Annotated in this window: 40 protein-coding genes and 1 pseudogene; 6 read left to right on the top strand and 35 right to left on the bottom strand. The window is 40.4% G+C overall.

Features of this window, described 5'->3' with window-relative positions; genetic code table 11:
- The 5 genes from IEU71_RS02500 to IEU71_RS02480 form a co-directional block, all read right to left on the bottom strand.
- The coding region (locus tag IEU71_RS02500) for an NAD-dependent epimerase/dehydratase family protein (protein WP_188349627.1) at positions 1-77 on the bottom strand (77 nt) is incomplete at its 3' end.
- A gap of 6 nt (positions 78-83) precedes the next feature.
- Positions 84-1,592: a UDP-glucose--hexose-1-phosphate uridylyltransferase gene (gene galT, locus IEU71_RS02495; RefSeq protein WP_004910420.1), complete on the bottom strand. Its 1,509-nt coding sequence runs from the start codon at positions 1,590-1,592 to the stop codon at positions 84-86.
- A complete protein-coding gene (locus IEU71_RS02490) occupies positions 1,592-2,782 on the bottom strand; it encodes a galactokinase (protein WP_004910421.1) in 1,191 nt (396 codons plus the stop codon). Before IEU71_RS02490 ends, galT begins: the two co-directional genes overlap by 1 nt.
- A gap of 15 nt (positions 2,783-2,797) precedes the next feature.
- Complete coding sequence (locus IEU71_RS02485; protein ID WP_004910424.1) at positions 2,798-5,029, bottom strand: alpha-galactosidase; 2,232 nt, start codon at positions 5,027-5,029, stop codon at positions 2,798-2,800.
- A gap of 49 nt (positions 5,030-5,078) precedes the next feature.
- Positions 5,079-6,113 (bottom strand): LacI family DNA-binding transcriptional regulator, encoded by a 1,035-nt coding sequence (locus IEU71_RS02480; protein WP_004910426.1) that lies wholly within the window; start codon positions 6,111-6,113, stop codon positions 5,079-5,081.
- Positions 6,114-6,298: 185 nt separating this feature from the next.
- Here IEU71_RS02480 and IEU71_RS02475 point away from each other — a divergent pair, with 185 nt between their 5' ends.
- Positions 6,299-8,230 (top strand): sugar MFS transporter, encoded by a 1,932-nt coding sequence (locus IEU71_RS02475; RefSeq protein ID WP_004910427.1) that lies wholly within the window; start codon positions 6,299-6,301, stop codon positions 8,228-8,230.
- A 72-nt stretch (positions 8,231-8,302) separates the two neighbouring features.
- On the opposite strand, the gene yihA is transcribed toward IEU71_RS02475, so the two are convergent.
- The 6 genes from yihA to IEU71_RS02445 all read right to left on the bottom strand — a co-directional run bounded on the left by yihA (position 8,303) and on the right by IEU71_RS02445 (position 16,102).
- Positions 8,303-8,896, bottom strand: coding sequence for a ribosome biogenesis GTP-binding protein YihA/YsxC (gene yihA, locus IEU71_RS02470; protein ID WP_004910429.1), 594 nt, complete (start codon positions 8,894-8,896; stop codon positions 8,303-8,305).
- A 3-nt stretch (positions 8,897-8,899) separates the two neighbouring features.
- Positions 8,900-10,147 carry an ATP-dependent Clp protease ATP-binding subunit ClpX gene (gene clpX / locus IEU71_RS02465; RefSeq protein WP_004910432.1) on the bottom strand — a complete coding sequence of 416 codons (1,248 nt, stop codon included), beginning with the start codon at positions 10,145-10,147 and terminating at the stop codon, positions 8,900-8,902.
- Positions 10,148-10,308: 161 nt separating this feature from the next.
- Complete coding sequence (gene tig / locus IEU71_RS02460; protein WP_004910434.1) at positions 10,309-11,604, bottom strand: trigger factor; 1,296 nt, start codon at positions 11,602-11,604, stop codon at positions 10,309-10,311.
- Between the two features lie 102 nt (positions 11,605-11,706).
- Positions 11,707-13,053: a cytosine permease gene (locus IEU71_RS02455; protein ID WP_004910436.1), complete on the bottom strand. Its 1,347-nt coding sequence runs from the start codon at positions 13,051-13,053 to the stop codon at positions 11,707-11,709.
- A gap of 363 nt (positions 13,054-13,416) precedes the next feature.
- Positions 13,417-14,832: a dipeptidase PepV gene (pepV, locus tag IEU71_RS02450; RefSeq protein WP_004910438.1), complete on the bottom strand. Its 1,416-nt coding sequence runs from the start codon at positions 14,830-14,832 to the stop codon at positions 13,417-13,419.
- A gap of 76 nt (positions 14,833-14,908) precedes the next feature.
- Positions 14,909-16,102, bottom strand: coding sequence for a DUF2075 domain-containing protein (locus IEU71_RS02445; protein ID WP_004910440.1), 1,194 nt, complete (start codon positions 16,100-16,102; stop codon positions 14,909-14,911).
- Between the two features lie 138 nt (positions 16,103-16,240).
- Here IEU71_RS02445 and IEU71_RS02440 point away from each other — a divergent pair, with 138 nt between their 5' ends.
- The 3 genes from IEU71_RS02440 (at position 16,241) to IEU71_RS02430 (ending at position 18,265) form a co-directional block, all read left to right on the top strand.
- Complete coding sequence (locus IEU71_RS02440; RefSeq protein WP_004910443.1) at positions 16,241-17,062, top strand: NAD(P)H-hydrate dehydratase; 822 nt, start codon at positions 16,241-16,243, stop codon at positions 17,060-17,062.
- A 98-nt stretch (positions 17,063-17,160) separates the two neighbouring features.
- Positions 17,161-17,982, top strand: a complete 822-nt coding sequence (locus IEU71_RS02435) for an exodeoxyribonuclease III (protein WP_004910444.1) — start codon at positions 17,161-17,163, stop codon at positions 17,980-17,982.
- An 82-nt stretch (positions 17,983-18,064) separates the two neighbouring features.
- Positions 18,065-18,265: a hypothetical protein gene (locus IEU71_RS02430; RefSeq protein ID WP_036066253.1), complete on the top strand. Its 201-nt coding sequence runs from the start codon at positions 18,065-18,067 to the stop codon at positions 18,263-18,265.
- 1 nt (position 18,266) lies between these two features.
- Here IEU71_RS02430 and IEU71_RS02425 read toward each other — a convergent pair whose 3' ends face one another.
- From IEU71_RS02425 to tsaE, 3 genes are read right to left on the bottom strand one after another with little or no spacing between them, the layout of a single operon-like run.
- On the bottom strand, positions 18,267-18,800 hold the full coding sequence (locus IEU71_RS02425; protein ID WP_004910447.1) for a 3'-5' exonuclease: 534 nt from the start codon (positions 18,798-18,800) through the stop codon (positions 18,267-18,269).
- Positions 18,797-19,291 carry a GNAT family N-acetyltransferase gene (locus tag IEU71_RS02420; RefSeq protein ID WP_004910449.1) on the bottom strand — a complete coding sequence of 165 codons (495 nt, stop codon included), beginning with the start codon at positions 19,289-19,291 and terminating at the stop codon, positions 18,797-18,799. Before IEU71_RS02420 ends, IEU71_RS02425 begins: the two co-directional genes overlap by 4 nt.
- The gene (tsaE, locus tag IEU71_RS02415) at positions 19,288-19,737 is read right to left on the bottom strand and encodes a tRNA (adenosine(37)-N6)-threonylcarbamoyltransferase complex ATPase subunit type 1 TsaE (RefSeq protein WP_004910452.1); all 450 of its coding nucleotides are present in this window, start codon (positions 19,735-19,737) and stop codon (positions 19,288-19,290) included. The genes IEU71_RS02420 and tsaE overlap by 4 nt, the downstream gene beginning before the upstream one ends.
- Positions 19,738-19,799: 62 nt before the next feature.
- Between tsaE and IEU71_RS02410 the strand changes: the two genes are divergently transcribed.
- Complete coding sequence (locus tag IEU71_RS02410) at positions 19,800-21,242, top strand: nicotinate phosphoribosyltransferase (protein ID WP_004910454.1); 1,443 nt, start codon at positions 19,800-19,802, stop codon at positions 21,240-21,242.
- Entirely contained in the window at positions 21,239-22,060 is an 822-nt protein-coding gene (gene nadE, locus IEU71_RS02405; protein ID WP_004910456.1) for an NAD(+) synthase, read from the top strand. The genes IEU71_RS02410 and nadE overlap by 4 nt, the downstream gene beginning before the upstream one ends.
- Here the strand turns inward: nadE and IEU71_RS02400 are convergent.
- The 21 genes and pseudogenes from IEU71_RS02400 to ftsY form a co-directional block, all read right to left on the bottom strand.
- A complete protein-coding gene (locus IEU71_RS02400; RefSeq protein ID WP_004910458.1) occupies positions 22,057-22,599 on the bottom strand; it encodes a YiiX/YebB-like N1pC/P60 family cysteine hydrolase in 543 nt (180 codons plus the stop codon). The genes nadE and IEU71_RS02400 overlap by 4 nt on opposite strands.
- 66 nt (positions 22,600-22,665) lie before the next feature.
- Positions 22,666-24,054 carry a PTS sugar transporter subunit IIC gene (locus IEU71_RS02395; RefSeq protein WP_004910459.1) on the bottom strand — a complete coding sequence of 463 codons (1,389 nt, stop codon included), beginning with the start codon at positions 24,052-24,054 and terminating at the stop codon, positions 22,666-22,668.
- 282 nt (positions 24,055-24,336) lie between these two features.
- A complete protein-coding gene (locus IEU71_RS02390; protein ID WP_004910461.1) occupies positions 24,337-25,227 on the bottom strand; it encodes an ROK family protein in 891 nt (296 codons plus the stop codon).
- A 53-nt stretch (positions 25,228-25,280) separates the two neighbouring features.
- Entirely contained in the window at positions 25,281-26,609 is a 1,329-nt protein-coding gene (locus IEU71_RS02385; protein WP_004910463.1) for a PTS sugar transporter subunit IIC, read from the bottom strand.
- Between the two features lie 106 nt (positions 26,610-26,715).
- Positions 26,716-28,007: pseudogene (locus IEU71_RS02380) on the bottom strand (glycoside hydrolase family 1 protein).
- Positions 28,004-29,470: a 6-phospho-beta-glucosidase gene (locus tag IEU71_RS02375; protein WP_004910468.1), complete on the bottom strand. Its 1,467-nt coding sequence runs from the start codon at positions 29,468-29,470 to the stop codon at positions 28,004-28,006. The pseudogene IEU71_RS02380 and the gene IEU71_RS02375 overlap by 4 nt, the downstream one beginning before the upstream one ends.
- A 116-nt stretch (positions 29,471-29,586) precedes the next feature.
- On the bottom strand, positions 29,587-30,660 hold the full coding sequence (gene hisC, locus IEU71_RS02370; RefSeq protein WP_004910470.1) for a histidinol-phosphate transaminase: 1,074 nt from the start codon (positions 30,658-30,660) through the stop codon (positions 29,587-29,589).
- Positions 30,657-30,989 (bottom strand): phosphoribosyl-ATP diphosphatase, encoded by a 333-nt coding sequence (gene hisE, locus IEU71_RS02365; protein ID WP_004910475.1) that lies wholly within the window; start codon positions 30,987-30,989, stop codon positions 30,657-30,659. The genes hisC and hisE overlap by 4 nt, the downstream gene beginning before the upstream one ends.
- A 17-nt stretch (positions 30,990-31,006) precedes the next feature.
- The gene (gene hisI / locus IEU71_RS02360; protein ID WP_004910477.1) at positions 31,007-31,345 is read right to left on the bottom strand and encodes a phosphoribosyl-AMP cyclohydrolase; all 339 of its coding nucleotides are present in this window, start codon (positions 31,343-31,345) and stop codon (positions 31,007-31,009) included.
- On the bottom strand, positions 31,342-32,106 hold the full coding sequence (gene hisF / locus IEU71_RS02355) for an imidazole glycerol phosphate synthase subunit HisF (RefSeq protein ID WP_004910479.1): 765 nt from the start codon (positions 32,104-32,106) through the stop codon (positions 31,342-31,344). The genes hisI and hisF overlap by 4 nt, the downstream gene beginning before the upstream one ends.
- On the bottom strand, positions 32,103-32,819 hold the full coding sequence (gene hisA, locus IEU71_RS02350) for a 1-(5-phosphoribosyl)-5-[(5-phosphoribosylamino)methylideneamino]imidazole-4-carboxamide isomerase (protein ID WP_004910481.1): 717 nt from the start codon (positions 32,817-32,819) through the stop codon (positions 32,103-32,105). Before hisA ends, hisF begins: the two co-directional genes overlap by 4 nt.
- Positions 32,816-33,439: an imidazole glycerol phosphate synthase subunit HisH gene (gene hisH, locus IEU71_RS02345; protein WP_004910483.1), complete on the bottom strand. Its 624-nt coding sequence runs from the start codon at positions 33,437-33,439 to the stop codon at positions 32,816-32,818. Before hisH ends, hisA begins: the two co-directional genes overlap by 4 nt.
- Positions 33,440-33,477: 38 nt before the next feature.
- Positions 33,478-34,065 carry an imidazoleglycerol-phosphate dehydratase HisB gene (hisB, locus tag IEU71_RS02340; RefSeq protein ID WP_004910485.1) on the bottom strand — a complete coding sequence of 196 codons (588 nt, stop codon included), beginning with the start codon at positions 34,063-34,065 and terminating at the stop codon, positions 33,478-33,480.
- A 1-nt stretch (position 34,066) separates the two neighbouring features.
- The gene (gene hisD, locus IEU71_RS02335; protein ID WP_004910488.1) at positions 34,067-35,344 is read right to left on the bottom strand and encodes a histidinol dehydrogenase; all 1,278 of its coding nucleotides are present in this window, start codon (positions 35,342-35,344) and stop codon (positions 34,067-34,069) included.
- Positions 35,341-36,948 carry an ATP phosphoribosyltransferase gene (hisG, locus tag IEU71_RS02330; RefSeq protein ID WP_080519650.1) on the bottom strand — a complete coding sequence of 536 codons (1,608 nt, stop codon included), beginning with the start codon at positions 36,946-36,948 and terminating at the stop codon, positions 35,341-35,343. Before hisG ends, hisD begins: the two co-directional genes overlap by 4 nt.
- A gap of 322 nt (positions 36,949-37,270) precedes the next feature.
- The gene (hisJ, locus tag IEU71_RS02325; RefSeq protein WP_004910493.1) at positions 37,271-38,122 is read right to left on the bottom strand and encodes a histidinol-phosphatase HisJ; all 852 of its coding nucleotides are present in this window, start codon (positions 38,120-38,122) and stop codon (positions 37,271-37,273) included.
- A gap of 67 nt (positions 38,123-38,189) precedes the next feature.
- Complete coding sequence (locus tag IEU71_RS02320; RefSeq protein ID WP_004910495.1) at positions 38,190-38,999, bottom strand: Cof-type HAD-IIB family hydrolase; 810 nt, start codon at positions 38,997-38,999, stop codon at positions 38,190-38,192.
- Positions 39,000-39,045: 46 nt separating this feature from the next.
- Positions 39,046-39,225: a hypothetical protein gene (locus tag IEU71_RS02315; protein ID WP_004910496.1), complete on the bottom strand. Its 180-nt coding sequence runs from the start codon at positions 39,223-39,225 to the stop codon at positions 39,046-39,048.
- Complete coding sequence (ffh, locus tag IEU71_RS02310) at positions 39,225-40,700, bottom strand: signal recognition particle protein (RefSeq protein WP_004910498.1); 1,476 nt, start codon at positions 40,698-40,700, stop codon at positions 39,225-39,227. The genes IEU71_RS02315 and ffh overlap by 1 nt, the downstream gene beginning before the upstream one ends.
- Positions 40,701-40,753: 53 nt before the next feature.
- Positions 40,754-41,098, bottom strand: coding sequence for a YlxM family DNA-binding protein (ylxM, locus tag IEU71_RS02305; protein WP_004910500.1), 345 nt, complete (start codon positions 41,096-41,098; stop codon positions 40,754-40,756).
- Positions 41,098-42,132: signal recognition particle-docking protein FtsY (gene ftsY, locus IEU71_RS02300; protein ID WP_188349626.1), on the bottom strand; the 1,035-nt coding region annotated here is incomplete at its 5' end. The genes ftsY and ylxM, both read right to left, overlap by 1 nt.

Genomic DNA, 42,132 nt, shown 5'->3' with positions numbered 1-42,132 from the left:
TCGCGTCCGGCTTCAACCAAACGTTTCACCATGTGTGAGCCAATATATCCTGCACCACCAAGTACTAATACTGCCATTTTGATTTATTCCCCTACTTCGATTTGCTTAATAAACTTTTCCAGACCATCTTGCCCAGATTGATCATTTTTGAAGACGCCTGCATCCTCAAGTACCCGACTGAAAATCTGTCCCACACTTTGTTGCACGATATGGGTCACATTATTCGCGTTAATCACTTCAGATTGCTTCAAAGTATCTGCCCATGCTTGATGTTTCTCTGCAATGTTATTATCATTGCCTAATAAATATTGCGTAACTTCAGCTAATTCTGCTTTCAAACGTGGCGGTAAAATCGCTAACCCCATCACCTCAATCAAACCAATATTTTCTTTTTTAATATGTTGGACGTCTGGATGTGGATGAAAAATACCGTCTGGAAAAGTGTCAGATGTGTTATTATCACGTAATACAAGATCCACTTCATAGTGGCCACTTCGAAATCTAACAATTGGCGTTACCGTGTGGTGCCGTTCACCATCATCACCATACGCACGAATTGAAAGAGGGGCATCATCATAATTTTGCCAAGCCATCATAATTTTATCAGCGGCATTTAGTAACTTTTCACGATCATCGTCGATTAAGCGTATGGTTGTCATTGGCCAATTTAAAATACCCGCTTCATGTAAATCACAACCTGCAATAGTAATTTTTTCTTTCATAACTGCTTTTGCCATTGGTAGTTCATAACGACCAGCTTGAAAATGGTCATGTGATAAAATTGAGCCACCGACAATTGGTAAATCCGCATTCGATCCAATGAAATAATCTGGAAATTTAGACACAAACTCTAATAATCGTGATAAATTTTCGCGATCAACATGCATCGGGCGAAGATGTTCAGAGAGCACAATAGCATGTTCATTGAAATAAGCATAAGGCGAATACTGAAAATACCATTTTTCGTGTCCCAATGTTATCGGAATAACCCGATGATTGGTGCGCGCTGCATAATCAAGACGTCCCCAATATCCTTCATTTTCTTTTGCCAATTGTGATACGGGATATTGTGATTGTTGTTGGTTTTTATTTTTCAAAGCAGCCGCAATCGCTTTAGGATCCTTTTCTGGCTTGGATAAGTTAATGGTAATTTGCAGTGTACCATATTGTGTGTCTACCGGATAAGAAATATTTTGACTGATTTCACGTGTTTTAATGTAATTACTGCGTTGGGATAAATCAAAGAAATAATCAGTTGCTTGTCGCGGAGATTGCTGATAGTGCTCCCAAAACATTTTGCGAACCTGTGATGGCCTTGGTACGATAAAGTTCATGAGTTGCGCACCTAGTATATCAGTGTTCATTTGACGCAACGCTAATGTCCCATTTTTTTCGGCAACAGCTGTCAGCTGATCTAGTAACGCTAGGGTCGTTACACTGTCATCATCTACCAAGCGAGGCGCCGTATTATGATTTGTTTCACCAACTAATCCCATAATTTGATTGACCAAATAAATTTCGTCATCAGTTGTATAATCAGATTCTGCAATGATTTTTTTTGCGAATGCTGTGAATAAATCAATTTCCGCCATTATGCTTCTCCCGCTACTTCACCTACCCAGTGTGCCCCATTGCCAATATTAGCGACATAAAATGATGGTGCATAGCCAACAACTAATTCATATTGGCGTCCCACTGTTTCTTCCAGCTGCGCAACAGCATCGCGATGAACTAATGCAATCGCACAGCCACCAAAACCTGCTCCAGTCATGCGCGCGCCAAGTACACCATCAACCTGTTGCGCTGTTTCGGCCAAAGTATCTAGTTCGATACCAGTAACTTCATAGTCATCTTTTAACGATTGGTGCGAAGCATTCATCAATTCACCAAATTCCTTAAGATCATCATTTTTTAGTGCCTTTACAGCCACCTTGGTGCGTTCATTTTCATAAACTGCATGCCGTGCACGCTTACGCAAGGTTTCGGAGGATAAATTATCAGCATATTTATCAAATGTATCACTATCGAGTTCACCTAAATATTGAATCGGTACATATTTTTGCAATTGATATACAGCTTCTTGTGTTTCACGAACACGCTCGTTGTACTTTGAGTCCGCTAATTCACGACGTTTATTCGTATTCATGATGACAACTACATAATCACCCAAATGAATAGGCACCATCTCATAAATCATCGTATTAGTGTCAAGGTAAATTGCCCGATCCTTTTCACCAAAACCAATTGCAAACTGATCCATAATGCCTGTGTTAACGCCAACAAAGTCGTTTTCTGCTCGTTGACCACTGGCAACCAATTGCAACCTTGGAATCTTAAGTTGGTACAATTTTTGAGCGACAACGCCAATCAATAATTCCAATGATGATGACGATGACAAACCTGAACCATTTGGAATATTACCTTCGATGACTAGTTCAAAACCATTTTCAAACTGATTACCATACCCTCTAAGAGCCTGTAATACACCTTTAACAAAGTTACCCCAAGATGCGTGAGGTAATTTGTCTTCATTATCAATATCAAAGGTGATCACACCTTGTTCTGGAAAATTAGTTGAATAAATTTTGACATCACGATCTGATCGCAATGCCGCTACGCCATAAGTTCCTAGCGTAATTGATGCTGGAAAGACATGACCGCCATTGTAATCAGTATGTTCACCGATTAAATTGATGCGACCCGGTGAAAAAAATTTATCACTTGGCAAATGGTGAAATTGACTTTCAAAAACCTGCGTTAATTTTGTGTAAGTATCAGACATTTCAATCTACCTTTCTTACTTTAATTCGTTTTCTTGGACTTTAAAATATCTAACTGATGAGGTAAAATCTGCTTGCTCAATCGGCGCATTATATAAACCAATTGACATCAACTCATCCCCAGAAAAACTTTCTTGTGTGGTTTGATCAACATAGAGCGCCTCGGGCAGCAAGTGGCTCAAATTTGTAATGTTAAACGCTGGTTGCGCCGTTGATAACACACGATAATTAAACAAAAGCGCCTCTGTTTTATCTTCATTCACAAATTCCCAAGCAGTTTCGTTGCCCTCAAACGGACTTTTAATGCGATAAAAATCACCATATTGAATCAACTGCCGTTGTTGCTTATAAAATGAAATTTGATCTTTAATCTCACTTTTTTCTTCATTAGCTAACTTAGCTAAGTTTAATTCATATCCGAACACACCCGCAGTCGCAACATCGCCACGCACTTTCAAACTCGTCTTGCGACCAGTTTGATGATTAGGAGATGCCGAAACGTGAGCGGTCATGCTTGAAACTGGATAACTCAATGTTGTACCATATTGAATTTTCAAACGCTCAATAGGGTCTGTATTATCAGATGTCCATGACTGTGGGAAATAATACAGCATACCGGCATCAAAACGACCGCCACCACCTGAGCAACCTTCAAACAAAATTTGAGGATATCGGCTGGTCAAACGATTAGCCAAATCATATACACCTAACATATAGCGATGTGCTACTTCACCTTGACGATCAGCTGGCAAAGCAGTCGAATAAACTTCCGTCAGATGACGATTCATATCCCATTTAATGTAATCAATTGGCACATTGTCCAAAATAGCCACCATTTGATCAAAAATATTGTCCACGACTTCTGGTCTTGAAAAATCCAGTACATATTGATCTCGACTGGGTGTCATGACACGCTCTGGAATATGTAGTACGTATTCTGGATGGGCGCGATACAGGTCAGAATTTTTAGAAATCATTTCTGGTTCAAACCACAGTCCGAACTTCATTCCTTTGTCATGCACTTTTTGTGACAAACCATTTAATCCACCACCATCTTTTAATTTGGCTGTGTACTCAAACCAATCACCTAGTGAACTATCATCGTCATCACGATGACCAAACCAACCGTCATCTAAGACAAACATTTCAACACCTAGTGGCGCAGCCTCATCTAAAATTTCTTCAATTTTTTCGGCATTGAAATCAAAATAAGTTGCTTCCCAGTTGTTGATAACAATGGGACGTTGTGCGTACTGGTATTGTCCGCGAGCCACACGTTCCCGCAAAAGGTGATGATAAGCTTGTGACATACCATTAAGGCCCTCATCCGAGTACACCATCAGCGTCTCTGGTGTTTGAAAACTATCTTCTGGTGTGAGTTCCCAAGAAAAGCCTTCTTCATTAATACCAGCTAAAATGCGCAACTGATCAACATAATCTTTTTCTACGGTAAATTGATGATTGCCAGAGTAAACTAACTGAATGCCGATCGCCTCGCCTTGATTTTCTGTCGTGGTCGGTGCAACCAAAGCAATAAATGGGTTCATGTGGTGTGAACTGGTACCACGATGACTTGCAAACGTCGTTAACCCTTGACGCAATGCTTGCCTTTCAATGCTTCGCTCACGAACATGAGCACCCGGCAAAGAGATAACTTCCAAATCATTGGCAGGTAAATCCAATTGGAGCGACGCGATTTTTTCAATTTTCACATTTTCGCTAGATAAGTTTTTGAGGTTGCTCCAGCGTGTTACAACTGGCCTGTCCGCATAAATTGTGTAGTATAAAGTAAGTTCGACATTTAAAGTAACATCTTCCAACACAATTGCTAAAGTTTGCGCCTCGTCATCAGATAATACGTAAGCATGTGGTAAATCGCTTAAATTTGTTTTACCTTTTTCAATTGCGTACGATTTAAAGCGAAAATCAGTAGCTTCGGCACCATCTACGCCCCGTAATTTGATAGCAGCTTGTCTAAAATCGCCTGTATCATAACCACTATACTCTTGTAACAACGTATCTTTTGAAAAACGACGGTCTGGTTGATGAGGTTCTCCAGCTAAGTTAGGTGAAAAACCGCGATCTAATCGTTGATAAAGACGAGAACCATGATAGCCTGATACCTTTTTGCCAAAGTACAAGTGGCTCAATACCCCACCATCTTCGATTTGAATCAAGTAAGACACCTGCTGATTTGATAGATGAAAAACTTGTTGTTGTTCATCAAAAAAAATGTTTGCATTAGACATTTGCTTCCTCCAAGAAAATATTTACTAAATTACAAACATAGTTTACCACCTATTTACTAAAATGTAAACGGTTACTTATTTTTTTGAACGTTTCTCGATAATGTAGTTGACTGGGAATTGTTGCCCAAATTGGCCAAGTTCTCTCTCCTCTAGCCAGTTCACAGGCTTGACTTATAGCAGTTTTGCCGATTGCGCTGGGATGTAATTCAACCGTAGTCAGCGCTGGCACCAGATATGAAGCTAACTCCAAATTATCAAAGCTCACCACATCAATGTCTTTCCCGGGCTCAATGCCTTGTAGCTTCAATGCATTAATAGCGCCTAATGCAATTGGATCTGACGCCACCAACAAAGCATCCAATTGAGGCTCCTCTTCCAATAATTTTGTTGCACCCAAGCTGCCAGTTTCTGCATGCCATGTTCCAGTATGAAAATGAGGGGTAATACCATGATTCTTGGACCATTCCTCATATATCTCACTACGTACGTCTTCCAGATTAGTTGTTGTAGTACCGTCAAGAGCTGTCAAATCATTGATGCCACCGATGAAGCCAATTTTTTGTCGACCCGCTTCATATAACTCGTTCAAAATTCTAACTGTCATTAACCGCAATTCAGGATTAACCGCATCAATATCATTGTAGTGGTCTTTTGCATCAACTAAAACGATACTGCTATTGATTTGTTTTAGTTGATTCACTGCGCTGGGGGTCATATCCCCAAGTACAATAATGGCATCGTAATGGGCGAATTCAGCCAATTTCAATCCTTGATTGATACGGATAACTTCATCAACCACAATACCACGCTCATGAGCACCTTGGACAATACTCAAATAAATTTGGCGCCAATAGGAATCATTTGCTTCGCGTGTTTCAGAAAAGACCGTCAAAACTGCAATATGAAGTGTTTGAGCAGTCACTTCTTTTTTCGGTTTCTTAACATAATTAAGACGCTGTGCTGTATCAATAACCTTGCGTCGTGTTTCGTCTGATACAGATAACGTCATATCTTGATTTAAGACACGTGATACCGTACTTGCCGAAACATCTGTTGCTGCCGCGATGTCTTTTATTGTAACCATATATTCTTCCTCAACTCGTCAATGTTGTGATATCAGTCTTTATCACAGTAAAGGTTCTTTTATTATTTTACAACAAATTGCGATAAAATACTTTTTACTAAATATTTAGTAAAAAGTATTTCTTTTTCTTTTGAAAGCGCTTACTATTAACTGTGTTAGCTGATATCGAAAAGGAGAATACAATTATGAAGTCTAACAAGCAATCGATGACCTCTCGCGTTTCCTATGCGTTTGGTGCATTCGGTAACGATATGTTTTTCGCTACATTGTCAACTTATTTCATTATGTTTGTGACAACACACTTGTTTAATAGTGGTAACGCTGCACAGAATGACAAAATGATTAGTTACATCACGTTGATTATCTTCCTATTGCGTTTCGTTGAATTGGCAATTGATCCATTTATTGGTAACGCAATTGATAATACAAGCACTCGTTGGGGTAAATTCAAGCCTTGGGTGGTTGTTGGCGGTACTGTCGGTTCTATTGCCTTAATTATTTTGTTCACGAATATGGGCGGTTTGAACAAATCAAATCCACTGCTTTACTTAATCATCTTTGGTTTTATATACATCATTATGGATATTTTCTATTCATTCAAAGATATTGGATTTTGGTCAATGATTCCTGCGTTAACATTTGATTCTCGTGAACATGAAAAAACAGCCACATTTGCTCGAATCGGGTCAACTATCGGTGGTAATTTAGTTGGTGTAGTCGTCATGCCACTTGTTCTTTTCTTTTCTTTGAATTCAAATGGTGGCACGGGTGATACTCGTGGCTGGTTCTGGTTTGCTGTGATTGTTGCAACTATCGCTTGGTTAAGTGCCGTAGCTGTTGGTATCGGTACCAAAAAAGTCGATTCAGATCTTCGTAAAAATAAAGAAAAAACCACTTTCAAAAAAGTTATTCACATTTTAACTCATAACGATCAATTGATGTGGATTGCCCTCTCTTATGGGCTCTACACAACTGGGGTTACACTCGTCAACTCGCTGGAACTGTATTACTTTACTTTTATTTTGGGTAATTCATCTGCTTTCTCAATTTTTGCTAGTCTCAATATTGTAACTGGCTTGCTGTCTGTCTCACTATTCCCAAAGTTAGCTGATAAGCTTAACCGTCGTAATCTCTTCTTCTGGTGCATTTTGACAATGATCATCGCCTTGGTTTTGTTTGTATTTGCTGGTCAATCATTGCCAATGGTCTTAATCGCTGCTGTACTGTTCGCTATTCCACAGCCCCTAGTCTTCTTGGTTGTCTTGATGACCATTTCCGATTCTGTTGAATATGGTCAGCTTAAGTTAGGCCACCGTGATGAATCACTAACATTGTCAGTTCGACCATTGCTAGACAAGCTAGCTGGTGCCATTTCAAACGGTGTCGTAGGCTTAACAGCTGTTGCTGCTGGTATGACAACTGGTGCCACTGCTGCTTCTGTTAGCGCTTCAGGTCAAGTTACTTTTAAACTCATTATGTTTGGTTTGCCAATTGTTATTATTTTAATTGGTACGTATGTATTCTATCTCAAGGTCACATTAACAGAAAAGAAGCACGCTGAAATTGTTGATCAATTGGAACGCACTTGGGGTAAGCAATTAGCTGATGATTCTGAAAACCCTGTCACGACATCAACAAAAATTGAAGCTGGTGCGCATGACTACAACGCACCAATCGCCGGTGAGCTTGTTGATTTAGCATCAGTAAATGATCCTATATTTGCCAATGGCGCGCTTGGTCAAGGATTTGCTATTAAGCCTTCTGATGGTCGCGTATACGCACCATTTGATGGTACCGTTAGAATTGCCTTTTCTACTCGACACGCTGTTGGACTTGTCTCTGATACTGGTGTCGTAACATTAATCCACATTGGTATTGGGACGGTAGCTATGCAAGGTACTGGCTTCGTGACTTACTTTGAACGTGGTCAACACGTCAAGCGTGGTGATTTACTCATTGAGTTCTGGGATAAAGCTATTAAAGATGCTGGATATGATGATACAGTTATTGTTACCATCACTAATTCTAGTGCCGATGACACATTGACATTAAAGAAACCACTCGGAAGCTTAGTCGATAAAGACGATGTCATTTTGACGCTTGAAAATAATGGCTAAAATACCGATCATATTATAATACGTAACAAAAGGCCTAAAGTCATATACTTTAGGCCTTTTGCATCTTTAAAATTATATTTGATTGAGATGTGACTCAATCCATTGCCACACTTCATCTTTACCATATTTCGTTTCCGATGAGAAAAATTGAAAATCACTGTCTTCTTCGTCAAAACCAAGTGTGCGCTTGATATTTGATTCATATTTATTAAAACGACTGCGTGATATTTTGTCTGATTTGGTCGCAACAACCAAGATTGGAATATTGTAATAATGCAACCATTCGTACATAGATATGTCATCATCACTAGGATCATGGCGGGCGTCAACTAAGCTGATTACACCGCGTAATTGCTTGCGTGATGTGATGTACTCTTCAATCATGTGACCGAACGCTTCGCGTTGCTTCTTTGATACTTTCGCGTAACCATAACCAGGCACGTCAACGAAATATAATTGGTCTTCCACATTATAGAAGTTCAACGTTTGCGTCTTCCCCGGTTGTGATGATGTTCTGGCAAAGTTTTTGCGGTTAATCAATGTGTTGGTCAATGACGATTTACCGACATTTGAGCGACCAACAAGGGCAATTTCAGGTTTACCATCAGTTGGATATTGGGTGGCTGAGACGGCGCTCATCACCATTTCAACATTATGCACGTCCATCAGTTAAGCCTCCCTTTTAAGTTGTAGCTCTGGTTGCTCACCTTTTTCAACACTTGCTTCGGTGATAATGACTTTCGCCACATCATCACGACTTGGGATATCATACATGACATCCTTCATGACGTTTTCAATGATTGAGCGTAGGCCACGCGCGCCAGTATGGCGTTTGATGGCTAGTTTGGCCATTGCTTCTAATGCATCTGGTTGGAACTCAAGTTCAACATCATCTAAGCCCAAAAGTGTTGTGTATTGCTTAATGAGCGCGTTTTTAGGTTCTGTCAAAATGCGTGCCAAGTCAGCCACTTTTAATTCATCTAACACGGTCACAATTGGCAAACGACCAATAAATTCTGGAATTAAGCCAAACTTGGTCATATCCTCTGGTTGCACATGGCGAAGAATATTTTCGTCATTGAGGGCAACTGCGTTTTCATTAGCGTCTGAACCGAAGCCGATGACTCGTTCACCCAAACGTTCCTTGATAATCGTGTCGATACCTGCGAAAGCACCACCAACGATAAACAAAATGTTGGTCGTGTCAACCTGAATTAACTCTTGTTGCGGATGCTTACGACCACCTTGGGGTGGCACGCTGGCAATGGTTCCTTCTAGCATTTTAAGCAACGCTTGTTGGACACCTTCACCAGAAACGTCACGCGTGATTGAAACATTCTCAGATTTCTTGGCAATTTTGTCAATTTCATCGACGTAAATGATGCCGTGTTCGGCTGCCTCGACATTGAAATCAGCTGCTTGCAACAACTTCAAAATAATGTTTTCAACGTCTTCACCAACATACCCTGCCTCAGTTAAAGTGGTGGCATCAGCAATGGCAAATGGCACATTCAAAATACGCGCCAAACTCTGCGCCAAATATGTTTTTCCTGAACCAGTTGGTCCGATTAAGGCAATGTTTGATTTTTGTAATTCAACGTCCGTGGTTGGTGCAACATTTTCATTGATACGCTTGTAATGATTATAAACGGCGACAGCCAACGTCTTCTTAGCGTCTTCTTGACCGATGACATAATCGTTTAGCTCAGCCACGATTTCATGTGGTGTTGGCAATGATAAGACTTGGGCCGCTTGCGAGGTGGTTAATTCTTCTTGAATAATGTTTTGCGCCAAAGCGACACATTCGTTACAAATATAGACACCATTTGGTCCCGCAACAATATTTTTAACTTCACTGGCAGATTTACCACAAAAACTGCAATGTACTTCTTCTTCAAAATTTGGTGTATTCGCCATTATTTTCCCTTTTTGATTGATCTTTTAATATCAATAATATTTTAGTTAAACAGTATGATACTATTATACTATTTTATAGTCTTCTTACAAACCATACTAACTTTAATTCTACTAAAATAAAAAAGCACCTCAACCTGAAGTGCTCTTAAAATCAAACTCATTTATACTGCTTTAGCAGAGTCAGTCACTTTCTTAATGACTTCACGCATCGCAATGTCATGCTTCAACAATGAATCTGACAAAGTTGCACGTACTTGTGCAGCGTCCATGTTGTATTGTGAAGCCAAGTTGTTGATTTCTTCAGTAACTTGTTCTTCTGATGGTTCAATACCTTCTGCTTTAACAATTGCTTCAAGTACAAGGCTAGTCTTAACGCGAGTTGCTGCGCCGTCTTCGAATTGCTTGTGCAAATCATCTTCAGTTTGACCTGAAATTTGGAAGAACATTTCACGAGAAATGCCTTGTTGTTGCAATTGTCCCAAATATTGATCGATTTGACGATGAACATCTTCATCAATCATAGCATCTGGAATCTTGTCACCGTCGATTGAAGCATTGTCAACTGCCTTAGTGATGACTGCGTCTTCAAATGCTTCTTTAGCACTTTCAGCTTTAGTTTCAGCTAACTTCTTAGCAGTCTTTTCTTTCAATTCTGCCAATGTTTCAACTTCTTCATCGACATCCTTGGCAAATTCGTCGTCCAATTCAGGCAATTCCTTGCGCTTCAATTCATGAATCTTAACTTCAAACAAGGCTTCCTTGCCAGCCAAATCAGCAGCTTGATAGTCTTCAGGGAACGTAACATTAACGTTCACATCTTCACCTGCTGTGTGACCTACCAATTGTTCTTCAAAGCCAGGAATGAATTGACCTGAGCCCAATGCCAATGAAAAGTCGTTGGCTTGACCGCCATCAAAATGTTCGCCATCAACAGAACCATCAAAGTCAATAACAACAGTATCGCCGTTTTCTGCCTTAACTGATTCTTCTTGCAAAACAAGTTCTGCTTGTCCTTCTTGCAAACGCTTGATTTCGGCATCAACGTCAGCGTCAGTCACTTCTTCATCTTGAGCAGCAACTTCAAGGTTCAAATAGTCACCCAACTTCACTTCAGGTGCAGTTGTAATTTCAGCTTTCAAAGTCCAAGCTTCACCCTTGTTCATTGAGACTGGTTCGATATTTGGACGACCAACTGGTGTCACACCAGCTTCGTCAACAGCTGCTTCATAAGCGGCTGGCAAAACAATATCCATTGCTTCTTGATACAAAGCTTCTTCACCAAACTTTTGGAAAAAGAGTTGCTTTGTCACTTTTCCTTTACGGAATCCAGGGATTGAAACCTGATTTTTATTACGTTGGAAAGCTTTATCCAAACCTTCTTCAACTGTTGCGCGTGAGATTTCAAATTCTAATGTGCCTTGGTTTTTTTCATCCGCGGCTGGTGTCCACTTAGACATGTTATTTCCTCCGAGTTTTCAATACTATCTAATTTTAGACTAAATTTACGAATATCACAACTATTTTGTCGTGAATAAGCATCTAAATTTTACCATTTAAGGTTACATTGCTTTTTTTAACGATAATACAGCATACAATCCAGCTGCAAATAGCATGGTTAGCCAAGTTGAACCAACTGTGTCTGTGACCAGTGTTACTTGTTGCAAACCAAAATACACGGCAATACTAATCACCCAAGTGATGTAGGCCCGAACATTGAAACCAGCTTGATACCAGTATTTCCCATCTATTTTGCTAAATTGATGGGTGTCATAATTTTTACTACGGACACAGAAAAAATCAACCAGTAGAATAGCAATTTCAGGTCCTAAAATCATCCCCACCATATCTAAAAACCAAATAAACGTGTTGATAAACCCACCAAAAATAAATGGAATAAAGCTCATCAACGTGGCAATGATGGTAACAATCCAGAGCGATGGTGTCAGCTTAATTTTTGGCAAAATATTATTGAACGCTGACCCCGCTGCCATTAAATTAACCGCATTTGCTGTGGTTGACGTCAGCATAATCACAATCAATGCTAAGACACCCAGTCCCAACTTTGACGCAACAGTTGAGGGATCAGAACTATCTGGATTAAACGCATTTGTACTGACAGCAGCGGCAATCGTAGTTAATGAGCCAACAATGGCAAACCAATACAGACCAAGCGTTGCACCAATAAATGGCGCCTTGGTTGCAGATGATTTATTTTTTGAAAAACGCGTAAAGTCCGCTGCCGCCGTCACCCATGCCAAATTAAAAGCCGCAAAAACGTCAATAGCAGTTCCAAATGATAGATGTGCTGCAGTTGGTGCATGCCAAGCTAAAATTTGTTGTAATGATACTTCTCGCAAGACCACGATAGTCTCCCAAATGACCAAGGCAATCACCAAAATGATACCAATTCGTTCAATTAATCGAATGGATTTTTGACCGAGAGAAATTGAAATCAAATGTAAAATTCCCATAATCGCAACACCAACGACCATACCTTTGATACCACCGGGCTTAAAATTGGTCGAACCAAAAATATCAGCCAATAAGTAACTAACAGATATTGCTGCAATATAGGTATTAACCGCAGCCCAGCCCATAAATTGCACCACGTTAATCAACGATGGTCCGATTGAACCGCGAACTCCAAATGCTGGTCGCATCAAGTTCATTGTTGAGGCGCGCACCTTGTAGCCCATATAACCAACTAATGCCAAAAATACATAAGCGAGTGGCCCACTAATTAAAATGACACCCAAAGCACCACTCAAACCAAGCGCCGCAATAACACCGCCAATATACCAAGTACCATTGTTTGCATTCGCACCAATCCATGTTGCCAATTGATCCCAGAAACCCATCTGCGCGATATGCCGGTCATTATCGACTTTTATCCCCTGACTCTCCATATTTGCCTCCGTTTTAATGATAATACAATTAGAATTATCATAACAAAAAACGCCCGCCAAGGCAAACGTTCGTTCGGGTATTTTAGTCTAATATTTGCAACATAATCCATTCAATTATTGCGTTAACAAAAAACCTCAAAAACATATTGTTTAATATGTTTTTGAGATTTCTAGTGATTTAAAAATTCAGAATCAGTTAGCGCTATTTTTTATTTCTAACTTTCACCGGTTGCGTCACACGCAACACCTTAGTGAACGAGAATCCAATAATTACAATACCAGCTACAATTACTAATGCCATAATGTTTCTCCTTTGATTTGTTTGATTATTGCTATCATACAGACCAAAGATTAAACCAACATTTAATCCAAATTAGTAATTTCAGCGATTGCTTGTGCATAGATTGAGATTGAGCGATACAAGTCATCTAACAAAGCAAATTCATTAACTTGGTGCATAGTGTCTGGTGAATCTGGGAATAATGCCCCAAAGGCAACACCACGCTTCATCAAACGACCATAAGTACCACCACCAATGACTTGATCATGTGCTGGCAAACCAGTTTGTTCGTGATAAACACGCAACAATGTTTCCACAATAGGATCGCTTGGTGCAACGTAATGTGGCACTTGCGCGTGTCCGCCAATGGTTGGCTTGACATCCCAACCATTCAATTGTGAGGCCAAACCAGCTTCAATTTCTTCCGGTGTAATGCCTTTTGGATAACGGAAGTTGAAGTTAATAAAGGCTTTGCCGCCGTCAACAAACTTTTGAATACCAACGTTCATTGACAAAGGTCCCATGACTTGATCTGTGTAGTTAACACCAAACTTTTTACCAATAGTATCATCATGTGCTGGTGTGCCAAGATAAGTCAAGAATGACTTAGCAGTACCACCGAAATCAAAGTCTTGCAAGAAGTTAGCTAGGTACGTACCAGCGTTCTCACCAGTTTCAGGCATTGCGCCGTGAACCTGTTTACCATTCAAAACAAAGTTGACAACTTCACCATCTGTTTCTGTTGAACCAGAAATCTGTGGATTATCCACCAAATATTCTTGGAATTCAGTGACAATTTTTTCTGCTTGTGCTGACTGCACAGTAGCACGAGCAATTCCAGGCACCATATTAGTCCGTAATCCAGATTCAAACGATACCAACTTAGCAGAACCACTGTTAGTAGCTTCACCGTCAATCAAAATTTGGACATTACCCTTTTCACCATTGATAATTGGATATTCAGCATCAGGTGAGAAGCCAAATGCTGGTTCAGGTTCCACTTCAAAATAACGTGTCATGCCTGTCCAGTCGTTTTCTTCATCGGTACCAAAAATCAATCGTACACGACGCTTCAAAGGTACTTTCAAATCAGACAAAATTTTGAAAGCGTAATAAGCAGCCATCCCCGGTCCCTTATCATCTGACGCCCCGCGGGCAATGATTTTATCTTCAGTCACAACAGGTTCAAATGGTGCTGTTTCCCAACCTTCGCCTGCTGGCATGACATCAACGTGGGCCAAGATAGCAACATATTCCTCAGCATCCTTTGGACCAATTTCAATATAACCAGCCAAGTTATCAAGGTTTTTAGTGGTAAAACCATCTCGTTCTGCAATCGACAGTACTTTAACTAATGCATCTTTGGGCCCAGGACCAAGTGGTGCATCTGCTGTGGCTTTTGAGTCATCACGTACAGATTCAACTGCTAGCATTGACTTCAAATCCTCAATAAACGCCTCTTTACGCGTTTCTGTTTCTTGTTTCCAATCAATTGTCATGTTTTTTTAACCTTTCTTGTATCTAATACTTTGATTATACGCTTTTGATGATTTTTTTCCTAATGACTTATCTTGCTCAATATCGTGATTGCTTTGGTACACTAGCTAACAATTTTTGACGCAAAACTGGATCAGCCACTGCGATAAATAAACCATGACGTCCCCTTTTTAGTAGGATGTTCAAAGCATTAAGCATGATTGATTGCTTATCCTCTAATGACAAATTTTTGCCACCAACGCTTCTAAATGCTGCCTTATCTTCATAATGACTTGGATCGATGATTAACTGATCTTTTTGATTATCATAACGAATACCAGGCCCAATAATCACGCCTGCATAATTCAAGTCAAAGCCCTGAATCGTATAAACAGACCCCACTTCATTAATCGTTTCAGGGCGTAATGCCCAAGGTGTGGCACCTGTATCAAGCTGATCCCAGGGTAATTTGAAATCGTCCAACGTAACATACCATTTGCCACGATTAACCGTGTAGGGATAATCGGTAGTTGCCAAGATTCTCGACATGCCGACACGCTGATTTTCTTGACAAATCGCCGCATATAACTGGTTAGCATCATTATAAATGCGCAAATCAAATGATAGAGATGTTGCCACATCAATTATTTTTTTGTGCTGGGTTAGCTGATCAATCCACTCAACGACTGACTGGCTTTGATCAACCATTCGATATTGCTCGCTTAATTGAACTGCCTCAGGTTTAAACGGTGCTAGAATAGTCTGCAACTGCTCGCGATGCCACATACTTTTTAACTTCAAAACCTGATGAGCATCAAAGACTAGAATAACCACACGCGCATGTTTCAGTATCTCAACCAGTTGATTTTCTTGCTGAAATTTATTGTACCGGTCTGGTGCTGTTAGTAAAAGATGGGCTTCATCAATTAAAACAACATCAGCTGTTTGATTGTGACGAGTCATTTGATTAATGAATGTCGTTGGTTTAAGAAATTGATTCTTTTTGAGGTCAGGCTGATAACTGGCTAATTCACGGTAACTTTTCCACATCTCAGCGTGATTAACAAGTAAAAAATTACACCATTGTGGCTTCGTGGCTTGTAGTTGTTTGAAAATTTCAAATAGCACAACGCTCTTACCAGCACCAGCGCCACCTTCTATCACAAAAGCACGTGTTTGCGACTGGGTTAAATTGTGATTGGCGAACGCTACTGCTTGGTGAATCACATCATTTTGTTCATCTGAAAATTGTTCACCGTCAGCCAATACGAAACTATTTTTAATCATAGCCATATTGTAACATCATGCGTCCTCAAAACAGAAAAAATATAAATGACATAATATAAATGCACCGTCATAAACGCTGATAACACAAGGATTTGGCGTGCAATATTTGTCCTTATCAGTTAGAATAAGTGTGAGGAAGTAAACATGAAAAAGCTGACAGAAGATATCCTTTACCAAGTTATCAAAAAAAGACCTGAACAATCTCATAAAGGCACTTATGGTCGCGTTTTAATTATTGGTGGTACGCAGCAATTTGGTGGTGCTGTTATCATGAATGCACTAGCGGCTGTCAATTCTGGGGCCGGCTTAGTTTCTGTTGCAACAGATCCCAGTAACTTCACTGCATTGCACGCTCATTTACCCGAAGCAATGGTGATTGATTTTAATGACGATTTAACTGATGATATTCAACATGCTGATGTCGTGTTAATTGGTTCTGGACTGGGAAATCGTCTTGATATCGTTGAAGCCACTTTTGACGCCATCATGGCACGCCAAATTTTGATTGTGGATGGTTCAGCATTAACTTTAGTTGCGGAAAATAAACTTTCTTGGCCACAATCGCAGCTTATTATTACACCACATCAAATGGAATGGCAACGATTAAGCGGTGTCACAATCAATGAACAGGCATTTGAGGCTTTCAATATGTTAGCACAGCAACGTATGAATGTTCAGCCAATCCTTGTTTTGAAACAACACCATACCCAAATTTATACGCTTAACCAAGTTTTCGAAATACCAAATGGTGGTCCTTATCAAGCTACCGGTGGTATGGGTGACACGCTGGCTGGTATGATAGCTGGCTTTACTGCGCAATTCATGTTGTGCTTTCCAGAGGCAATCATGGCAGCGGTTTATGCCCATTCCGCCATTGCTGATGAACTATCAAAAAATCAATATGTCACACTACCAACTAAAATCAGCGCAGCATTACCAGAATTTATGTCGCGTTATGCCAAATAATTTTAGAACCCAAAAATAACGGTTAATTCCACAGACGCTTTCAAGAAAAATGATTGAATATGTTAGAATGAAATTAACGATTTTTGGAGGAATTCATTTTGAAACTAATTTCATGGAACATTGACTCAATTAACGCCGCTGTTGAACATAAAAGTGCGCGTGGTGAAATGACTTGGTCAGTTCTTAATAATATTGCTGAAGCCACACCTGATGTGTTTGCTATTCAAGAAACCAAATTAAAAGCGACCGGGTTAACCAAAAAGCAGGCTAATGCCATTGCTGAACTATTCCCCGACTATCACGTTTTTGTCAACCCGAGTTTAGCACGTTCAGGCTATTCCGGTACCATGGTATTGTCCCGTCAAGAACCTCTATCAGTTGATTTTCCAAAAATAGATGCGCCCGGCGACATGGATATGGAGGGGCGTGTGATCACACTCGAATTCGCCAATTTTTATGTTTCAACTGTTTATACCCCTAATTCCGGCAGCGAACTAGCGCGCTTAGATGATCGTGGTTTATGGGATGATCAATACCGACACTATATCAGTTCATTAGACCAAAAGAAGCCAGTGATTTTCAGTGGTGACATGAACGTTGCCCATGAAGAAATTGACCTGAAAAATCCTAAAACTAATCGCCATTCAGCCGGATTTACCGATCAGGAACGGGAAAAGTTTACTGCATTATTGGGTGCCGGTTTCACAGATACGCTGAGAGCGCTCAACCCAAATGTCCCAAGTATCTACACTTGGTGGGCACAAATTAGCAAGACCAGCAAAATTAACAACTCGGGTTGGCGCATTGATTATTATCTCGTCAGCAACAGAATTGCTGATAAAGTCACCCAGTCAACTGTACTAGACACTGGTAAAAGACAAGATCACGCACCAATTCAATTGGAAATTGATTTACTTTAAAAACAACATGGTTTCTTCATGATTTAGTGCCAATATCGCCACATTATTAACATATAATTAAGTTATTGGTGGAGGTGTTAATATGGATAAGAGACCAAACGTGAGTCGTGTTGACGATATCTACATTCATGCTTACTATACTTACGATGCCGTCGTCACAAAAAAAACAGCAGAGCCGCTTCAGTTTCTAGATTTAGTCTCGCTGTTATTCTGGGATTATCGTTGGCAATCGGGTGTCATACACTCATCACAATTTTTTTCTAAGCTATCCAATCTGGGATAGCTTATTTATTTTTCACAAATGATTTTAGTGCTGAATCACCAAATTGCTGAGATTCATATATTAAAATATTTGCCGCAGCCACCGCATCATCTAAGGCGTTATGGTGATGTTCAAGCGTAATACCCAAGTTTTCCGCCACTGTATTCAATTTATGATTTTGAAAATTTGGAAATAGCTTGCGGCTCGTTTGAACTGTGTCCAATAGCATATAATGTGGTTCCGGTAGTCCGTAATAGTCTAACGTTCCCTTCAATACGCCGTTATCAAACGGTGCATTGTGCGCAACCACTAATTTATCTGCTGTAAATAGTGGTGCAATCGTTGGCCAAATATCAGGAAATTGTGGTGCTTTTGCCACATCAATTTGGTGAATACCATGAATTTTCGTATTATAGTGACTAAATGACGTTTCTGGTTTTATTAATGAGTAGAATTGGTCAACAATTTGATTATCTCTCACAACTGCTAATGCAATCGATACTGCTGAGTGCTTTTCATGATTGGCTGTTTCAAAATCCATTGCAACAAAATTCATATTTCTAACTCCAAAACCATTTTTTGCAACTGCGTCTGACGCCCATTTGGCAACGTCAAATTCACTTGCTTCCCTACCATTATAAAACCAAACTTCTCGTAAATGTGTCTAGCTGGCAAATTGTCTACTTGCACATCTAACCATACCTGCTGTAACCCATTTGCTTGTGCCCAATCCAGTAATGCTGTCATCAATGATTGTCCTAAACCAGCGCCTTGAAATTGAGATAAAATGGCCATACCTACTTCCCCATTTTCAATCGAGCCAATACCTACTGGCAAACGTAACGCCCCTTGTTCAGCCATCAGTAACAAAGTGATAACTGGCCCAACGTTTTCCTCCGGCACTACTTCGCCATCTCGCATACTAGCTATCAAAAACGTATCCGTTTCAGTCATCAATTGTTGAATGAGTGCCTGCCATTGTGCTGCGTTTTCTAACCCTGCCACTTCCAAACTAAATGCAATCGGTTGACTCATATCAAAGTTCATAATGCGTCCTCAAAATTAGCCAGTTGCCCAATACCATGAATGGTAATTTGACGTTGATCATCTTCATTGGTTCGTTGAAAGTTAAAATCAATACGATCGTTGGGTAAAATATCAACCATGTATTGTGGCCATTCAATCAAGGTAATACCGTCTGTCCCGATAAAATCTTCAAACCCTTGATTTTCAGCACCCATTGTTTCCAAAGTATAGGCATCAAAATGATAAATCGGTGTTTCACCGGCCATATACGTATTCATGATATTAAATGTCGGACTCTTAACACGACCAGTGACACCTAAAGCACGAGCGAATCCTTGTGTGAAAGTTGTTTTGCCAGCACCAAGGTCGCCATTTAAAGTTAATACCATACCGCGACGTACCAGTTGGGCTACTTTTTGAGCCAATTCTTGTGTTTGCTGTGAATTGTTTGTGAGAAATTCTTTCATTCTTTCATTATAGCACGAGATAATTGGTATAATGGTACTTAACAACTAAAAGGACCGCTATCATGTATCGAGATGATTCATTAACATTACACACAGACGCCTATCAAATTAATATGATTTATACCTATTGGCAGCAAGGTATTGATCAATCACCTGTTGTCTTTGAAGCGTACTTTAGAAAAATGCCGTTTGACAATGGTTACGTTATTTTTGCCGGTTTAGAGCGAATTGTGACTATTCTAAAGCAACTCACTTTCAGTCAGAGTGACATTAACTATCTTCGTAGCTTAGATTTATATGATGATGCTTTCCTAGATTATCTGCAAAATTGGCATTTCACAGCAACTTTGCGTTCAGCCTACGAAGGTGAAGTGATGTTTAACAACGAACCACTTTTCCAAGTTGAAGGGCCACTTGTCGACGCGCAGTTATTAGAGACGCTTTTGCTCAATGTGGTCAATTTTCAAACATTGATTGCCACCAAAGCCGCTCGTATTGCTACTGTCACTGATGGTCAACCCTTGCTGGAATTTGGCACACGACGTGCCCAAGAAATTGATGCTGCGCTGTGGGGCACACGTGCAGCCTACATTGGTGGATTTGACGCAACATCTAATGTTCGCGCTGGCAAATTATTCAATATTCCAATTTCTGGCACACATGCGCACGCTTTAGTGCAAGCCTATCAAAATGATTATGACGCGTTTAAAGCTTACGCATCAACTCATAAAGACGTCGTTTTCTTAGTAGACACTTTTGACACGCTCAAGTCCGGTGTCCCTAGCGCGATCAAAGTAGCACAAGAATTTGGCGACCAAATCAATTTTCAAGGTGTCAGAATTGATTCAGGTGACATGGCTTATTTGTCTAAAATCATTCGGAAAATGCTAGACGAAGCTGGTTTCACATCAGCTAAAATATATGCGTCCAATGACTTGGACGAAAATACAATCTTAAACTTGAAAATGCAAGGTGCCAAAATAGATGTTTGGGGTGTCGGCACCAAACTCATCACTGCTTTTGACCAACCAGCTTTAGGCGCTGTTTATAAAATGGTTAGCTTCAACGGCAAAAATACGATCAAAATTTCCAACAATGTTGAAAAAGTATCGACCCCTGGCAAAAAACAAGTGTGGCGTATCACAGATCGACAAGACGGTAAATCCGAAGGCGATTATCTCACTTTCTCAAATGAAGATCCGCGTCAGCAAACGGATTTACACATGTTTGATCCTAATCACCCTGTTATTTCAAAAGACGTCCATGATTTTAACGCTGAACCTATGCTTCATGATATTTTTGTTAACGGCAAATTAATTTATGATTTACCAGATATTAAGACCGTTAAAACCTATGCGAAGCAGTCGCTGGATAATTTGTGGGATGAATATAAGCGTGTGCTCAATCCTGAAACTTATCCAGTTGATTTGTCACAAAGCTTATATGACGCCAAAATTGACTTAATCAACAAAACTCGCCAACACATTAAGGAGATGTCAAAATGAGACCTTTGCAAGCAAAAATCATTGCCGAATTGCACGTACAACCTATGATTGACGCCGACGCTGAGATTCGTCGATCAGTTGATTTTTTGAAACAATATTTAACCCATTCAATATACACAAGCCTTGTATTGGCAATTAGCGGTGGTCAAGATTCAACCCTTGCTGGTAAATTAGCCCAAATGGCAGTGCAAGAACTGCGTGACACAACTGGTGATGATTATAAATTTGTCGCCATTCGCCAGCCTTATGGCAAGCAACGTGATGAAGATGATGCTCAAGCTGCCCTAACATTTATCCAACCTGATGTCATTGTCACCACTGACATTCAAACCGCCACAGACGCCATGACTACCGCTTTACGTGCTGGTGGGCTCACCGTTGATGATATGAGTCGAGGTTCCATTAAGCCAAAAATGCGCATGATTGCACAGTATGCTGTTGCTCGTGAGCACAACGGTATTGTTGTGGGAACTGATCACGCCGCTGAAGCCTTTGCAGGTTTTTTCACCAAATATGGTGATGGCGGCACAGATATCAACCCTCTCTGGCGTCTCAACAAACGACAAGGTCGCCAATTATTAGTAGCCCTCAACGCACCAGCGCATCTCTATGATAAAGTGCCAACCGCTGATTTGGAAGATGACCGACCACAATTACCAGATGAAGTTGCATTAGGTGTCAGCTATCAGGCTATTGATAATTATTTGGAGGGTCGAGACGTCTCTGAAAAAGACGCTACTCAAATTGAGTCACTTTACTTGGCGAGTCAACAAAAACGTCATGAGCCAATCACAATTTACGACACATGGTTTTATTAATCCACTAATAGATCACCGTAACGCAATTGCCCAACGTAATTGAGTTGCGGTGTTTTTGATAGATCATGTGGATTAGTGCCAGGTTGATTAAGGGGCACTGCAACACCTAACTTTTGGTAATAGTTTAGCCAATAATTTGAGATTGGCTGTTGATCATCACCAAATTTCATCGGTTGTTGCGGTATCGTCAACACATTTGCAAATGCTAACTGCACCAATTGTGAACAATATAAGCCATCATCATTAGGATAAAACGAAAAATTATAGGGTCGATTTTGATAGGACATTGCCTGTGAAATCACTTGTGACTGTTGCGTTTCCGTCAAGCTAGCTCGATAAATATCTGCAACGTTAACTTCTTCGAAGAAATGACGTATTCGTTGAATTGCTACGCCATGTTTTGGGGAGGCATCAATGATTTGGTGCGTATTAATCACAATAGCGACATGAACATAGTTGCCTGTTGATGTCGCTATTGCCTCATCAAGTGCTTCATGATTGTTTGGAATGAATAGTAAATCAGCTGTTTGTAATGTCATATTGCTAGTTTACCACGCACGACCAACAAAGAATACCAAGCTTAGCGCTTGGTATTCTTTACTTTTTTAATTTGTAGCAGCTTTTTCAGCAGCGGCAGCATTTTCCGCCTCTTGCTTTTGTAACATCTTGTCATACTTTATAGCAAATGGGAAGTACATTGCTGTTGACATTGCAATTAAGATTGCTTGCCAGATGGCAAATTGCCAACCACCAGCCAAAAGTCCAGAAATAATTGGTGGTGTTGTCCAAGGTACACCGACACCATTTAGTGGTGGCACAATACCAAAGTAGATAATTGCGTAAGTTCCAACGGCAGCAATAACTGGCGTGAGGAAGAATGGAATAGCCAAGAATGGATTCAAGACCATCGGAATACCAAACAAGAATGGTTCGTTAATATTGAATAATCCAGGAATTAATTCGATTTTTCCAAGTGTCTTCAATTGCACTGAACGAGCACGTACCAGTGTGAAGACCACCAAACCAATCGTCATTCCAGATCCAGTCATGTTGATAAAATTATTCAAGAATTCGTTCGTAACAATATGAACTGATGGGTTTGACAATGTCAATTCACCAGCCTTACGTGCTACCATGTTGTCAAATGAGTTAGGAATTAAGAAAGCACCTGAGATAGCACCAACGATAATACCGCCATGGACACCAAAGAACCAGAAGAATGTGACCAAGAATGCCAGCAAAAGAACTGCCGGGAATGAATCTGACATCCCCTGAAGTGGTGTTTGAATAACTTGATAAATCCAATCTAGTGCATCTGTATGGAATACATACTTGAAGATGGCAAAGATTGCAGTAGATACTGTCACGACTACAAAAGCTGGAATCATGGCTGTGAACTGTCCAGCAACGTTTGCAGGTACTTGTTCAGGCAAAGTTACCTTCCAACCTGCCTTAATCATTGCTGAGTAAGACCAACCAACTAGCAAACCAACAATAATAGCAGCAATCATACCTTGTCCGCCCATGTTGGCTGTGTTCAAAACGCCGGCCACTGGACTGCTCAACAATTCTTGTACAGCATGTGGCAACTTATCAATATTCTTGTAGGCTGCTTCATTGACAGGGTTCGGCACCGACATGGTTTGTAGCAATAGGAATGCTACTAATGCGGTGAACCCAGCAGGCAAGGCCTCTTGTCCTTCATCACGTACATAAACATACGCAATACCAACGACTGTGAAAATTGAAATCATACCAAAGCTAGCATTGTTAGCCTGAGCAAACACCGCCGACCAACCATGATCCGCCAGCCATGTGGCAACTGGTACATACGGTACGTTAGCCAAAATCAGAAAGACAGATCCAATAATGATAAATGGCAAACTATACACCATACCATTTTTCAACGCTGTAACTGCTTTAGTGTTGATAAACTTCATGATAGGTGGCATCAATTTGTCGGTTACCCAACTACTCTTTGCACTATTCTGCATAAGTATTTCTCCTTTTGTAAACTCCCTGTTTACGTAATTCCGCTTTTTGTAAGCGGTTACACTAATATCATAACCCATTATTTGAAAATGTCAACACTTTTTTGTAAACGGTTACAACTTATGAAAGAAATGACTTAATGTACTTTTTTAGTATGCAGGATAAATGTGGCAAAACAGTGAATTAACAAGGATTTAATTGTGAATTGTTTGGTGTAAATGTGTTTGTTGTTTGACTATTCCAACTGAATATCATTATCGTAATTAAACGTTATAATTTTGTTGTTATTGATTCGTTTTCATTTCATTTACATTAGGATAATAAGATTTGAAAACTTCATAGGCGCCAATCAAATTTGCTGAATTGCCAAATTGGGCTGCTTTAATGTTGACAGGCATATCAGTAATATGTCCTTTGACATCAGCAATCAAAATTGAAACGCGTTGATTCAACTCATTTAAAATATCGTCATTTTGTGAAAGACCACCACCAATCACAATAATCTCTGGATCAACAATGAACATCAGATTAAAAATACCACGAGCCAGACTGTCTAATTGACGCGACACGTTTATTTTTGCCACGCCATCACCCTTCTTAGCCAAATCATACAAATCTTTTCCAGATAGTGAGGTGTCGTGTTTCACGTTGTAACGTCTAGCCATTTCAACCGCCGATGCTTTGACACTCCACTGAGAGTTAACGCCATCAAAAAAGCTATAACCAAACTCGCCACCATAGCCATGTGCGCCGCGCACGAGTTGTCCATTAAGGTAAACAGCACCACCCACACCTGTACCAACGACCACAAATATTGCTGAATTTGCCCCAGCAGCAACACCATGTTTGACTTCTGCTAAGCCCGCGGCGTTAGCATCATTTTCAATTGTGACAGGCGCTTTGAATAGCTTTTCCAAGCTGTCGACAATGGGAAAATGATGAATGTAGGGTACTGCTGAGTTGCCACTAATGAAGCCATCTTTAAATTTCACAACCCCCGGAGCACTGATTGCCACACCATCAATATTAGTGAAATTTTGCGTGATATCAAGCAATTTACTCACCATTTCATCCCAAGTTTTGGGTGTCTCAAATGATGAAATTTCACCCAAATTATCATCTATGACTGTGGCATATTTCACACTAGTCCCACCAATATCTATTGTTAAAATCATGTTGTCTTCCTCCGAATGAAAAAGCAGCCGAAGCTGCCGATTATAAATAAACGTTATTGCAAAACTTTTGCAGTGCTGTCACTATTTTCTTGCTTCAGCAATATTTGATCATACTTCTTAGCAAATGGCCAATAACTTGCAATGGTCATCAATAGCATGATAGCCTGCCAAACAGCACCTTGCCAGCCACCAATAATCAATCCTGAAATAATAGGCGGGGTTGTCCAAGGAACATAAATTCCATTAAACGGCGGAATAATGCCAAATTTAATCACCAAATAAGTCAAAATTCCTGAAAGCAACGGTGTCAAAATGAATGGTACTGCAAGCAATGGATTAAGCACCAATGGAACACCAAATAAAATTGGCTCATTGATGTTAAATAGCGCAGGCACAATTTCCAATTTACCAAGTGTCTTCATCTGAGTTGACTTGGCACGCCAGAGCATGAACACAACTAAACCAATCGTCAATCCAGAACCTGTCACAGTAATATATTGATCCATAAATGATTGCGTCACAATGTGGGCGCCATTATCAATCGTTAATTTACCAGCTTTATACAAAGCATTATTATCAGCATTATTGGCTAGCAAAAGTGGTGTCATAATACCACCAATAATTGTTGCGCCATGTACACCGAAGAACCAAAGGAACACTGGCAAAAAGGCAACGATGAAAACGCCCATTGGACCGTCAGTGGCATGTTGAAGTGGCGTTTGAATCACTTTATAAATCCACTCAACAAATGTTGTGCTCAGTCCCAATTTAAAGAAAGCATAAACAGCTGTGGCCCCTGACACAATCACAGCACCGGGTACTAAGGCCGTAAATGAAGCCGCAACGTTGGCTGGTACTTGTTCTGGTAACTTGATGGTAAATCCTTTTTTCATAAACCAAGTGTATATCCAACCGACTAACAAACCAACAATAATGGCAACAATCATGCCCTTACCACCGAGCCAGTTTTTGTCAATCACATTACTAGCAACCCATGCCGTAGACGTTTTGCCGGCTGAATTGGTAACATTGGTCACCGTGTCTGGTTGCAAAATAACATCAACCACAATTGCTAATAATCCTGCCGGAACACCTTCGTAACCAGCATCATGCACCCAAGAATATGCAATACCAAATACAGCAAATACCGCCATCAAAGCCATTGATCCATTATAGGCCTGCATAAAGATAGCAGCCAAACCAGATTTTGAAATGGCATCAGCAATTGGTGTATAAGGAAAATTACCTAAAATCAGGAATATGGCACCAATCACAATAAATGGAATTGGATAAAGCATACCGTTTTTGATGGCAACCATTGGTTTTAGATTAACAAACTTCATCACTGGTGGCAGCAACTTTTTGTTAATAAAATCATTCATAATGATTCTCCTCGTTTAAAATTTGTAAGCGCTTACATTTTAAGGTAAGTATAACACCATGATCCTCATTTGACAATGCAAGTGATTGACCATGGTGTATGATTAGTTAACTGTTGAGACCATTAGACTTAAATACGTCACGCAAGTACTCAAACGACGCTTTCTTTGAACGGCGCATATCACGTTCCTCTTCATTAGTTCGATTAACGTAAACGGCACGATAACGTCGGTTCCATCTTCAATCATAGCTTGCTTCATCGCGTCAATATGATCACGGTGATATTGAATACGATAATCATCTTGAATCATTTGATTGCCAGTCATTTCTTCACGCCAACCCAAACCGTTTTCAACAGGAAAAACCGGTAACTGATAGCGAGAATAAATTGATGTTAAGGCGTTTCTAAAGCCCAAAGGATCAATCGTCCATGACCATTCATTTGCTGTTAAATAAGGGTTTGTTTAATTGGCAATATCTAAATAGCGATTTGGTGCTGTGCCATCTGGAATTTTATCCGCATTCAACATGTCTGTTCGATAATAACTAAACGCTATAAAATCACTGGTTTGCTTTGATAATACTGCGTCATCCTTAGGTTGATAGTCCATATCAATATTGTGCGTTGCCACAAAGGCTAACACTTCCGGCAAATAGTGGCCAGCAGTAAACATCGTTAGTAAGTTATCATTCAAAAATGTGTCAACGCGACGAGCTGCAAAAACGTCAGTTGGTTTAGATGTGGCTGGATACGTCACTTGATACGCCAACATACCACCAATTTGTAATTGATCAAACTGTTCATGCACAAAATTTGCAACATGCGCATGCGCCAACATCGTATGATGAAAAATTTGATAGAGATTGTCTAACGAATGTTCTGCATTGATGGCACCACCAATATCATAAGCCATATTTGTAAAATATAGATTGTGCTCATTAAATGTCAGCCAATACGTCACCCGATCAGCAAAACGGCTAATGATTTCCTTGGCATAACGCACATAAGCGTCGATAACGTGGCGACTCAAAAAACCATTATATTTCTCTGCGAGCGCCAGTGGCATATCAAAATGGTACAGCGCTATCATTGGCTGAATCCCACGTGCCAGCAAGGCGTCAATCATATCTGAATAAAACTTAATGCCCGCCTCGTTGAATTCACCATCACCATCTGGAACGACGCGCGCCCAAGAAATTTCAAAGCGATACATATTGACGCCCATTTCAGCCATGAGGTCAAAGTCTTCAGGATAACGATGGTACTCGTCAATCGTCTTTTCCCAAGTAGCCTCCTTTTTCAGGTCATATGTGGATTTACCACGCACACCTTGAAAGCCCTCAGTTTGCATACTAGATGTCGAGTTTCCCCAGAAAAAGCCGGTCGGCATTGTTGTCATAAATTTTCCCCTTGTGTTTTAATTACATTTTGATACCAGTTGAAACTATCTTTCTTTAAGCGCTTACCGCTACCATGCCCCTCATCATCTAGATCGACGTAAATGTAGCCATAGCGCTTACTCATCTCACCCGTACCAGCTGAGACAATATCAATTGGTCCCCATGACAAGTAGCCAATCAGGTTCACACCATCAATAATGGTAGCCTTTTCCGCTTCAGCGATATGTGCACTCAGATAAGCAATACGATAATCATCATGAATACTGCCGTCTGCTGTCACGGTATCATAGGCACCAAAACCATTTTCCACGATCATAATAGGCAAATTTGGATACAAATTATTCAGTTGATTTAATGTGTAGCGCAATCCCTCAGGGTCAATTGTCCATCCCCAATCAGACGCAGGAATCAGCGTGTTTTTGACACTTTCAATGCTACTTGGATCATCTAAAGCCGGTGTTTTACCATCAGCTGCTTTAACCGCAAACGTTGCATAATATGAAATACTCAAATAATCGACAGTACCCTCTTTTAAAATTTGTCGATCCTCATCTGTAATATCTGGACGATAACCCGTTCGCTCAAATAAAGCTTCCAACTCTGATGGATATGCTCCACGAATATGCACATCACTAAACCACTTGCGCAATTGTTCAGCTTTTTGAGCTGCTAACATATCTGCTGGTAATGGCGTAGCTGGATAAATTGGTGACACATTTAGCATCGCACCAATTTGGAAGTCCGGATTAATTTGGTGCGCAAGTTGTACCACTTTGGCACTAGCTACTAATTCATAATGGCCAGCTTGGTACATATCTGCCATACGTTCTGCGATTGTGGCTGTTTCGTCATACCGCAAACCAGAATTTGTCCAAACAAGAAAATCTTGTACCGTTGATGCTTCACTAATATTAGCTTGGTTGGATATTTCATTATGCGTAATCCAATATTTAACCTTATTGCGATAACGCTTAAGAACCGTCTCTGAGTATTTCACGGAAAAATCGATCAAACGACGATTGCGCCAACCGCCATATTCCGTTACCAAATGGTACGGCATTTCAAAGTGGTTGAGTGTAATGACCGGTTCAATACCAAGACGATTCATCTCATCAAACATGTCATCGTAAAACTGAAGTCCAGCTTCATTGGGCTCTGCATCATCACCATTTGGAAAGATTCTTGTCCATGCAATAGATGTTCGGAAAGCCTTGAACCCCATTTCCGCCATCAATGCCAAATCTTCTTTGTAAGTGTCATGAAAATAAATGCCGTGATGATTGGGGTAATTTTCCCCTGCAATCACGCCATCAGTTATGGTTCGGGGCGTCGTGGCATTGCCGGCAGTCAATACATCGGCAATCGAAACGCCTTTACCATCAACGTCCCAAGCACCCTCAGCTTGGTGAGCAGCAATCGCACCGCCCCAGAGAAAATCTTTTGGCATTTTTAATCCTGTCATGTTTAATTCTCCTATGTTTAGTCACTATTTAACTATAATTGTAAGCGTTTACATTACAAAACACAAGAATGTCCTAAAAGTCGTTACTTTTTGCACTAAAAAAGAACTAACCTGTGTTAGTTCTTTAATGCTGCTAGAAAGGCTTCTTTTAACCCTTCATTATCATCCGGGGTCCCTAAAGCAATACGAATCCACTCGGAATTTAAGCGATCGTTAACTTGATAGCCCGATTGCAACAACGCTTGACCGACTTTCTTAGTCTCACCCACTTTAATCCAAATGAAATTGGCCTGTGACTCATAAAATGTGAGCCCCTCATCACGTAAAAAGTTTTGGAATTTGGTACGTTCTGATTGAAACGCCGCCACGTTTTTTGCCAAATAATCTTGATCCAAAATTGCAGCCGTACCGCCAACAATTTGGTAAGTTGACAAATTATATGGCAAACGCACAGCTTGCATCGCTGTATATAGGGGATCCTGCATGATACCATAGCCAATGCGCAAATTAGCTAATCCATAGGCTTTAGACAACGTGCGTAGTACAACTAAATTTTTATATTGTGAGACAAGTGGTGCCACTGTGGCATCTGGTTCATCCACAAAATCATAATAAGCTTCATCAACAACTAGCGTCACCGTACTTGGTAATTTTGTCAAAAATGCTTCAATATCGGCAGTTTTTTCAAAAACACCAGTTGGATTATTTGGATTGGCCAACCAAATCATCGTTGTTTGATCAGTGATAGCAGCTAACATGGCCTCAAAATCAACATGCCCATCGGCTGGGTTAACTGGGACTTTAACTGTTTTTGCTTGTTCAATTTCGGCGTGAAGTGCATACTCACCAAATGTTGGGTCAGGCACAATCATTTCAGATTCTGGCGTCAAAATGGTACGCGTCAACAGCTGAATGAGTTCGTCAGCACCTACACCAAATACTAAATTTTCAGGATTAACTTGTGTTAAGTCTGCTACTGCTTCACGCAAAGGCGTTGCTTGACCATCAGGGTAATAGCCTAACACATCATCAGACACTGCGCGCACAGCCTCTCCGACTTTTGGTGATGGTCCATAAACTGATTCATTAGCCGACAGACGTGCTAAATGTTGTAATCCATACTTGGCTTTGACCACTTCTTCTGGTAGTTCCGCTTGATAAGCCGCTAACTTTTTAACTGTTTCCTTCATTTTTGCTCATCTCCTCGCCAATCTTGGCGTTCATGTAACTGAGATTGTTGGCCAATGCGCGACCCCAGTTCGTTCTTAATATCATCAAGTGTAACATTTTTTTCAACTAAGAGAACCATTAGATGAAAAAATAAATCCGCCGTTTCATAAATTAGTTCATCGTTGTTATTTTTAGCGCCTAGAATGACCTCTGTTGATTCTTCACCAACTTTTTTTAAAATTTTATCGAGTCCTTTTTGGTATAAATAATCTGTATAAGAACCTTCTTGTGGGTTATTTTTACGCGCCAAGGCTGCTGCGTAGAGCGCTTCAATTGATTGTTGTGCCATAATCTATTCCTTTCCAACTATACGCTGACATCTGCAACCGGATTGAAAAAACATGAATACGCGCCAGTATGACAGGCTGGACCGTTTGGTTCCACCTCGACTAATAGTGTATCTCTGTCGCAATCCAATGACATACTGATAACGCGCTGTGTATTGCCACTCGTCGCACCTTTGTGCCACAGGGTTTGGCGCTCACGCGACCAAAACCATGTTTCCATTGTTGTTTTAGTTAATTGGTAACTCGTTTCGTTCATGTAAGCCAACATTAATACAGCCTTAGTTTTGATGTCAACCACCACTGCCGGAACGAGACCGTCTTGCCCTTGTTTCTTAAAATCTGGTGCAATCATTGTCATATACGTATTGCCACTCCTTCTTTTTTTAACGTTTGCTTGAGTTGCGGTAACGCAATTTCACCGAGATGAAAAACCGAAGCTGCTAAGGCTGCATCAACCGTGGTTTGTGTTAAAAGTGCCGTAAAATCTTCAATTTTTCCAGCACCACCTGAAGCAACAATTGGCACTGACACAGCCTCAGTTAATTGTTGATACAAATCAATATCATAACCATTTTTTGTACCATCAGCATCCATGCTAGTAACTAATAGTTCGCCGGCACCAAGCGCCACCATCTCTTTGGCCCATGAAATGGCATTTAACCCAGTAGGTTGTGTTCCACCTGCAACGTAAACTTGATAAAATTTTGATTTAGGCTCCCATTTCACGTCAATGGCACCTACAATGGCCTGTGACCCAAAAATAGCTGCTCCCTTCGTAATGAGTTCAGGTTGCTTAACCGCTGCTGAATTGACAAATATTTTATCAGCGCCTGCTTTGATGAGACGCGTCATATCTTGCGTGGAACGAATACCACCGCCTACTGTTAGGGGGATAAATACTACTGACGAAATCGCATTGACGATGGTCATCATCGTATCTCGTTCTTCCAAAGTAGCCGTGATATCTAGCAAAACCAGTTCATCAGCACCCGCTTGTTCATAAGCTTTAGCAACTGTCACTGGATCACCAACACTGCGTAGATTTTCAAATTGAACACCCTTAACAACTTGTCCATTTTTAATGTCTAAAGCTGGGACAATTCGTTTGGCTAAAGTCATTTCATCACCTCCTTGAGTGCTGAGAGTGTCACGTTGCCGTCATATAGCGCACGACCAACAATAATATCTTTGATACCGGCTGTTTGCAAATCCTCTATGTCCGTTATCGTACTAATGCCGCCACTAGCAATAATATTTGTTTCAGGAAATTTTTGTTGTAATCGTGACAATAATGCAATGTTTGGACCACTAAGCGTGCCATCACGTTCAATGTCTGTCACGATAAAATTAATCACACCAACTGCTTGCATCGCCTGAATGATTTCAGAAAATGTCGTGCTTGATGCTGTCAACCAGCCGTCTGTTGCTACTTGTTCTTGACGACCATCAACACCAACGACAATGCTTTCCGCTCCGAATTGCGCCACTGCTTCTGTCACTAATTCAGAATGAGTCAAAGCCGCTGAACCAATAATCGCACGATTAATGCCTAATGATAAATATTGTTTAATTTGTGCCAAACTTCGAATACCACCACCGAGTTCAATAAATAGTTGGGTATTTTGTCGCAAGGCGGTAATGATGTCGAGATTAATAGGTTTGCCTGACTTAGCACCATCCAAATCTACCAAATGTAAATGCGTTAAGCCGGCTGCTTGAATTTGTTGCGCTTGTGAAATAGGATCTGAATTAATTACTGTCTCTTTATTGTAATCTCCTTGATAAAGCCGCACTGATTGTCCATTTCTAAGATCAATTGCTGGAAAAATCATTTATCGTCCACCATTTCTTTAAAACTCTGCCACACTAGCAGGCCGTCTTTACCCGATTTTTCTGGATGAAATTGCGCGCCAATAACGTTACCCGAATCATTAACAACGACACTTGGAATTTCAATCTGACCGTAATCAACCGTTGCCGCAATATATTGGCGCGCTGTTCGGACATAGAAACTATGAACAAAGTAAGTGTAAGTATCGTTTAAAGTCGACGTGATCGGATTTAACTGACGAACTTGGTTTTGATTCCAACCCATTTGTGGGACTTTATAACCTTGTTGTTGGGGTAAAGTGACGACATCTCCCGGAATAATGCCAAGTCCTGCTGTTTCACCAAATTCAGTTGATCGTTCAAATAATAGTTGCATCCCCAAACAAACACCTAGAAACGGTTTGCCTGATTTTGCGTATGCTTGCAGTGGTCCAATTAACTGCCGTTCGTTTAAAGCCGACATAGCAGCACCATACGCACCGACCCCCGGTAAGACTACCCCGTCAGCTGATAAAATTTCAGCTGGGTCATGTGATAATTTAGCAGATAATCCTGTGCTGGCAATTGCTTTCATCACATTTGCAATATTGCCCGCGCCATAATCAATAATAATAATTGTCATTTGTCATCTCCTAACGACGTTATTTGTCGTCTTAATTTTCAGATACGACCTTTAGTCGAATTAACGCCCTGAATGTCAGGATTAACTGTCACTGCTTGTCGCATTGCCCGACCAGCCGCTTTAAAAATACTTTCGATTTTATGGTGGGTATTACGACCATACAAAACTGAAATATGCACATTTGCTTGCGCCGCATTGGCAAAGCCCTGCCAGAAGTCCTCAACAACTTCCGTTTCAAAGTCGCCTAGACGTGGTGCTGTTAACTCTGCTTGAAAAACAAGATAAGCACGACCGGATAAATCAATCACAACGCGAGATAAGGTTTCATCCATCGGCACAAACTGGGCGCCATAACGTTCAATGCCAATTTTGTTCCCAAGTGCCTTGACGAAAGCCTCGCCTAATACAATACCGATATCTTCGATTGTATGATGACTGTCAACATTTAAATCACCTTTAGCGTCGACAGACAACCCGAAGCGACCATGTTTAGCAAATAAGGTCAGCATGTGATCAAGATAACCAATACCTGTGTCAATATTGATGACTGATTGATCATCTAAATTAAGGTTAACAGCGATTTGTGTTTCAAATGTTTCGCGTTTTATCATAGCCTGTCTTGTCATGTTATTTTCCTCGACTTTCAATCGCTCTAGCGTGACCTTCCAATCCTTCAATTCGTGCTAATGCTGTCACATCATTGGCGTCCTCTGCCAATGCAGCAGCATTATATTGTAGATACTGAATTCGCTTTTGAAAATCCCAAACACCTAGTGCAGAACTGAAGCGAGCTGTACCGCCAGTTGGTAAAATATGATTTGGTCCCGCAAGGTAATCACCGAGCGGTTCTGATGCGTATTTGCCTAAAAAGACAGAACCAGCGTTTTGTATTTTGGCCATATAATCATAAGCATTCGCCAATTGGATTTCCAAATGTTCTGGTGCGACAGCATTCATCAATTCAATCATGTCATCAATCGTGTCAACAAGATAAATGTATCCGTTTTTGTCAATGGCACTTCTAGCAATCGCTTCACGTGGCAAAGTTTCAAGTTGCTGTTCAACAGCCGCCGACACTGCCGTCGCCAAATTGGATGAGTCTGTAATCAAAATTGCTCTCGCATTCACATCGTGTTCTGCTTGGGACAATAAGTCAGCAGCCACGTCTTCTGCTCGTGCCGTATCATCAGCCAAAATACCAATTTCAGATGGACCGGCAATCATATCTATGTCAACTTGTCCATAAACAGCTCGTTTGGCTGCGGCAACATAAGCATTGCCGGGTCCGGTAATTTTATCCACTTGTGGTACTGTTTCAGTACCATAAGCTAAAGCAGCAATTGCTTGTGCACCACCAATTTGGTAAATATTGTCAACACCAGCAATTTTAGCTGCCGCCAAAACGGCAGGATTTAAACCATCTGGTTGTGGTGGTGTGACCATGACAATATTGGCAACACCGGCAATTTTAGCAGGAATGGCATTCATTAAGACTGAAGATGGATAGGCAGCTGTCCCACCCGGCACATAAATCCCCACAGCTGAGAGTGGCGTGACCTTAGTACCACGAATCACGCCAGAACGTGTCGTATCTTCAAAAGACTGCGCTACTTCTAACTGATGAAATGATGTAATATTGGTAGCTGCTTTTTTTAGCGCTGCAATGACTTCATCTGGAACTTGAGCAATTGCAGAATCAATATCTGATTCAGAAACTTTCAAATTATTCAATGCCACTCCATCAAAACGGACACTATAATCTCTTAAAGCCGCATCACCCCGCTGGCGAACGTCAGATATAATGTTTGCCACACTAATTGCCACTTGCGGATTAGTGGTTTGTGCCGTTTGTCGACGAATTTGTGTTTTGATTGCTGACAAAGATTCATTTTTAATAATTTTCATTTGTTAGTCGCTTCTTTCAATAGTTTGGTCAAATTTTGAATGACTTGGGTGAGTTCTGTTTGATAACGTAACAAGGCGCCGGCTCTGACTAGCATGTGTGTTGAGACATCGCCAACAACGTCATGAACTTGCAAATGGTTTTCTCGTAACGTATTACCTGTTTGCGTAATATCAATAATGGCATCAGCTAACCCTGTTAATGGTCCCAGTTCGACTGAGCCTTCTAGTTTAATCAAGGCAACGTCTTCGCCACGATCGGTGAAATACTTAGTGGCAACTTTGGGATATTTCGTCGCGATACGTTGTCGACGTTGCAAATTAAGTTGAAAATTTGCCGGCGCTGCAACGACAAATTGTGCGCGTCCTGTTTTCAAATCTAATACATCATAATGATTTTGTCGTTGTTCAGCAATGGTGTCTGAACCAACAATGCCAACGTCGCCAATCCCACGATCCAAATACTTAACGACATCATTGGGTTTCACTAAAATAAAACGGTATCGACCATCAGCGGTGTCAAAGATGAGCTTTCGTTCAGGGTTATCTAACGGGGTTGTATCAATACCTGCAGCTTTCAATAAGGGTCGTACACCTTTTTCAACCCGTCCTTTGCCAAGTACCATCACAACTGGTTGTGTTGTAGCTAAATCGTACGCATTCTGCTCCCAATCAGCTTGAATAGTTTCAATATTTAGACCAATACCGACAGCTGGTAATAATTTTTTTTGAAAGTTTTCTAGTAAACGGTCATAACGGCCACCACTAAACAAATAGCGGCCCAATGTTGGGATAAAGCCACGGATAATTGTTCCCGTATAATAGGGTTGTGGCGATGCCGCCGCTAAATCAACAGTAAGCTTGACATTTGGATAGTATTGATGTGCATGATTAGCTAGGCGTAACCAGCCTTGCGTAATCGTTGCTACTGCTGTCATGTGTTGTAATTGCCACATCACATTTTCACCATCTTCGCCATAAGATAACGGCCACTCATTCAGAAATTCTGGAAAGTCAACAATCTCAGCTCTTAACTTTTCAAACTCGGAAACATTTTTTTGTTCAATGGCCCGTTTAAGTGCTTGATGTAATTCACCGTCTAGCTGCAACGTGTCCAAAATAATATCAATTAAGCGCGCATCACTCAACACCACTTGAACATCAGTGATATTGAACTCTTTGGCAAAATTCAACATAATATCTAGTGCTTGAATTTCTGCTTCGAAGCTATCATCACCAATTAATTCAGTCCCTGCCTGCGTTTCTTGATTGTACTCACCCGATAGGTAATCGGTACGTCGAAACACATCACCAATATAATATAATTGCGACATATCATTTTCTTGCTGGTGAGAAGACAAAAATCGTGCGACCGGCAAGGTCAAATCTGGTCTTAGAATTAAATTATCACCAGCTTGATCATACAAATGAAAGATGTTTTGATCACGATATTGTTCAAAAGTGCTTTCTTTTTCAATGTAGGGCGTATTAATTGGCATAAAACCTTTCTCATTTAGCACATTACTGATCACTGATGTAATTTTTTGTTTTTGCTTAAGACGTTCACCAAATTCATCACGTGAACCGCCAGCTAATACTTTATTCATATCTTACTCCTACCACTTCGCTAAAAAAGCGCCCTTACAAACTAAAAGTTTTTAGTTTGCAAGGACGCTTTCACGTGTTCCCACCTTGATTCTCCTTTTGTTTACACAAAAGAACTCATTCACCTGCAATCACAGGTGTACTTGGTATCGGAAATCTCCGGAACAATTTTTGATTGTTCAGCTCGTTGGTGTGTTTTCATTAAGGTCACAGGCGCTCATCTCAATGCGTTAGCTTAAGCGCTTCCTGTACTGCGAAAATTTAATTACTTTTCCAACTTCAGCGAATTATTTATTAGATTAGTTTAATTATAACGTCATTTTTTTATTTGTCAACACTTATATTTTCTAAAAATTCTGCCATTTCAGAAAAATGTAAACCCAAAGCATCAACACTATGTGCATCAGAACCATAAACCAAAGGCAATCCAAGTTGATGTGCTTCCGCTACAATATCAAATGTGGGATAGCTTTCGCCATTAAAAGGTTTACTAAAACCAGCGGCATTAAAATCTAATTCATAGCCTTTTTCTAAAATCAATATCAACAACTCAGTAATTTGACGGTGAACGCTATCATCAAATGGTGGCAAATCAAAATATTTTTGATACTTGCGAATCAATGTGATATGTCCGATGCGCACCGGTATATCTAATTCCATGTCAAAGCCAACGCTCTTTTTGACGACATCAAAATATTTTGCAAACAATGCTTGCGGTGTTTGCAATTCAGTTGCAAAATATTGCGACAGAGTCTCTGGCTCGTAGTCAATTGGCATAAGATTACCGTAGCGATCTGGTAAAAAGTGAACCGACAGTACAATTTCATCAATCCAATCAATATGTTGTTTTAGAAATTGTTTTATTTCCGGTTCATATCCGAGCAAATAATCTACTTCAAAACCACGTTTAATGTTTATTTGGTTGCCATATTTTTCTTGTACATGTGCCACCTGAGCTTGATAATCATCAAGTTCAGATAATGCCATAGCTGAACTATCGCGCGATTCTTGAGGCCCCACAAAATTAGCTAAAAACTTCTCAGGTAAAGGCGCATGTTCTGTAACAGCATAAGTGTCAAAACCTAAAGCAATTGCGCGTTCAATATACCTGTCGAGTGACTCTTGACTACCATGATGTGAGTACATCGTATGCGTGTGGCCATCTTTTTTCTGCATTATCCGGACTCCTTTTTGCCATTCATCTTAACATAAACGTCAACAAAAAAACACGCTAAAGCGTGCTTTAATCAATAACAGATAATATTTTTTTCAAAACGCCATCATGATCATTGTCATCTTCTGTGACATCAAAATCATGTTTGAACAATTCTGTGTCACTATTCTTCATTGCCACCGGGTGACCAACGTATTCTAACATTTCTAAGTCGTTTAAACCATCACCAAATGCCATAATTTCTTCAGGCAACACATCCAAACTGTCCGCTATAAATGTTAGTGCGTTTGCTTTGTTAACCTCGGGATTAACAATATCAACAGCACCATATCCTGATGTTGTCACATGCACTTGGTTACCCAAAACCTGTTTGACTTCACGCATGAATTGATCTTCCACATCAGAAATGACCGTAGACACTTTTAAAATTGGTGCATCAATTTCAGCTAATGAATCAATTAGATGGATATCTTGAAAATAAGCTGAGGCTAATTTAAACGTATCAGCGATTGCTGCTTGAGATTTTAACATAAATGTTTGAGATTGACCGGTGAAAGCCAAACCAACAAAGATATGATCATGATACCTTTTAGCAATTGTCACAATTGTTTCTAGGGCAGCAGGTGGTACAGCTTTTTCATTTTGAACACGACCATTAAGCATGACTTCAGCGCCGTTGTTGGCAATGGTTTGATATTGACCAGCAAAATTTTTAAAATAGGCCATTACTTTTTGCATATGATTCCCTGTTGCCACAACGAATTGCATGTCTTTTTCAGACATAATATCTAGCACTTGCTGAAAAAGTGGCTCGTTGAAGGTCTTATCGGCACGCAAGAATGTTGCGTCAAGGTCGGATGCAATTAATTTCAATGTCATGTTCACTTTTCTCCTTAAAATGTCGACTATCGCTTTAACTTCGCATTTATCGTTGTACCCACCACCACAAAAATCTGATGAGTCCAAACACAATCAAACCAGCAATTGCTGCTAACATGACAGCCATGATGACTGACTGCCAATGGTTGTTTGGCATATTAAGCAAGTTAGCGCTTAACATGACTACAAACACAAAAATTGGTAAAATACGCTCTAAACTTTTCATTACTTGCGACCGCGCTTCTTTTTAGCTTTTTGTAATCGGCGCGCCGCCTGCTTAATTGCAAAATTTTGAACTTTCTGACCAAAGTTACCTTTTGGCATGCCACCGCCCATGCCACCCATCATAGATGACATATCCATACCAGAACCACCCATCATTTTATCAATACCGCCAAAATTACCATTTGTGGCTTGATTCATCATTTTACGCATTTGATCAAATTGTTTAATCATGCGATTTACTTCAACAATCGGACGCCCTGCACCCGCTGCCAAACGACGACGGCGCGAAGGATTGATTAAATCAGGATTTTCACGTTCTTGAGGTGTCATTGAACCAACAATAGCCTCTAAATGGGCAAATTGTTTGGCATCAATATTAACATTCGCCAATGCTGGATTGTTCGCGATTCCCGGAATCATTTTTAACAAATCTTCCATTGGTCCCATACTTTGAACTTGCTTGAGTTGCGCCACAAAATCGTTGAAATCAAACGTATTTTGTCGCATTTTTTCAAGTTGCTTTTCTTGGGATTCAGCATCAAAGTCACGTTGTGCCTTTTCAATCAGCGTTAACACATCGCCCATGCCCAAAATACGAGATGCCATCCGGTCAGGATAGAAAACGTCCAAATCAGTTGGCTTTTCACCTTGACCAACAAACTTAATGGGTTTGCCAGTTACGTCACGAATTGACAAGGCAGCACCACCACGTGTGTCACCATCAAGTTTAGTCAAGACAACACCAGTTAAGTCAAGCGACTCTGAAAATCCCTTAGCTGTTTCAGCAGCATTTTGTCCAGTCATTGCATCAACTGTCAACAAAATCTCATCTGGCTGAGCAATCTCTGCAATATCTTTCAACTCTTGCATCAATTCTTCATCAATTTGTAAACGACCAGCTGTATCAATAAAGACATAGTCATTTTTATTTTCAGCCGCTTTAGCCAAGCCAGCGCGGACAATATCGCGCGGATTAACATCCGTCCCCATTGAAAATACGGGAATTTCAAGATCGCGCCCCAAAATTTCCAATTGATCAATGGCAGCTGGTCGATAAATGTCGGCTGCAATCAAGAGTGGACGCGCTTTTTCTTCATTCTTTAATTTATAAGCTAACTTGGCAACTGTGGTTGTTTTACCAGCACCTTGTAGGCCAGCCATCATGATGATGGTTGGAATTTTAGGCGACTTATTAAGTGGTACCGCCTCATCACCCATCGTTGCGGTCAACTCATCATTAACAATCTTAACGACTTGTTGCGCTGAATCCAATCCTGACATAATATCAGCACCGCTGGCTTTTTCACGTACATTAGCGACAAACTTTTTCACTGTGTCGTAGTTGACATCGGCTTCCAGTAACGCCAAACGAATTTCGCGCATCGTCGCACGAAGATCTTCTTCACTAACACGGCCGCGACCGGTTAAATTTTTCATCGCCTTTGAGAGGCGTTCAGTTAGATTTTCAAATGCCATAATTTTAGAGTATGTCCTTTCTGCGATATATTCACAGGCGACACGTTTCCCTTCTAGTTATCCATTTCTGTATTTAAAAGCTTCTGCACCAATAATTTTAACACATCATCACTTTGATAATGGGTGTTAATGTATTGTTGCACTTCATTTTCAATCACTTGTCGTGATTCAAAATTAGCTTGTAGATGCAAAATACTTTCATATTTTTCTAATAATTCAATTGCCCGATTGATGTTATCGGACACCGCTTGTCGACTAACAGCTTCTGCATTTGCAATTTCTACAATTGAAAAATCATCTTCAAAATAATATTGTAAATATTGTTGTTGTTTTTCAGTCAGCAACTGATCATAAAAGCCAAATAGCGCATTAATATGATTTTTTTTGGTTAAATCCATCACGATACCAACTCTTTAAACAATCCGTAGACAAACTCGTCTGGCTTAAACTCGCGCAGGTCACTGGCTTTTTCACCAAATCCAATCCATTTGACTGGCAAATGCATTTCATTCCGAATGGCAAAGACGATACCACCCTTTGCTGTGCCATCCATTTTAGTCAAAACGATGCCAGTCACATCAGACGAATCTTTGAATAATTTAGCTTGTTGTAATGCGTTTTGACCAGTTGTCGCGTCAAGCACTAACAAAACTTCATGTGGTGCGTCAGGAATTTCGCGTTGAATAATACGCTTCATTTTTTCTAGTTCTTGCATTAAATTGACATTATTCTGCAAACGGCCAGCCGTGTCGACAAATAAAATGTCATAATGTTCATCACGGGCTTTAGCAACAGCTTCAAAGACAACAGAAGCCGGATCAGCTTTTTCTTTACCAGCAACCACAGGCACATTTACTCGCTCGCCCCACTCTTGTAATTGCTTGGTAGCGCCAGCTCGGAATGTATCCGCAGCCGCCAGCAAAACAGATTTCCCTGCTTGTTGGTACTTGCTGGCAAGCTTACCAATTGTTGTTGTTTTACCAACACCATTAACACCAACAAACAAAATCACGGTAGTACTACCATTTGGTGCAAAATGCATTTGTGTATCTTCATTCACACCATCTGCTTCGTATAAATCAACCATTTTTTTGATGATCACATCACGCACATATTCTTTGCGTTTGGCGTTGGCTAATTTAACTTCTTCCCGTAATTCGTCACTGATTTTAATCGCCATATCAAAACCAACATCAGCTCCGACTAAGGTTTCTTCCAAATCTTCGAAAAAATCCTCATCTACGGTACGAAAATTAGCTAAAAAGCGATTAAATCTTTCAGCAAAACCTGTTCGTGATTTTTTCAAGCCTTCGTCATAAACCTGCTGCTCGTTTCGTTCAACTTCAATCTCTGATTCTGATTCTGATTCTGATTCTGATTCTGATTCTGATTCTGATTCTGATTCTGATTCTGATTCTGATTCTGATTCTGA

This window comes from Leuconostoc falkenbergense (assembly GCF_014634805.1).
GTDB classification, from domain to species: Bacteria; Bacillota; Bacilli; order Lactobacillales; family Lactobacillaceae; genus Leuconostoc; species Leuconostoc falkenbergense.
The sequence above is the reverse complement of the archived record's forward strand: the minus strand, read 5'-3'. Positions and strand labels throughout refer to the sequence as shown.

Bases quoted from the DNA above. Each gene is read 5' to 3' on its own strand.
- galT (WP_004910420.1), bottom strand. From the start codon at position 1,592: ATGGCGGAAATTGATTTATTCACAGCATTCGCAAAAAAAATCATTGCA.
- IEU71_RS02490 (WP_004910421.1), bottom strand. From the start codon at position 2,782: ATGTCTGATACTTACACAAAATTAACGCAGGTTTTTGAAAGTCAATTT.
- IEU71_RS02485 (WP_004910424.1), bottom strand. From the start codon at position 5,029: ATGTCTAATGCAAACATTTTTTTTGATGAACAACAACAAGTTTTTCAT.
- IEU71_RS02480 (WP_004910426.1), bottom strand. From the start codon at position 6,113: ATGGTTACAATAAAAGACATCGCGGCAGCAACAGATGTTTCGGCAAGT.
- IEU71_RS02475 (WP_004910427.1), top strand. From the start codon at position 6,299: ATGAAGTCTAACAAGCAATCGATGACCTCTCGCGTTTCCTATGCGTTT.
- yihA (WP_004910429.1), bottom strand. From the start codon at position 8,896: ATGGACGTGCATAATGTTGAAATGGTGATGAGCGCCGTCTCAGCCACC.
- clpX (WP_004910432.1), bottom strand. From the start codon at position 10,147: ATGGCGAATACACCAAATTTTGAAGAAGAAGTACATTGCAGTTTTTGT.
- tig (WP_004910434.1), bottom strand. From the start codon at position 11,604: ATGTCTAAGTGGACACCAGCCGCGGATGAAAAAAACCAAGGCACATTA.
- IEU71_RS02455 (WP_004910436.1), bottom strand. From the start codon at position 13,053: ATGGAGAGTCAGGGGATAAAAGTCGATAATGACCGGCATATCGCGCAG.
- pepV (WP_004910438.1), bottom strand. From the start codon at position 14,832: ATGACAATTGATTGGAAACAAGAAACAGAAACGCGTAAAGAGGCGTTT.
- IEU71_RS02445 (WP_004910440.1), bottom strand. From the start codon at position 16,102: ATGGCTATGATTAAAAATAGTTTCGTATTGGCTGACGGTGAACAATTT.
- IEU71_RS02440 (WP_004910443.1), top strand. From the start codon at position 16,241: ATGAAAAAGCTGACAGAAGATATCCTTTACCAAGTTATCAAAAAAAGA.
- IEU71_RS02430 (WP_036066253.1), top strand. From the start codon at position 18,065: ATGGATAAGAGACCAAACGTGAGTCGTGTTGACGATATCTACATTCAT.
- IEU71_RS02425 (WP_004910447.1), bottom strand. From the start codon at position 18,800: ATGAATTTTGTTGCAATGGATTTTGAAACAGCCAATCATGAAAAGCAC.
- IEU71_RS02420 (WP_004910449.1), bottom strand. From the start codon at position 19,291: ATGAACTTTGATATGAGTCAACCGATTGCATTTAGTTTGGAAGTGGCA.
- tsaE (WP_004910452.1), bottom strand. From the start codon at position 19,737: ATGAAAGAATTTCTCACAAACAATTCACAGCAAACACAAGAATTGGCT.
- IEU71_RS02410 (WP_004910454.1), top strand. From the start codon at position 19,800: ATGTATCGAGATGATTCATTAACATTACACACAGACGCCTATCAAATT.
- nadE (WP_004910456.1), top strand. From the start codon at position 21,239: ATGAGACCTTTGCAAGCAAAAATCATTGCCGAATTGCACGTACAACCT.
- IEU71_RS02400 (WP_004910458.1), bottom strand. From the start codon at position 22,599: ATGACATTACAAACAGCTGATTTACTATTCATTCCAAACAATCATGAA.
- IEU71_RS02395 (WP_004910459.1), bottom strand. From the start codon at position 24,054: ATGCAGAATAGTGCAAAGAGTAGTTGGGTAACCGACAAATTGATGCCA.
- IEU71_RS02390 (WP_004910461.1), bottom strand. From the start codon at position 25,227: ATGATTTTAACAATAGATATTGGTGGGACTAGTGTGAAATATGCCACA.
- IEU71_RS02385 (WP_004910463.1), bottom strand. From the start codon at position 26,609: ATGAATGATTTTATTAACAAAAAGTTGCTGCCACCAGTGATGAAGTTT.
- IEU71_RS02375 (WP_004910468.1), bottom strand. From the start codon at position 29,470: ATGACAGGATTAAAAATGCCAAAAGATTTTCTCTGGGGCGGTGCGATT.
- hisC (WP_004910470.1), bottom strand. From the start codon at position 30,660: ATGAAGGAAACAGTTAAAAAGTTAGCGGCTTATCAAGCGGAACTACCA.
- hisE (WP_004910475.1), bottom strand. From the start codon at position 30,989: ATGGCACAACAATCAATTGAAGCGCTCTACGCAGCAGCCTTGGCGCGT.
- hisI (WP_004910477.1), bottom strand. From the start codon at position 31,345: ATGACAATGATTGCACCAGATTTTAAGAAACAAGGGCAAGACGGTCTC.
- hisF (WP_004910479.1), bottom strand. From the start codon at position 32,106: ATGACTTTAGCCAAACGAATTGTCCCAGCTTTAGACATTAAAAATGGA.
- hisA (WP_004910481.1), bottom strand. From the start codon at position 32,819: ATGATTTTTCCAGCAATTGATCTTAGAAATGGACAATCAGTGCGGCTT.
- hisH (WP_004910483.1), bottom strand. From the start codon at position 33,439: ATGACAATTATTATTATTGATTATGGCGCGGGCAATATTGCAAATGTG.
- hisB (WP_004910485.1), bottom strand. From the start codon at position 34,065: ATGACAAGACAGGCTATGATAAAACGCGAAACATTTGAAACACAAATC.
- hisD (WP_004910488.1), bottom strand. From the start codon at position 35,344: ATGAAAATTATTAAAAATGAATCTTTGTCAGCAATCAAAACACAAATT.
- hisG (WP_080519650.1), bottom strand. From the start codon at position 36,948: ATGAATAAAGTATTAGCTGGCGGTTCACGTGATGAATTTGGTGAACGT.
- hisJ (WP_004910493.1), bottom strand. From the start codon at position 38,122: ATGCAGAAAAAAGATGGCCACACGCATACGATGTACTCACATCATGGT.
- IEU71_RS02320 (WP_004910495.1), bottom strand. From the start codon at position 38,999: ATGACATTGAAATTAATTGCATCCGACCTTGACGCAACATTCTTGCGT.
- IEU71_RS02315 (WP_004910496.1), bottom strand. From the start codon at position 39,225: ATGAAAAGTTTAGAGCGTATTTTACCAATTTTTGTGTTTGTAGTCATG.
- ffh (WP_004910498.1), bottom strand. From the start codon at position 40,700: ATGGCATTTGAAAATCTAACTGAACGCCTCTCAAAGGCGATGAAAAAT.
- ylxM (WP_004910500.1), bottom strand. From the start codon at position 41,098: ATGGATTTAACCAAAAAAAATCATATTAATGCGCTATTTGGCTTTTAT.